Annotated in this window: 42 protein-coding genes and 1 tRNA gene (1 of these 43 running past the window's edge); 25 read left to right on the top strand and 18 right to left on the bottom strand. The window is 63.5% G+C overall.

Annotated features, from left to right (window positions below; genetic code table 11):
* Positions 1-235: 235 nt before the first annotated feature.
* Together AAGA68_13520 and AAGA68_13525 are read right to left on the bottom strand one after the other, a co-directional pair.
* Positions 236-2,203, bottom strand: a complete 1,968-nt coding sequence (locus AAGA68_13520) for a mechanosensitive ion channel domain-containing protein (protein ID MEM9386079.1) — start codon at positions 2,201-2,203, stop codon at positions 236-238.
* 136 nt (positions 2,204-2,339) lie between these two features.
* Positions 2,340-4,130 (bottom strand): ABC transporter transmembrane domain-containing protein, encoded by a 1,791-nt coding sequence (locus AAGA68_13525; GenBank protein ID MEM9386080.1) that lies wholly within the window; start codon positions 4,128-4,130, stop codon positions 2,340-2,342.
* 167 nt (positions 4,131-4,297) lie between these two features.
* Here AAGA68_13525 and AAGA68_13530 point away from each other — a divergent pair, with 167 nt between their 5' ends.
* The 4 genes from AAGA68_13530 to AAGA68_13545 all read left to right on the top strand — a co-directional run bounded on the left by AAGA68_13530 (position 4,298) and on the right by AAGA68_13545 (position 10,600).
* Positions 4,298-4,885 carry a hypothetical protein gene (locus AAGA68_13530; protein MEM9386081.1) on the top strand — a complete coding sequence of 196 codons (588 nt, stop codon included), beginning with the start codon at positions 4,298-4,300 and terminating at the stop codon, positions 4,883-4,885.
* 158 nt (positions 4,886-5,043) lie between these two features.
* Entirely contained in the window at positions 5,044-7,155 is a 2,112-nt protein-coding gene (locus AAGA68_13535; GenBank protein MEM9386082.1) for a diguanylate cyclase, read from the top strand.
* 66 nt (positions 7,156-7,221) lie between these two features.
* Complete coding sequence (locus AAGA68_13540; GenBank protein ID MEM9386083.1) at positions 7,222-8,418, top strand: cation:proton antiporter; 1,197 nt, start codon at positions 7,222-7,224, stop codon at positions 8,416-8,418.
* Between the two features lie 373 nt (positions 8,419-8,791).
* The gene (locus AAGA68_13545; protein MEM9386084.1) at positions 8,792-10,600 is read left to right on the top strand and encodes an EAL domain-containing protein; all 1,809 of its coding nucleotides are present in this window, start codon (positions 8,792-8,794) and stop codon (positions 10,598-10,600) included.
* Between the two features lie 9 nt (positions 10,601-10,609).
* Here AAGA68_13545 and AAGA68_13550 read toward each other — a convergent pair whose 3' ends face one another.
* The 3 genes from AAGA68_13550 to AAGA68_13560 form a co-directional block, all read right to left on the bottom strand.
* Positions 10,610-13,903, bottom strand: coding sequence for a chemotaxis protein CheB (locus tag AAGA68_13550; GenBank protein MEM9386085.1), 3,294 nt, complete (start codon positions 13,901-13,903; stop codon positions 10,610-10,612).
* A 4-nt stretch (positions 13,904-13,907) separates the two neighbouring features.
* Positions 13,908-14,291: a response regulator gene (locus AAGA68_13555; GenBank protein ID MEM9386086.1), complete on the bottom strand. Its 384-nt coding sequence runs from the start codon at positions 14,289-14,291 to the stop codon at positions 13,908-13,910.
* A 99-nt stretch (positions 14,292-14,390) separates the two neighbouring features.
* Complete coding sequence (locus tag AAGA68_13560; protein MEM9386087.1) at positions 14,391-16,355, bottom strand: ATP-binding protein; 1,965 nt, start codon at positions 16,353-16,355, stop codon at positions 14,391-14,393.
* A 98-nt stretch (positions 16,356-16,453) separates the two neighbouring features.
* Here AAGA68_13560 and AAGA68_13565 point away from each other — a divergent pair, with 98 nt between their 5' ends.
* Together AAGA68_13565 and AAGA68_13570 are read left to right on the top strand one after the other, a co-directional pair.
* Positions 16,454-17,680: a hybrid sensor histidine kinase/response regulator gene (locus AAGA68_13565; protein ID MEM9386088.1), complete on the top strand. Its 1,227-nt coding sequence runs from the start codon at positions 16,454-16,456 to the stop codon at positions 17,678-17,680.
* Between the two features lie 15 nt (positions 17,681-17,695).
* Positions 17,696-18,067 (top strand): response regulator, encoded by a 372-nt coding sequence (locus tag AAGA68_13570; protein MEM9386089.1) that lies wholly within the window; start codon positions 17,696-17,698, stop codon positions 18,065-18,067.
* 39 nt (positions 18,068-18,106) lie between these two features.
* Here AAGA68_13570 and AAGA68_13575 read toward each other — a convergent pair whose 3' ends face one another.
* From AAGA68_13575 to AAGA68_13595, 5 genes are all read right to left on the bottom strand, one after another.
* On the bottom strand, positions 18,107-18,994 hold the full coding sequence (locus AAGA68_13575; protein ID MEM9386090.1) for an acyl-CoA desaturase: 888 nt from the start codon (positions 18,992-18,994) through the stop codon (positions 18,107-18,109).
* Positions 18,995-19,121: 127 nt separating this feature from the next.
* Positions 19,122-21,437, bottom strand: coding sequence for a CRTAC1 family protein (locus tag AAGA68_13580; GenBank protein ID MEM9386091.1), 2,316 nt, complete (start codon positions 21,435-21,437; stop codon positions 19,122-19,124).
* 123 nt (positions 21,438-21,560) lie between these two features.
* Positions 21,561-23,642 (bottom strand): CRTAC1 family protein, encoded by a 2,082-nt coding sequence (locus tag AAGA68_13585; protein MEM9386092.1) that lies wholly within the window; start codon positions 23,640-23,642, stop codon positions 21,561-21,563.
* Between the two features lie 103 nt (positions 23,643-23,745).
* The gene (locus AAGA68_13590) at positions 23,746-25,920 is read right to left on the bottom strand and encodes a CRTAC1 family protein (GenBank protein ID MEM9386093.1); all 2,175 of its coding nucleotides are present in this window, start codon (positions 25,918-25,920) and stop codon (positions 23,746-23,748) included.
* 240 nt (positions 25,921-26,160) lie between these two features.
* Positions 26,161-28,818, bottom strand: coding sequence for a hypothetical protein (locus AAGA68_13595; GenBank protein ID MEM9386094.1), 2,658 nt, complete (start codon positions 28,816-28,818; stop codon positions 26,161-26,163).
* Positions 28,819-29,266: 448 nt separating this feature from the next.
* Here AAGA68_13595 and AAGA68_13600 point away from each other — a divergent pair, with 448 nt between their 5' ends.
* On the top strand, positions 29,267-31,246 hold the full coding sequence (locus tag AAGA68_13600) for a CRTAC1 family protein (protein ID MEM9386095.1): 1,980 nt from the start codon (positions 29,267-29,269) through the stop codon (positions 31,244-31,246).
* Positions 31,247-31,253: 7 nt separating this feature from the next.
* Here the strand turns inward: AAGA68_13600 and AAGA68_13605 are convergent, their stop codons facing one another.
* Positions 31,254-35,993, bottom strand: a complete 4,740-nt coding sequence (locus AAGA68_13605; GenBank protein ID MEM9386096.1) for a carboxylesterase family protein — start codon at positions 35,991-35,993, stop codon at positions 31,254-31,256.
* Positions 35,994-36,531: 538 nt separating this feature from the next.
* On the opposite strand from AAGA68_13605, the gene AAGA68_13610 reads away from it, so the two are divergent.
* Positions 36,532-37,026: a response regulator gene (locus AAGA68_13610; protein ID MEM9386097.1), complete on the top strand. Its 495-nt coding sequence runs from the start codon at positions 36,532-36,534 to the stop codon at positions 37,024-37,026.
* On the opposite strand, the gene AAGA68_13615 is transcribed toward AAGA68_13610, so the two are convergent.
* Positions 37,020-37,985, bottom strand: coding sequence for a hypothetical protein (locus AAGA68_13615; GenBank protein ID MEM9386098.1), 966 nt, complete (start codon positions 37,983-37,985; stop codon positions 37,020-37,022). The two genes, AAGA68_13610 and AAGA68_13615, sit on opposite strands and share 7 nt — an antisense overlap.
* A gap of 429 nt (positions 37,986-38,414) precedes the next feature.
* Between AAGA68_13615 and AAGA68_13620 the strand changes: the two genes are divergently transcribed.
* Positions 38,415-38,861: an NfeD family protein gene (locus tag AAGA68_13620; GenBank protein MEM9386099.1), complete on the top strand. Its 447-nt coding sequence runs from the start codon at positions 38,415-38,417 to the stop codon at positions 38,859-38,861.
* 31 nt (positions 38,862-38,892) lie between these two features.
* Positions 38,893-39,921 carry a stomatin-like protein gene (locus AAGA68_13625; GenBank protein MEM9386100.1) on the top strand — a complete coding sequence of 343 codons (1,029 nt, stop codon included), beginning with the start codon at positions 38,893-38,895 and terminating at the stop codon, positions 39,919-39,921.
* A 65-nt stretch (positions 39,922-39,986) separates the two neighbouring features.
* Here AAGA68_13625 and AAGA68_13630 read toward each other — a convergent pair whose 3' ends face one another.
* Both AAGA68_13630 and AAGA68_13635 read right to left on the bottom strand, forming a co-directional pair.
* Positions 39,987-40,472 carry a DUF456 domain-containing protein gene (locus AAGA68_13630; GenBank protein MEM9386101.1) on the bottom strand — a complete coding sequence of 162 codons (486 nt, stop codon included), beginning with the start codon at positions 40,470-40,472 and terminating at the stop codon, positions 39,987-39,989.
* An 18-nt stretch (positions 40,473-40,490) separates the two neighbouring features.
* Positions 40,491-41,423: a polymorphic toxin type 23 domain-containing protein gene (locus tag AAGA68_13635; GenBank protein MEM9386102.1), complete on the bottom strand. Its 933-nt coding sequence runs from the start codon at positions 41,421-41,423 to the stop codon at positions 40,491-40,493.
* A 110-nt stretch (positions 41,424-41,533) separates the two neighbouring features.
* Here AAGA68_13635 and AAGA68_13640 point away from each other — a divergent pair, with 110 nt between their 5' ends.
* The 5 genes from AAGA68_13640 (at position 41,534) to AAGA68_13660 (ending at position 46,099) form a co-directional block, all read left to right on the top strand.
* Positions 41,534-42,226, top strand: a complete 693-nt coding sequence (locus tag AAGA68_13640; protein MEM9386103.1) for a zinc metallopeptidase — start codon at positions 41,534-41,536, stop codon at positions 42,224-42,226.
* Between the two features lie 47 nt (positions 42,227-42,273).
* Positions 42,274-42,705 (top strand): DUF1801 domain-containing protein, encoded by a 432-nt coding sequence (locus tag AAGA68_13645; GenBank protein MEM9386104.1) that lies wholly within the window; start codon positions 42,274-42,276, stop codon positions 42,703-42,705.
* Between the two features lie 307 nt (positions 42,706-43,012).
* Entirely contained in the window at positions 43,013-43,561 is a 549-nt protein-coding gene (locus AAGA68_13650) for a gluconokinase, GntK/IdnK-type (protein ID MEM9386105.1), read from the top strand.
* A gap of 474 nt (positions 43,562-44,035) precedes the next feature.
* Positions 44,036-44,623, top strand: a complete 588-nt coding sequence (locus AAGA68_13655; GenBank protein ID MEM9386106.1) for an FkbM family methyltransferase — start codon at positions 44,036-44,038, stop codon at positions 44,621-44,623.
* A 138-nt stretch (positions 44,624-44,761) separates the two neighbouring features.
* Positions 44,762-46,099 carry an arylsulfotransferase family protein gene (locus AAGA68_13660; GenBank protein ID MEM9386107.1) on the top strand — a complete coding sequence of 446 codons (1,338 nt, stop codon included), beginning with the start codon at positions 44,762-44,764 and terminating at the stop codon, positions 46,097-46,099.
* Between the two features lie 413 nt (positions 46,100-46,512).
* Here AAGA68_13660 and AAGA68_13665 read toward each other — a convergent pair.
* The 4 genes from AAGA68_13665 to AAGA68_13680 form a co-directional block, all read right to left on the bottom strand.
* Positions 46,513-46,588: transfer RNA gene (locus AAGA68_13665), tRNA-Thr, on the bottom strand.
* A 100-nt stretch (positions 46,589-46,688) separates the two neighbouring features.
* The gene (locus AAGA68_13670) at positions 46,689-47,378 is read right to left on the bottom strand and encodes a hypothetical protein (protein ID MEM9386108.1); all 690 of its coding nucleotides are present in this window, start codon (positions 47,376-47,378) and stop codon (positions 46,689-46,691) included.
* A 409-nt stretch (positions 47,379-47,787) separates the two neighbouring features.
* On the bottom strand, positions 47,788-47,982 hold the full coding sequence (locus AAGA68_13675; protein MEM9386109.1) for a hypothetical protein: 195 nt from the start codon (positions 47,980-47,982) through the stop codon (positions 47,788-47,790).
* Positions 47,983-48,248: 266 nt separating this feature from the next.
* On the bottom strand, positions 48,249-48,668 hold the full coding sequence (locus AAGA68_13680) for a transcriptional repressor (GenBank protein MEM9386110.1): 420 nt from the start codon (positions 48,666-48,668) through the stop codon (positions 48,249-48,251).
* 376 nt (positions 48,669-49,044) lie between these two features.
* Here AAGA68_13680 and AAGA68_13685 point away from each other — a divergent pair, with 376 nt between their 5' ends.
* The 10 genes from AAGA68_13685 to AAGA68_13730 form a co-directional block, all read left to right on the top strand.
* Positions 49,045-49,587, top strand: a complete 543-nt coding sequence (locus AAGA68_13685; protein ID MEM9386111.1) for a GspH/FimT family pseudopilin — start codon at positions 49,045-49,047, stop codon at positions 49,585-49,587.
* A 91-nt stretch (positions 49,588-49,678) separates the two neighbouring features.
* Entirely contained in the window at positions 49,679-50,281 is a 603-nt protein-coding gene (locus AAGA68_13690) for a GspH/FimT family pseudopilin (GenBank protein ID MEM9386112.1), read from the top strand.
* 6 nt (positions 50,282-50,287) lie between these two features.
* Complete coding sequence (gene pilV, locus AAGA68_13695; protein MEM9386113.1) at positions 50,288-50,797, top strand: type IV pilus modification protein PilV; 510 nt, start codon at positions 50,288-50,290, stop codon at positions 50,795-50,797.
* Positions 50,798-50,799: 2 nt separating this feature from the next.
* The gene (locus AAGA68_13700) at positions 50,800-51,792 is read left to right on the top strand and encodes a PilW family protein (GenBank protein MEM9386114.1); all 993 of its coding nucleotides are present in this window, start codon (positions 50,800-50,802) and stop codon (positions 51,790-51,792) included.
* A gap of 30 nt (positions 51,793-51,822) precedes the next feature.
* Positions 51,823-52,305, top strand: coding sequence for a PilX N-terminal domain-containing pilus assembly protein (locus tag AAGA68_13705; GenBank protein MEM9386115.1), 483 nt, complete (start codon positions 51,823-51,825; stop codon positions 52,303-52,305).
* Positions 52,306-52,336: 31 nt separating this feature from the next.
* Positions 52,337-52,690, top strand: coding sequence for a hypothetical protein (locus AAGA68_13710; protein MEM9386116.1), 354 nt, complete (start codon positions 52,337-52,339; stop codon positions 52,688-52,690).
* 36 nt (positions 52,691-52,726) lie between these two features.
* The gene (locus tag AAGA68_13715) at positions 52,727-56,293 is read left to right on the top strand and encodes a PilC/PilY family type IV pilus protein (protein ID MEM9386117.1); all 3,567 of its coding nucleotides are present in this window, start codon (positions 52,727-52,729) and stop codon (positions 56,291-56,293) included.
* 41 nt (positions 56,294-56,334) lie between these two features.
* Positions 56,335-56,790 (top strand): type IV pilin protein, encoded by a 456-nt coding sequence (locus tag AAGA68_13720; protein ID MEM9386118.1) that lies wholly within the window; start codon positions 56,335-56,337, stop codon positions 56,788-56,790.
* A 214-nt stretch (positions 56,791-57,004) separates the two neighbouring features.
* The gene (gene pilV / locus AAGA68_13725) at positions 57,005-57,505 is read left to right on the top strand and encodes a type IV pilus modification protein PilV (protein MEM9386119.1); all 501 of its coding nucleotides are present in this window, start codon (positions 57,005-57,007) and stop codon (positions 57,503-57,505) included.
* 11 nt (positions 57,506-57,516) lie between these two features.
* A protein-coding gene (locus AAGA68_13730; GenBank protein MEM9386120.1) for a PilW family protein crosses the window boundary here: on the top strand, positions 57,517-57,671 show its 5' portion. 856 nt of this gene lie beyond the right edge of the window; the window shows 155 of its 1,011 coding nt (coding positions 1-155); the start codon lies at positions 57,517-57,519; its stop codon lies off the right edge, out of view.

Raw genomic sequence — 57,671 nt, forward strand, 5'->3', positions numbered from 1 at the left:
GCCACCGCCGCCGGCACCCAGTGGGCCTATTCACGACGATAGCTCACCGTCCACGTCGGAGCCCGGGCCCGCAGACTAGTGTCCTGAGTTGGAAGTTCGTTGATGAATTCGCGGCGAGTTTTTGTCCCTGAGCGCGGCGCGAGGACGAGCGTGGCAGGTCCCTCGGGAGGAGGAGCAACGTGTTCAGGGGCGAAAAGGTGCCGCGAATTCATCAACGAACTTCCAACTCAGGACACTAGTCTGCGGGCCCGGGCTCCGACGTGGACGGTGAGCTATCGTCGTGAATAGGCCCACTGGGTGCCGGCGGCGGTGGCGGCTCCGCCTTCTTGCTGCTCGCTCCCCCCATCACCACTTCGATGGGGCCGGCCAGGTGGAGATCGCGCTGTGGGAACGGGATGTTGATGCCCTCCGCATCGAAACGCTCCTTCACCCGCTTGGTCACATCCCAATAGACATCCCAGTATTGACTAGTCTTCGCCCACGGTCGGACGATGAAGTTTACCGAGCTGTCGGCGAGCTCACTCATCTTGATGGTCGGCGCCGGGTCCTTCAGCACCATTGGGTGCTCGGTGACCACCTCCTCGATGATGCCTTGCGCATGATCCATATCATCGCCGTATCCAATACCAAAGGTCATGTCGACGCGGCGCGTATCCAGCGCCGTGGCATTCGTAATAACCCCGTTCCAAATGGAGTTGTTCGGCACCACGTTGACCTGGTTGTCGAAGGTGAGAATGCGCGTGGACACGAGAGTCATCGCGTCCACCTTGCCGAACACACCGCCCGCATTGATCACGTCCCCCACGTCGAAGGGACGGTAGATGAGGATCAAGATGCCGCTGGCAAAGTTGCTGAGCGTGCCCTGCAGGGCAAGGCCGATCACCAAGCCGGCGGCACCGATGGCCGCGGCCAAGGGGGTGATACTAATGCCCACCGCAGAGATGGCCATCAGTACGCCGATCGCCATCACCACCCGGCGGCTGCCGCCGACCAAGAACTTGTGCAGCAGGTTCGACGCTCGCGGCAGGCGGCTCAAGGCAGCTGCAATCACCGCCCCTACGATGCCAGAGATAAACCAGAACACGACTAGAATGCCCAAGAACTTAAGCACGTTCACGCCGAGCTTGAGGCCGCCCCCGGGACTTAGGAGCCAAGCCTTGGCCTGGGCATAAAAGACGGACGGATTGGTGAAGTCAACGCGCTGGCCCGTGGCGTTGGTGATGTAACGCTGCGCTTCGGTCACGTCGCCGCCGCGCTTGGCCAGCACGGCCAGCACGGCCTGCAGGCGCTCGACGGTCGCGGAGATCACCTCCTGCTGATTGTTCACCATGGTGGCAAGCGACTCCCGCTGCGACTGGTCTTCGGTCTTCTTGAGGGCGAGGTCCATGCGGATGCGCTCGCGCACTTCACGCTGCAAGATGTTGAGCCATTTGCTGACGCGCTCTTCGATCTGCTCCCGTTGCAGCGGTTGCAGCTCGAGCTTCAGCTCTTCCACGGAGGCGGTCCAAGGCTCCGCCCGGTCGTGTACCGGGGGCTCTTCGCGCACCCGACGTACCGCATCGCGCGCCAGCTGATCCGCGGTGGGCTCACTGCTCTCGATGGGATCCGGCACGCGAAAAGCGGCCACGACATCGACGTACTTGTGGGCTTGAGTCTTGTCTGCCCCCTTGAGCTCGGCGGCCTCGAGGAGAATGTTGGTGCGCGCGATCAGATCCTTCTTGAACGCCGCGATCAACTCCGCCCGCTCCCGCAGCTCGTTCAGGCTCGGCGCGTTTAGATCCCGTGCCTGCTCGCGTTGGTAGCGGACCAGCACGCTGCCCAAAGCAGTCGAGACCGTCGTTAGGTACTCCATCGCCGCATCGGCGCGAGCGTCGATCTCATCTAGAGGCATCGGGGCCACCGCCACTTCGAGCTCCGCGCGGGACTGGCTGGCGAAGCCTGTCGCATCGACGCCACCGACCACCACGCGGAAGTCCCGCACCGACTCGCCTTCGCCAGGCAGCGGAACCGTGAGCTCTGAGTAATCCGGCGCCGGCTCCTCCGGCGCCGGCTCCTGCGCGACGGCGGGCAAGGCGAGCACCGTGACGAGAGTCACTAGAGCGAGCGAGACGAAGCTCGCGTTGACGTGATCGATCAGTGACGGAAGAAGATGTAAGTCAGCGTCGCCGCTGTGGAGACGCAATCCGGCGGAAGGGTGAGGCATGGCAAGCGTTACCCGGTTGGTGTTCTCTGAGGACGTTGGTGACCGAACGACGGGCGTTCCGCCGCGGCATCTTTTTTGCGGCGGTGAGTATAACCGGGGTCCTACTGCTGCGCGATAACCGTGCAGGCGAACGCCCTCAGGCCGTGGCGGCGTGGCCGTCGGCGAACTGCAGGGCGGCAAGGCGGGCGTAACCCTCGTTGCGCGCTACTAGTTGGGCGTGGGTGCCGATATCTACGATGTTCCCCTGCGCCATGAAAACGATTCGGTCGCAGCGCAAAACGGTGGCCAGGCGATGGGCGATCACCAGCGTCGTGCGCTCGGCCATCAACCGTGCGAACGCATCCTGCACCTGCCGCTCACTGTGCGCGTCCAGGGCGCTCGTTGCCTCGTCCAGCAGGAGGATGGGCGGGTCGCGCAGCAGGGCCCGAGCGATGGCGATCCGCTGGCGTTGACCGCCGGACAGGCGAGTGCCGCGCTCGCCCAGATACGTCCCATAAGCCTCCGGCAACTCACGGATGAAACTATCGGCAGCGGCGGCCTCCGCTGCCGCGCGCACCTCTGCGTCGCTCGCCTGAGGGCGGCCAAGGCGGATGTTCTCCAGAGCACTGGTGCCGAAGACCACCGTGTCCTGCGGCACCAGGCCGAAGCGCTCGCGCACCGCTAGGGGATCTACCTTTACGATGTCCGTACCGTCTACCAGCACGCGACCGGAAGTTGGATCATAAAAGCGCAGTAGCAGCTGAAAGGTCGTGCTCTTACCGGCGCCAGACTCGCCGACGAAGGCGACGTGCTCCCCGGCCTCGACCTCGAGGGAAAACTCGTTCAAGGCACGGGCTTGCGGCCGGGAAGGGTAGCTGAAACTGACCGTATCGAAGCGCAGGCGCCCCTGAGGTTCTCGCGGCAAGGTTACAGAACCATTAGGTGGCGCCACGACGCGGGGTTCAGCGGCGAGCAGCTCACTGAGTCGCTCCATGGCGCCCGCGGCACGCTGTACTTCCCCCCAAGTCTCCGAGAGCGCTGCGGCCGAGCCTGCGACGATCATCGCGTACAGCAGAAACTGGCCTAGCTCGCCGGCGCTCATGGTGCCATCCAGTACGTCGCGCGCGCCGATCCAGAGAACCGCGATAATCGCGCCGAAGACCACCAGCACCACTGACATCATCAACAGGGCACGCACGCGGATTCGCCCGAGTGCCGCTGCGTAGCCCGCCTCGACCGCCTCACCGTAGCGGCCACCCAGAAGCGACTCGAGGGTGAAGGCCTGCACGGTCTGAATGGCGTTCAACGACTCGCCTGCGAGCGCGCTCGTATCCGCCACCCGATCTTGGCTCTCTCGCGAGCGCGAGCGCAAGCGGCGCCCAAGCACTATCAGGGGCACAAGCACCGCCGGGAACAGGAGCAGTGTCAGCCCCGCTAAGCGCAAGCTGGTCAGGGCCAGCAGCGTAAGCCCCGCTGCCAGGTTCAGCGTCGAGCGAAGAACGATCGAGATGCCCGCTCCCGACACGGACTCGATCAGAGTGGTATCGCTTGTCAAACGCGACTGCACTTCGCCGACGCGGGTGCTCTCGAAGAACACGGGGTCGAGGCGGATTACCTTGTCGAAAACGGCTTTGCGCACATCGGCCACGACTCGCTCGCCGAGGCGGATCACCAGGTAGTAGCGCAGCGCGGCGAAGACCCCGTAGGCAGCCGCGACCGCGAACGCACTGAGAAACAACCCGTTGATGCTGCTACTGGTCGCCTGCGCGAACCCCGAATCCACCAGGTGGCGTACAGCGCGCGGCAGAGATAGTAAGGCCGTCGATGCTGCGATGAGCGCGGCAAATGCCGCCAACAGCGTGAGGCGATAGGGCACAACGAAGGGCACGAGCGAGCGCAGGGCGCCGAGCGGACGCGGCTGCGATGCACTATCGGTGGTCTCGGACATCAAGCAATCCTCGGGCGGTCGATCCAGCGCGCCCGACTGCACGGTGACACAGGCGGCACGGCGCGGCTTCACTTGATCGGGTCGATCACGGCAATATTCTCCCGCGAAGAGGGACGCGCGCCCATCGCCCCGGGAGCGCTTACGTTCGTTGCAGGAGGCAATTCCGATTGAACACCGCCAGCCCTAGAAAAGCAGTTGCCGTGGCGCTGATCGCCGCCACATCCTTGGCACCGACCCTGGGCGCCGCGGATCCCTGCGATACGCGTGATGCCAACATCGAGTACCTAGAGCCGCCCTTCTCTGCCGCTCAGCTGCGCCGCGCGATGCCCGTAGGCCTGAAGGTTGTGATGCAGGTGGACTCACCCATCGCGGGCAAGTTCACCCGACAGATGGCGGTGGAGCAGTCCAGCGCGCAGACCGTATCCATGCGCGAAACCACTTTAGAGGAAGCGTTCCGCAACGCGATGCCCAGTGGCACGGTCAATGCTAGCTGGGAGGAGCTTCGCGACCATGCGTGCTTCCCGGCGGCGCAGACGAAGCGTTCGAGGATCACCGCGAACACTGCGTTCGGCGAACTGTCCGCTTGGCGGTATCAGTTCGACCAGGACGGCGTAAGACTGGTGCTTACCTTCGCCGACGCCTTGCCAGGCCTGCCCGTTAGCTACGAACGCTACGAGTCGGGCATCCTGGTGCTGGCTTCTGAGCAGTCGGCACGCTCGGATCGGCCCAAAGCGCGCCCGGACCCGGGCGCCTAAGGAGGCGCCGGCGCGGCGCTCAAGAGAATTGCCGCCCAGCGTGGCCGCAAGGCCCCCGGGCGCTGGAGAATTGCCGCGCCCAAGCCTACAGTTTAGGCGAGTCCGTACTAACGGCATCCCCTGAAAGGCCATTCGCCCTTCTGCTGGAGGACCTGGTCGTGTCGCAACCGCCTGCCCGGAACCGCGACGATGGCGATCGCTCGCCAGCAACCGCCCCCCGCGGATCGACGACCCTCTCCTCCGCGCTCTATCAACACCTCTATCACCACGCGCCGGTCATCATGGCGCTGCTCGATGACAGCGGCACGCTGTTGAGCGTGACCGAGCACTGGCTCGAGGTCTTCGGGTGTCGGCGCGAAGAGGCAGTTGGCCGATCTATCGGCGAGTTCATGACCTCTAGCTCGCGGCGCAAGGCGGACGAGCACGTAAGGCCTCGCTTCCTTAAACGCCGTCGCGTAGATGATGTGCGATACCGATTCATCAGTCGGGCTGGTGGCACCTTCGACGGCGAACTAAGCGCGCGCCGCGCGCCGGACACCAAAGGCCGAATGCTCACCGTCGCCGTCATCTTCGACGTTACCGCCACGCACCGCGCACGGCGCGAATTGCAAGGGGTCAACGAACAGCTCACGACCACCTTAAACAGTATTGGCGAGGGTGTTCTCTCCACCGATGCGGAGGATCAGGTGCGCTACCTAAACCCAGCGGGCCAACGCCTACTGGGGATCAGCTTGGCGAACGCGGTCAATCGCCCTCTGACTGAAGTCTACCGCCGCCTAGAACGCGCCAAATCCCTCGGCACGGACATCGTCCCTGCGGCCATAGCGCAAGGCGCGAGCGCTGATAGCTCGGCGTCTCGTAGCGCGGCGGTTGTGCTCGCCAACCATCGCGGTGGCCGTCTGGTCGTAGAAGAGACGGTGACGCCGATGTGCGATGCGGCAGGGCGTGTCGCTGGAGCCGTCCTTGTGTTCCGAGATGTCACCGCGCAACGCCAGCTCCAGCAACGCATCAGCTTCCAGGCGCGGCACGATGCGCTGACCGGCTTGTTCAACCGCTACGAGTTCGAGAGCCGGATCCGCGATGCGATCGCCTCCGCCCAAGCGAGCGATGTGGAACACGCGCTCCTTTACCTCGATCTGGATCGCTTTAAGCAGGTCAATGACGGCGCTGGGCATGCGGCCGGCGATACCTTGCTGCGGCAACTCAGTATTCGACTGCAAGGTGAACTGCGCCGGGGCGATACGGTCGCCCGCCTCGGTGGCGATGAGTTCGGCGTGCTCCTGGAACGCTGCACCCAACAGCAGGCGCTCCGCTTGAGCGAGCGCCTGCGCCGGAGTGTGTACGACTTTCGCTTCCGTGTGGGCTCACAGGTGTTCTCGGTCGGTGCGAGCATCGGCCTGGTTCCGATCGCGGGCCAGGCGGCAGTGGACGTCGCCACCACCCTTCGCCATGCGGATGAGGCCTGCTACGCAGCGAAGCGCGCTGGCCGCAATCAGGTTCGTGTTCACTCGAGTGCTGGTACGCCGAGCATTAGCGCTGGCGGGGTAGCGCGGGCATCCACACCCGAGGTGGCGCTCAGCGCGCGACTGCTTCGGCCTCTGCACAATGCCGTTGAAGGTGGGCACCTGAGCGTTCGCCCATGCACCCCCGCGCTAGATGGCGTGTACCCGCCCAGTGGCGACGGCGTCGTGCCGGAGCGCTGGCAGCTGGAGGAGCTGCGTCGCATCCTGCGCCAACCCTCGAGCCAACGCGCCGAAATCAGCCTGCTTACGCTGCACGTCACGGTCTCGGAGTTGGACGACCAGATACTGCTGCATACGGCCCACGCCCTGCTCAGTGAATCGGCGCTAAGACCTAGCCAGATATGCTTTGAGATCCCCGAGCACGTCGCGCGCATAGACCTCGAGGGAGCACTGCGTTTCGTCGATTCCCTCGGCGGGCGCGGGTGTCGCTTCGCGCTGAGCAAGATCGTGGACGCCATCAGCGAGCCCGCTCACCTGCGCCAGCTACCGGTGGATTTTCTGCACATCGACGACCGATTCATCCAGGCCCTCTCCAGTGACACGCTCTACCGCTCGAGCATCCGGGCGCTCACCGAGATGGGACGTACGCTCGGTATGTTCTCGATCGCCTCGGCGGTCGACGATTCGTCGACCATCGAGACGCTCAAGGAGTTGTCGGTCGACCTCGCCGAGGGCGATGTGTTCGGCGCACCGCTTCCGCTGGAAGAGGCCTTGCGCACCGTGAATGGCACTATGCTAACGTTGTAGATGGGGGGCGGTCCTCGCCAACCCTGACGTCCGCAGTCCCGGCACGAGCACTCCCCTGCCACCACCTTGAGTCACACTGCCCTGCTGGTCGTCATGCTCTCGCTGGCGGCCGTCGGCCTGATCTCTCGCCGCATTGAAGGCACCAGCGTGACAGGGCCGATGCTCTTCACCGTGCTCGGCTTCGCCATCGGCCCCACGGCGCTTGCCTTGATCGATATGCCTGTCACCCACGGGGCGATTCACCTGCTCGCAGAAGTGACCCTCATCCTCGTGCTGTTCTCCGACGCAGCATCGATCAGTCTTCGTGAGTTGCGCAAGTCACTCACGCTCCCCCTTCGCTTGCTTCTGATCGGCATGCCGCTTACGATTTTGTTTGGCACCGTCGCCGCCCACCTCATCTTGCCCTTGCAATGGCTTGAGGCGGCGCTGCTGGCAGCGATCCTGGCGCCCACGGATGCGGCGCTGGGGCAGGCGGTGGTCAGCGACGAGCGCGTGCGCCAAGCCTTGAGCGTGGAGAGTGGCCTGAACGACGGCGTCGCACTCCCGCTGGTGTTGATCTTCGCAGGCCTCGCGAGCGCGATGCACGGCCACTCGACGCCCGCCGAACAAGCGCACGCCAGCTTCGCCCTATTCACGGCGAAGCAGATCGCCCTAGGCCCCCTCGCGGGAGTGCTCGTGGGTGCGGCGGGCGGATGGCTGGTCTCTGCATCGCACCGCCACCGTTGGATGAGCGAGACCGCGGAGGGCATGATCGCCCTCGGCCTCGCCTTCGGTGCTTTCGCGCTTGCCGAAGTGATCGGCGGCAACGGCTTCATCGCCGCCTTCGTCGCCGGGATCTGCTTCGGCAACTTCCTCCACTTTCGCTGTCGCTTCCTCTACGAGTTTGCAGAGGGTGAGGGACAGATCCTCACCCTACTGACGTTTGGTGCCTTCGGCAGCACGATGCTTGCCGAAGCGGCAGGCGCGCTCAGCGCGGGTGTGTTGCTCATGGCCGTCGTCGCGCTCACGGCGGCGCGGATCTTACCCGTCGCAATCGCCACGCTAGGCGCACGCCTTTCACCCCTCACCGTCTTGTTCTTGGGGTGGTTCGGTCCTCGAGGGTTGGCCTCGGTCCTCTTTGTACTACTGATTCTCGAGGAAATGGCCCTGCCGGGGGCACCGATCATCTACGCAACCGTGATCAGTACTGTCGCCCTGAGCATCTTTGCTCACGGGATCAGTGCGGGGCCGGCAGCACGGGCTTACGGACACGGCACGGCGTAGGCAGCACACACCGCCGGGGTTCGCGGGTGCCAACCTTACGGGTCCCGCTGTAGCGCTTGGTGCTGTTGCGCGCGATCGCTGAGAACGTTGCGACATCGACCAAACGCCTCGTGCTCGCGTGGAAGCTCTTCTCTCCCCAACGGCGAACGACCGGCGGGTCCTACGAGGGCAACTGACCCTAGGGGCGGCGGCATATTTTATGAACTGGCAAACGCTTGTATCACCTCGCGGGAATTGTGATCCGCTTCACGCCATCTGGCCTCAAGCCCTACATAACATCTGGCCTCGTGTGGTCTGAGGGAAACAGAGACCAAATGCCAACAGGGACGACGTTTCCACGAGCGTATGCGTGCAGCCAGGTAAGAACAGAAGAATGTCAGCTTCCGAAGTCGATGCCATCGCGAACTACCCTGTGACCCCGGAGACCCACGTCTCCCTTCTCACCCATGCCGGCTCAGCGACGCCGCCTCCCGACCTGCGCGCCGACTACGCCGAGGTCTGCCGTGCCCGCGATGAGCTGATCGCCCTCACGGAGCAGTACAGCTACCTATTGGATGCTTCGCCGGTGGCCTACATCACCACCAATGCTAGCGGCATCATCGTCAACGCGAACCAACGGGCCATCGCTATGCTTGGCCTGCACTCGCATCAGATCATGGGCATGGCGACCGTACGCCTCGCTGACACCGAGTATCGCGGCGCCCTCGCCCGCCACCTCGAACAGGTCGATCGCAACGGTGAGTGTGAGGTTGAGCTGCGCCTACGCGCCGGCGAGAACACGAGCGTACCCGTGCTACTGCGCTCCGTGCCTATCGCCCTTGGTGAGGTCGGGCAGGGTGCCATCCACTCGGCCATCATCGACATCTCCGCCCTGAAGCAAGCTGAGTCACGACTACGTCACGCACACGATGAGCTTGCTGTCCTCGCCAACCACGACACGCTCACGGGCCTGCCCAACCGCTCCTTGTTCGTGGACCGCCTGAACCTCGCCATGCAGGACGCTGCTCGCCACCACACGGTAAGCGCCCTGCTATTCATGGACGTCGATCGCTTCAAGGTGATCAACGACTCCCTTGGGCACGACGTGGGCGACAGCCTGCTCCAGCACGTGTCCGGCTGCCTCAAACGCACGGTGCGCAGCAACGACACGGTGGCGCGAATGGGTGGCGATGAGTTCACCGTGATTCTCACGGATGTGGTCAACAGCGAAAACGCCGAGAACGTGGCGCGCAAGATCCTTGCCCAAATCAACGAACCCGTCTCCCTGGAGGGTCATCGAGTGCGCCCGGCCGCGAGCATCGGGGTCTGCATGTTCAACGGCAGCATGCGCTCCTACCGCGATCTCATGAAGCGCGCCGACCAAGCCATGTACGCAGCCAAAAAGCGTGGTGGCAATCAGATCCATTTACACGATCCGCAGGAACACACTGACCACTTGAGCGATCTTGAGCGCGACCTGCACGTTGCGCTTGAACGAAACGAGTTCCGCCTCCGCTTCCAACCGCAAGTGAACGCGGACGGGGAAGTAGTCGCTCACGAAGCCCTGGTGCGCTGGCATCACCCAACCAACGGCATTGTCTCGCCCGCCCACTTCATCCCCATCGCCGAGCAGTCAGGCTTCATTCGTGAGCTGGGATCCTGGGTGCTGCGTGAATCATGCCTACGCAACAAGCTGCTGGCAGACCAGCACGGGCGCTACCTGCGCATGGCGGTGAACGTGTCGCCTCGGGAACTTGCCAGCGCCGGCTACGCGGAATCAGTTCGCACAATCCTCGAAGAGACTGGGCACCCCGCCGCTGCCTTGGAGCTCGAAATCACCGAATCTGCAATGGAACTGAGCGAACATCAGCTCGAACGCACGCTGGCCGCCCTCACCGAGCTCGGCGTCTCCATCGCCCTCGACGACTTCGGCACCGGTTACTCTTCCTTTACGCGCCTGCGCAGTCTGCCCATTACACGCTTGAAGGTGGACCGGAGCTTTACGGCAGCGATTGAAGAATCAGCGGAGGACCGTCGGATCGCCACCGCGATCGTCTCCCTCGCGCGTGAGTTAGGACTGGAGGTCGTGGCAGAGGGTGTCGAAAGCCCGGAACAGCTCAAGGTGATGGTGAACGCCGGCTGTGACGTCTTTCAGGGCTTCTACTTCTCCATCCCGCGCACCCATCCCGCCATCGCGGCGTAGGACCGGTGTCTAAGCGCCAGGTGGCAGGATGGGCGCTGGCTTGAGTGCGAACTTGAAGCGCGTGTAACTGCCGGGGTCCGACTCCACCCACACGTCGCCACCGTGGCGGTGGATCACGCGCTTGACGATGGCAAGCCCCACGCCACGTCCGGCGCTCGAGGTGCCATCGACGTCACCCGGGGCCCTGGCCTGTACCCTGCCGCGGAAGAACATCTCGAAGACCCGCAGGCGCAAAGCCTCGTCGATGCCCACGCCGTTGTCCATGACCTCGGCGACCACCCGGCCGTTGATCTCCGCTGCGCTCACCTCAATGCGCAACTCATCGCCACCGCCGTGCTCGAGAGCGTTAAGCAGCAGGTGAAACAGCACCACTCGCAACTGCTTGGCATCGGCTAGCACTGATGGCATCTCCGTAATCAGCACCCTAGCCCCGGTCCGCTGCACCTGCTCCTCGAGATCCGTCAGCGCGGCGCGCGCCGATTCCGATAGGCTGACGGGCGCCAACGCCTCGCCTTCTGTCTCTACGCGGGAAAGGGTGAGCAGGTCCTGCACCTGACTCACGACCAGGTCGACTTGCTCGTCGGCCCGGTTGATGTGTTGGAGAATCTCCTCATCCAACCCTACCTCGTCGGCGCGCTCACGAGCGATTCGCATAAACTCGTTAGCTCGCTTCGACGGCCCCACCAAATCGTGGGAGACCGCATAGGTGAATACCTGCAGCTCGGTAAAGGCGCGGCTCAAGCGCTGACTGCCGCGTTTGATACGTTCCACGTCGACGAAGCTAAGCACCGCACCGTCTTGCTCCCCGTTGGTCTTCACGTAGGGAGAGACGCGCATAAGGAAGTACCGCCCTGTAGCGTCGCGTAGCTCTCGCTCCACACGCTCACCCGTGGCGCTCACGGCGGCCAGGTCTCTCAGGACCTGCTCGTCGGCGAGGAGCGAACGGAAGTGCGTAATCTGCCGATTGATGTCGTGCTTCATCAGGCCGAACTGATCCGCCGCGTGGGGCGAGAACTTGCGGATCCGCAGCTTCGAGTCCACAAACACGGAGGAGATATCGATACTACGCAGGAGGTTGTCCGACTCCTCGGTCACCCGCTCCAGCTCGATGATTTTTCCTTCGTGTTCCTGATTGAGGGTGCTGAGTTCCTCGTTTACCGAATGCAGCTCCTCGTTCGTGCTCTGCAGCTCCTCGTTGGAGGCGATCAGCTCTTCGTTGGTCGCCTGAAGCTCCTCGTTGCTCGTCTCCAGCTCCTCGACTGTCGCCTGCAGCTGCTCGCGTGTATTCTGCAGTTCGTCTTGCAAGGAAGAGGGCGTGAGGAGCATCTCTTCCGCCACCTCTTCCTCGGCAGCGCCAGCGGCGTTGCCGGCCGCGTCCGGTTGCTCGAAGGTGATCAGCGCGTACTCCGACGCTCGCACCTGCTTCATCGGTCGCACGGTAAGACGCACCACCTGTGCACCCTCTGCGGGGATGTCTACACGGATACCCGCGTAGCGCACGAGCTCATCTGTTTTCTGCATACGGGCCAGTGCGGAGATAACGGGTAGGCGCAACTCGGGCAGCACCAGCTCGGAAGCGTAGAGCGTGACTGCCCCGCTTGGCGGCTGCATGAAACGCGACGCTTCACCAAAGGTGTGAGCCACCTCGCCGGACACGGTAACCAACAGTCCCGGCGGGACGTAGGCGTCCATCAGAGCATCGTAGGCACGCACTAGGTTCACCGGTCGACCACCGGTGGTGCGGCTCGGCGTCGGTAACCCCGTGCTGGCTGCGTTGGTCTCACGCAGCATCGGCTGTGCCGACGGCAGGCGGAAGCGACTCACTAGATGGCGGTCACTGCCCTTGCGGAAAACGTTGCGCCTCGCATCGATAACGTTGAAATCATCAGCCAGTTCCGCCAGGCCCTCGCTACTGCCGAGCAGCATCACCCCATCACGTTTCAGAGCGAAGTGGAACAAGCTGAGGGCCTTGCGCTGCGCTTCCACCGTGAGGTAGATGAGCAGGTTGCGACAGACCACCAAATCCAGCTTGGTAAAAGGCGGATCGATGGTGACGTCCTGGCGGGCGAACACCACCATGCGGCGCAGATGCGGTGCAATGACGAAGTCATCGGCCTGGCGAGTGAAACAGGTGTCGATACGCTCTTGGCTAAGTCCCTCCAGGGTACGCTCGGGGTACACGCCGAAGCTCGCCCTATCGAGGCTGCGCTGATGCACGTCCGTAGCGAAGATCTTCACGTCCGGCGGCGAATCGAGCTTGGCGCACGCCTCATGCAGCAAGATGGCGAGTGTGTAGGCCTCCTCGCCGGTAGCGCAACCTGCACTCCACACGCGCACCTCGCGCTGCCCGCCGCTAACGATGTTGGGCAGGATGTCGCGCTGGATGAAGTTCCAGGTCTCCGCATCCCGAAAAAACCGGGTCACGCCGATGAGTAGGTCGTGATACAGGGTCTCAAGCTCATCCGGGTCCGAGGCGAGCAGTCGAGCGTACTCGGTGAGCGAGCTCGACTGGCGCAAGGCCATTCGGCGCTCCACGCGTCTGATGATCGTGTTCGGCTTGTAGTGCGCGAAGTTCACGGCGAAGCGCATCTGCAGCTGCTCGAACACTGTGTCGAACACGCTCGGCTGAATCTCCGGCAAGTCGCTAGCGGCAATCTTGAGCTTCAGGCGCTTGGCATGGCCTGTGAGCGCGGCGGGGATATGCTCCGGATCCAGCACCATGTCGACCTTACCCGTCGCGACGGCGCTCTTCGGCATCCCGTCGAACTCCGCCGACCGCAAGGTTTGTGCAATCGTCAGGCCTCCCGCTCGGTGCACTTCCAGCAAGCCTGCAGCCCCGTCGCTACCGGTCCCGGACAGCACGACCGCCACCGCACGGGCACCTAAGTCTTCGGCTAGGGATCGAAAAAACACATCGATAGAGAGATTCAAACCGGCCGTACGATCCGTCGCCAGAAGACGGCGGTTGGTCACGATCATCTCCTTGCCGGGCACCAACAGGTACACCGTGTCACGCTCAATTTCCACGGAATCACTAACCGATTTGATCGGCATTTGGGTCAAGCGTGAGAGAATCTGCGGCATCATGCTAGTGAAGTCGGCAGACAGGTGCTGGATCACGACAAAGGCCATGCCGGTGTTATCACCCAGGCAGCTGAACAACCGCTCTAGGGCGTTTAGGCCACCGGCGGAGGCACCTATTCCCACCACATGGGTAGGCGGCTCTTTCGTGCCAAGGGCGACCGGCTGCTCGCTCGCCTGCGCCGTCACGTCTGTCTCCAGTTCCGTCTCTTCATCGCCCATTCCACTACCTCGGAGAAATAAAGCCCGCCTGCGCCAAGACGTCCGCCACGTGTTGCTCGCGCATTGGCTTTTTGCACACCTGCCACCTTACGCACGCTGTTCGCAACCGCTCGCGGCTCTCGGCGGGAAGTGCCACCCCGGACACCACCACGTTGATCGCGGGCGCGCGGTCTGGCGCACCGTCGATCACATCAACCAAGTCCAGACCCGATCCGACGCCGAGGTTGAGGTCAAGAAACAAGCAGTCGGGCGACTGCTGGCGCCAGCGGGAGATCGCATCAGCGACGCAGCGAAAGGTGGTAATCCGCGCCGCCGGGCAAGCACGGCTCACCGACCTGCGCATCAAATACAGGTCTGCCTCAGAGTCATCCACGAGCCAGACATGCACACTCTTGCCTCAAGGCTGCATAAGCGCTTGATTCTCGCCCGCTTACGCGACCTTATGCAACATCCAAGCCCTAAGGTGTCTACCCGGGGTCAGGCCGCCCTACGGCTCGTTGGTCACCCCTTCCTGGGGCCAGTGAAGGGGCCAGGTGAAGCGAAATGTGGCGCCGCGAGCGCCCGCTGCGGGGTTGGAGTCTAGGGATATTGCGCCGCCAGCGTACTCCACTAGCTTCTTCAAGATAGCCAAACCCATCCCGCTGGATTCCACCTCATCGCGGGACCTGAGGGTCTGGAACGCGCGGAAGATGCGCTCATGGTGCTCCTGCGGGATTCCCGGTCCATCGTCCGCGACGGCAAACTCGAGCAACCCCACCCGACGGGTGACGCTCACACCGATCACCCCCCTGTCCCGATCGTGGTGCTTAGCCGCATTGTCCATGAGATTGCGCAGGGCCTGTTCGAGTGGCGTGACCGCGGTACGCAAACGCAGGTCGAGCCCCGAGGTCTCAAGGGTGAAACGGTCCTGCAACCCGAGCAAATCGAAAGTGCTTTGCACGAGCTCACGCAGGTGAACGTCGCCGAGCCGCGCCCGGGACCGTCCTGCGCGCGAGTAGGCCAACAGATCCGTCAGGAGCTGATCGAGCCGTCGCACGCGCGAACGCATCAAGTTCAAATGCTCCCGCGACTCCGGTTTTAGCTCCGGCCCTAGATCCTCCTCCAACCAAGCGGAGAGATGGGCGATAGCGCGAAGCGGCGAACGCAGATCGTGGGACGCGGCGTAGACGAACTCTTCCAATTCCTGATTCAACCGGCGCAGCTCTTCCGTACGTGCCTGCAGCTCATCCTCGTAGCGTTTCTCGAGAGTGACGTCGATTGAGGACAGCAGGATGCGCGGTTCACCGCTGTGCGGATCCGAGTAAGGCACGCGATCGGTCCTCACCCAACCGCTGCTACCGTCCGCCTTGCGGTAGCGCTCGATACGCCCGAGGCGAGGACCGTCGCGCAGCGCAGCAAGGTCGGCCGCGTGGTGAGAGGCCGCCGAGTCGGGAAACAGCTCGCTGACGAGCATGCCTTCAGCTTGATCCACGGTGACGCCGCAGAATTCCTCCGCAGCAGGGTTGAGCGCCAGTATGCGGTTGTGCGCATCCTTGATCCAAAGGCGCACGGGGACCGTGTTGAAGACTCGCTGGAGTTGTTCGGACTGCAGCTCGAGCGCTCGTCGGGCCGCCACTTGATCGCTGATGTCGCTAAAGGTGCCGAAGACGACATCCACGGGGGGTGCCATGTCCGCGCGCGCGCGCAAGGTGGCGTGTACGTGGCGTAGCACTCCGCTCGGCGTCAGGATGCGCAGGCGAAACTCATCAGGTTCACCGCTGGAGACAACCCCGTCGAGCTTCGCGGTGACCAGCGGAATGTCCTGCGGATGGTAGAAACCGATCGCCGAGGTCAGCTCCGGAACGTACTCCCGCGGCGTCACGCCATGAATGCGGTAGATCTCATCGGACCAGTGCAAGGTCTGCTGCTTCAGATCCAGCGTCCAATGTCCAATGCGCGCGGCGGCTTCGGAGAGGCGAAAGAGCATCGCCTGCTCGCTCAAGCTACGTAGCTGCACACTGTCCGCCAGGCTCTGGGCGACGTGCGCGGCTAGGGACTGCGCCAGGCCCTGATCGCGAGCGTCGAACTCATGCGTTTCCCTAGCCAGCAAACACAAGGCCGCGGGCCCGTCAGGTCCTGGCAGCGGCAAGGCCAAGGCCAAGGCCAAGTAGGCACGTTTGGTCGATCGTCTGTGCAAGGGCCTGCCCGTCTCAGGCACGGCCGCCGCCGAAAGGCGATCTGCGGCGCCTAGAGGTGGCTGCAGGACGGCAGCGATCTCAGCCCGCTCTTCATCGTCCAGTGTCACGGGGGCTCCTGCGCCGCAGAGCACCGTCAGCCTCTCGACACCATCGGCGAGCGTCGCGAGCAACGCGGCGTCCACGGAAAGCGCCTCTCGACAGGTCTCCAGCAGCGAGGCGCCTCGCTCCTCGAGGGCTGCCGCGAGCTCAGGAGAAATCGGAACTGCGTCTCTCAACCCTTGTGACACCGTTCGCAAACCCGTACCCGACCCCATCAGGTACTCGCCCGGTTTGCCGATTAAGTTCATCGTAAAGGCTGCCCCGCAGGACCGCCATGTATCAACCCGCCACCGTAATCCCGCTGCCCACCGCCAAGGCGGCACCTTTGCAGGTGCAGCACCGTCTGCAGGTCATTGTGATAGACGACGATCGCGTGGATCGAGCAATGATCCGGCGCTGTCTGCGAAGCGGAGACGACTTCCAGTGCGACGTGCACGAGGCGGCGACGGCGCAGGCGGGCCTGAAGCTGCTCGAGACGCGCCACTTCGACTGTGCGCTGGTGGACTACCGCCTGCCACCGAGCAACGGACTCGATCTGCTCGAACGCTTTTACCGGCGCTGGCCCCATTCGAGCACTGCCTTCATCATGCTGACGGGCCAGGGCAGCGTCGATGTCGCCGCCTCGGCGATGCGCTCCGGCGCCCTCGACTACCTCGCTAAGGACCAGCTGACCGAAGCCGCCCTGCGCCGCTCGATCATCAACGCGTCCGAGAAAATGGTGTTGCGCGTCAGCCTCTCCGACAAGACGCAGGCGCTCGCGCAGCGCAACCGCGACCTCACCCTGCGCAACGAGGAAGTGCGGCGCTTCTACCAGAACGTCTGTCACGAACTGCGCACGCCCCTCGCGGCCACCCGTGAGTTCGTGTCGCTCGTCGGCGATGGCTTGGCCGGCACGGTAAGCGACGAGCAGGCGGATCTGCTGCGCCTTGCGACCGAAGGCTGCGATCAGATCACCGCCCTGCTCGACGATCTGCTCGACGCCGCCCGCATGCAGACAGGCAAGCTTAGCGTCCAGCGAGAATCCCTAGCCGTCTACCCGTTTCTGCGCGACGTGGTGCGGGCTCACGAGGGTGCCGCTCGCGAACGGGAGCTAACCCTGTCCTTAGCGGTGGATAAATCAGAGTCGTTCGAGGTTGATGCCGACCCGATGCGCCTGCGACAGGTGCTGGCGAACCTGATCGGTAACGCCCTGAAGTTCACCTCCCCCCAAGGCACGGTGAGCGTGAGCGCGAAGCGCGATCCCCACAATGCCCGATGGGTCGAGTTCACGGTAAGCGACACTGGCTGCGGCATCGATCCCGCGCAGCAGCGGCGGATCTTCGATCGCCTGTACCAGGCCACTGCGACCTCCGATGACCCTGCCAACCTAACCGATGGCCTTGGCCTTGGCCTTGCGATCAGCAGCGAGATCGTGCGCTTGCACGGTAGTGAACTGGAAGTACGAAGTCAGCTGGGACAGGGGTCTACCTTCTTTTTCCTGCTGCCTGCGGCCAAACCCTAATCGAAGGAGAGCACGATGAGCACCATCCTAATCCTCGAAGACAGCCGAGAACTCAACAAGGCCCTGGCCCTACGCTTGCAGCACGCGGGCTACACGGTCCATCGGGCCTTCGACGCTGCCCAGGCCACTACCCTGGCGCGTCAACACGGCCCAAAGCTGGCACTGCTCGACATCAGCGTACCCGCGGGAGACGGCTTCATGGTGGCTGAGCGGATCGCCGAATTCGGCAATCCAAAGGTGGTCTTCATCACCGCGAACAAGGACCCGGAATTGCGTGCGCGCGTACGCCGCAGCGGTGCCGGGTTTATGTACAAGCCGTTTACGGCCGTGGACCTGCTGCAGCGAGTGGAAGAGATGATCCCCGGTGGGGGAACCCCCACGCACTAGTGTCAGCGCGCGGGGCCCACCGGCAGACAAGCTCAGGCCCTAGGCGGCCTGTTCCCGCGCCGGCGCAGGCGGCGGCGTCAGCACCTGGTAGTGGCGCCCTGGCTCCATCCACTGCGGATAGGGGTAGTTCTTCGGCAGCTTAATGTCCGTCGCCAAACCGAGGCGAGCGAGCAAACACACCACTGCCCAGGAGAGGTCAGCTCCGCCATGGATGGCATGCTTGGCACTCGCCGGGTACAGGTGGTGACTGTTGTGGAAGGAATCACCGTTGGTGATTAGCCCTAGGGCGGCCACATCGCGAGAGCGATCCTTAGACTTAGGGTCAGCGACGCCAAAGCTATCCCAGTGGCAGATCGAGTTGATCACCCAGCTCGTGTTGTTTTGCACCACGTGCATGGCCCATAGCCAAGCGATCCCCCACCAACCCGCGATCATCCACGCGGCCGCAACCTGCAGGGCGAACAGGGCCGGAATCACCAGCGGCGTGTCGAGCAGGCGCATGAACGGCTCGGTCATGAGATCGCGCCGGCACATCTTCTGCCAGTCGGGCGATAGCTTGCCCTGCAGACGCTGTATGTCGTTCAGCAGGTACCGCAATTGCAAGGCGAAGCCCGACAGGGCCAGCGCGATGCTCGCCCATTTGTTCTTCGTATGAAATAGCCACCCCGAGTGAGCGAACCAAAATCCATCATTCGTGCTGTGCGGATCACCCTTATCATCCGAGAACGCGTGGTGGATACGATGCAATCCCACCCACAGAATCGGCGATCCCGAGTGCATAGCTGAGAACAGCGTAAGCGTGTTGCGGATCGCTGGGTGGGTCTTGAACGCCCTGTGTGTCAGCAGCCGGTGGTAGCCAAGCGTATTGCCCAGGCTAAGGAGCACCGAGACCACCAGAAACAAGGCGACTTGCAGTGCAATCTCCATGGTCGTCATTTTCCCTAGTGCATTTAAGTGGTATCAGTTGTTTTTGCTTTTATTGTTTAGTTCTTGTTTTTTGTGATGCCAGCGGGAAGGCTAGCGCGATCCCGCCGGCGCATGGGTGACGTGTGTCTCAGTAGACCGTCACATTGTCGAAGGCGGCGCTGGTCCCATCCGTCGCCAACCCGAAGCGGCCGCTCGCGATAGAGGTGTCGGTAAACGGGGTAGTCGAGCGGCCATTCACCGTCATCTGAATCCGACTGCCCTGGAAGCGAAGGCCCACGATGTAGGACTTGTTCGGCGTCATCGGATCGATCGACAGCTGCGGACCGAGGGGGGTAAGCACACCGTCCTCCACCTTGAACAGGCGCGCCGTGCTGCCGGCAAGGATAGCCGTGTAGTAAGTCTCGCCGTCAGCGCTAACACGCCCTGCAAGCCCGAGCTTTTGACCGCCCCCGAGGTAGGTCACCTTCGCGGAAAGCGTGTAGTTGGCTCGATTCCCGCCGGTGACGGAGAGATGGCGACCTTCGGTGTCGAGCTGTCGATACTGCTGGTCGACCAGCTGCCAATCACCGGACACGGGTGTCCAACCCCCGACGCCGTCGCTAAAATCTGAGAATCCCTGCACGGGTTCGTCGATGCGAATGCGCTCATTAACACCGATTCCCGTGTGTATGGATCGCACCCCACTCGGCCAATCCACGCGCAGGCTCGCTATCGCAGTGTCCGTTCCCAGGCCGAAATGCAGCTCCCGCGGGCCACTCGCGGAGAAACAACGACCGCCACGCATCACTCGCACGATCCTACGCGAACCACCGTCCGCCGTTTGAGTGGTGACTTCTACGCGCGCCCCGATGGCATCCTCGCTGCTCACCAAACCGTGCAACTCCACGAACAGCCACCCTAGGGCGTTGCCGCCGTCATTGCGGAAGAAGCGGTTCGGCTCGCCGCTCTCGATCAGCGGTTGGATGATCTCCGTGCCGCCCTTGATCATGGGCAGGTCCACGTCACCATCCTTGTCGAAGTCCGTGAAGGTGATGGCATGGCCGCGGTACGGAAACTCCGCATCGCAGGCATCACCGCCCGCCTGTGTGTAGGCCTCGGCGGGCATCGCCCCGGGATCGCTCGGATCTGCTGCGCTCATATCATCACTAGCGACAAAGGCTCCCGTGGCCCCTAATGCCTCAGTCGGCGCTATCGGTGCGACACACTCGGGGTCATCCACGGCAGGGTAGTCGAACAGCGAGGACGCCAGGCGGAAGCTGACGGTGCCTGCCTCGGCAAACTCGTTCATATACAGGCGATCCGCCTCGCCGCCGGTGGGACCTCCGTTGGCCGTGATGATGTCCTCGTAGCCGTCGTTGTTTAGATCGCCGATCTGGCACCCCATCACCTTGGCAGGCAGGCCGAAACCGGCCGCGTCGGTCGCGTTGACGAACTGCCAGTTGCCGCGGTTGAGCAACAATACGTGCTTGCTAGTGTTGCCTTGGCGGGAGTGAGCAAAGACGAAGATGTCGAGGAGCCCGTCGTTATTGAAGTCAGCACTAGCGCTAGCCCAGGTGCGGTCGCCGACACCCAGGGCTTCTTCGTCGAGGGGCATCTCTTGGAAGGTGCCATCGCCCATGTTGCGCATGAGCCGGAAATTGTCTTCCGTGTCGAGCTGGCGGTAGGCCTCCTCCGGAATGAACACATCGATCCAGCCGTCGTTGTCGTAGTCACCCCAGGCGCCGGTCTTAGTGGAGATTCCACCGACGATGTTGGCTTCCTCGGAGACATCCGTGAAGGTACCGTCGCCGTTGTTGCGGAACAGGGAGTCGCGGTAGCCGAGGCCATCGGGCAGCTCGGTCAGCGAGTCACGCACCACCTTTGAAAACACGAACAGGTCCGAATCGCCATCGCGATCGTAGTCTGCCCAGTGACCGGACAGGGATGCCGTCGGCACCCACTCGCCCTCAGCGTCCTTGGGACCGCGAATGCCCGCCGCTTCGGAAACGTCCGTGAAGTTGCCGTTGCCATCATTCTCAAAAAGGTAGTCGAGGCCGATCGCCTCCTGCCCACCGACCGCGAGGAAGATGTCCGGGTCGCCGTCGTTATCGTAGTCGGCTGCGGCATTACCGAAGGTAGCGATGCCTTGCACCAACGTTTGGCCGCGCTCGAAGATGAAGCCGCCATTCCCGTCCGGCCCTCGGTTGAAGATGATAAAGCTCTCATCGTTACCGAGGTCCGCGCGCGAGGTGTTGTTGATGTAGAAGTCGGTCCAGCCGTCGCCGTCGAAATCCGCGGCGATCTGCCCGCGTCCGTGCGTCAGACGATCTTGAAAGCCGAGCTCCAGGGCGATGTCCACGAGGGTCGGGTCCGAGCCTTGGGCGAAGGTGGGCGACGCCAGGGCGCACGCCAGAGAGGCTGCGGCACCGAGGGGGGCGAGCGATCTGCGGTTTCTTGTTGTCACGAGAGGCTCCGTCCGTAGTTGTTGCCTACATGGAATCAGTGTAGCCCCGAATTCCCTGGGGCGGTAACGAAAAAGGCCCGGGACACGCCGTCCCGGGCCTTTTCGCGATGGCGTTAGCGCTGTTTAGTTGGACGGCGCTTGGGCAAACACCCGTGCGTGGTCACGGTGGGTCACCGTGCTGTTCACGCCGAGACGAGCGCCGTAACGCGTGAGGCCGGCCGCGGCAGACTCCGAGACGCGCACCAGCACGTTGATGCTGGCGCCCGCAGGCAACGTAACGGAACGCGTGGTGCCCACGAGGGTTTCCGCATCCGGCGTTACCTCCACGAACCATAGCTCGCGAGTGAGCTCCTCGTCGCTGTGGTTGGTGAGCCCCACGTTGAAGGCCACGACGCCGCCCTCGGTCACTAAGCGAGTGTCAACCGGAAAGGTGGCCGTCATCCTCGGCTCAGTCACGGTGACCGTCTGATTGGTATCAACGAACAGCTGCTCTTGCGTCACGCCGCTCGGGAAGCGAACGGTGAGATCGACGAAGTTGGCGCCAGCCAAACCGAAGTGCGCCTTCATCGAGTGCGTGGACATGAAGCTCGCGCCGCCGCTGATTTCGCGCATCAAGGTTACTCCGCCCGCCTTGGCTTCCACGCGCGAGCCGATGCCGTCGCGGTTGCCGAGCGTGCCTACGGTCTTCACCTTCAGCCAATTGTTGCCGTTAGCGTTTATGTAGTTGTTGCGGTAGAGGGCGTTGTAGCCGTGCAGGTTGCCGAGGTAGGCATCTACATCACCGTCATTGTCGATGTCGGAGATGGCTACGCTGCGGTAGTAGCCTGCGCTGCTCATACCCGCCGGCTCATGTACCTCAAGGAACGCGTCATCGCCGAAGCTGGCACCGCGGTTGCGATAGAAGTAGCAGGGGTTCAGGTGGATGTGACCGGTGCCCATCTCGGGATCTGCGTTGCAGCTCGGATCGGTGCTAGGCAGACAGACGTCGCCGTCCTCGAAGAAGTCCTGCCACTTGCCGGTTTCCGCGAAGGGAGGCACACCGCCGTTGCAGACCAGGAGGTCTTCCCAGCTGTCGCCGTCGAAATCGAAGAAGGCGTTGCCCCAGCTCACCATGCCGAGACCGCGGTAGATCTCGACGTCGGCGGATTGGATATCGAGGTCACCGGCCTTCTCCGTGAAGGTGCCGTCGCCATTTGCCACGCCGAACTCGTTCTCGCCCACGTCGGACATGTAGTAGTCGAAGAAACCGTCACGGTTGTAGTCGCCGATGGCGATGCCCATGCCAGCCTGCGCGTAGTCGAAGCCCGAGGGCGCGCTGACATCGGTGAACGTCCACCCGCCCTTGCCGTCGGACCCATCGTTGCGGAACAGGCGGTTCGGCGCGGAGCGCACGGCGCCGAAGTCGTTGACGACCATTAGATCGATGTCGCCGTCATTGTCGTAGTCCGACCAGGTTGCGGCCAATTCGCAGCCCGCTCGCTCGGAGACGCCCTTATCCACACCCGTCTCACTAGCCACGTTGGTGAAGGTGCCGTCACCATTGTTGTGCCAAAGGTAGTCGTCGAAGCACTGCGGGCCAGGGCCGGGGTCGATTTCGGTCTCGTCGCCTGGATTGGGGGGAATCCCAACACCAGCGACGTGGTTGCCGGCGTACAGATCGAGGTAGCCGTCGTTGTCGTAGTCGCCCCAGACCGTGCTGGCCGTGTTGTAGATGTCAACAGTGCCCAGACCGTCGATATCGCTCAGGCCGGCAGTGTCGGTCACGTCCTCGAAGGACAGGGTGCCGGTCTCGACCAGCAGGTTCTTGTACAGACGATTCTGCCCGAAGTTGGCAACGTGAATGTCCTGGTCGCCATCGTTGTCGTAGTCCGCACTAGAGACGCCGTGGCTCAAGATATCGCAGGCCGAGGCGCCGGCAGCGTCCGGCACAGGCGCGAACTGGCCTGATCCATTGTTCAGCCACATGGTGTTGCAGCCATTTAGGGCAAGGTACAGGTCGTCGTCGCCATCGTTGTCAACGTCGATCCAGCCCGCGCCCACGCCGATCGGCATCTCCATACTGATCGGAGCCGTAACGAAGGTCTCAAGCTCGACACCGGACGAGCCGGTGATGTTGGTGAATGCCTGGGCGGCAGCTTGACCTGGCGTTAGCCAGACTGCGCTCGCGACCGCCGCGGCGAGGATTCCATGTCCGTTCTTGTTCATCGTGAACTCCGTGCGTGTGCTTTTTGATGTTCTTCTGCTGTGGCACGCGACTCACCAGGCGTGAGTCGCGTGCCGCATCAAGGACTGCTTGAGCCGGCTCGGCTTATTGCTTGATGAGCGCCTTGATCTCGACGTTGGTCTTGAGGGATGCGACCCCCTCCTGACCGCGACGAATCAAGCCCTGGGTGAACATCGTGCCGCTCACACCCGGAGGAACATCGGCATCCGGCACGTTGGCGATGATCGTGGCGGTGCCGGCGTTGTTGGCCGTCGCCACGCCCACCAGCTGACCGCCGGCGATATCCAGGCAAAGGCCGCCCATGACGGCGAAGCAGCGACCCTCAGTAGAGAGGCCCTGCTGGCTACCGAACATGTACACGGTCTCACCGGGACGCATACCCTCGACTACGAGCTCCACGGTCTGGCCGCGGATCCAGGTGCCGGAGGTGTACGGTTCCTCAGCCACCACGGTGATCGCCTGATTGGTGTCGACGTTGAACACGGAGCTGGAGAAGCCGCTGGCCCACTCGACCCACACCTGCTGTACGGCCTCGTTAGTGCCGAGACCAAAGTGCGCCATAGTCTCGCCGTGGCCGAGGTAGTTGCTGCCCTTCTCCATGTAGACCTGACGCACATTGCCATTCTCATCACCGGCTCGCACACGGACGAGAGATCCCACACCCTCAGGCGCGAGGCGATTCACCGCGCTGGTGTCGAGGTAGACGTTCAGCCAGTTGGCGTCGGCGGGCGTGCCGCTCTCGGCGGTGATTAGATCGTTGCGATACAGGCGGAACTCGCCCGTGTCGGCGATGATGTCGGCGTAGTCCGCCGGATCCACGCCCGGGTAGTCCGTCTCGTTGATCTCGATCGTGTTGGCGGTGATGACAAAGTCGAGGTCACCGTCCTTGTCGTAGTCGAACTGATAGAGGCCACGCCCCTGAAGGCGGTGGTCTAGGTTCCAGTCGCTCTGCACCTGAGTGAAGGTGCCGTCGCCCATGTTCCTGAACATACGCGTTTCGATGTTGTGGAACTGGGCACCGGTGACCGGGTCCGTGCCCGTGCCGTCGCAGCTGCCCGGAGGCACTTCGCGTCCCTGGCTCTCGCCACAGTCGCCCCAGATGATCCACCCGTTGGTGTGGGCGATGTCTTCCCAGCCGTCGTGGTCGAAGTCCTTCATGGTGGCGCCCCAGCCCCAACCACCGTCGCGAATACCGATCTCGTCGAAGCCGTCAGCTGCAGGCAGTTCGAAGAAGGTGTGGTTGCCACGGTTCTGGTACATGCGGTTGCCGTCGTTGTCGGCGCCGAGGTACGAGGGATCGATCGCGGTGATGAACCAGTCGACCAGGCCGTCACGGTTGTAGTCGCCCACGGCCGTGCCCATGCCGTTGTGGACGCGGTTTTCACCGAAGATGTTCACGCTTGTGAAAGTGCCGTCGCGGTTATTCACGAAGTAGCGCGAGGCGCCGAAGTCGCCGGCGATTAGCAGCTCCGGGTAACGGTCGCCGTTCATATCGGCGAATATGCCGCCGAAGGCACGGGGGCCCACGTTAGGGCCGCTCTCATCAAACACGCCTGAGGTGGCGGTGACGTCCGTGAAGGTGCCATCGCCATTGTTCATATAGAGCGTGGTTTGGTTCGTGTCGTGCGGGTTGCCCTTGCTGTGCCAGCCGCCGAACCAGAGGTCGAGGTCGCCGTCGAGGTCGTAGTCGCCCCACGTCGAGCTGTAGCCGTCGAAGGCGGTGCTAGTGCCGGTACGGTTCGAGGTGTGGTTGAAGGCGACACCAGCCGCGTCGGCCACGTTCTCAAAGCCGCCGTTGCCGTCGTTACGGTAAAGCTTGTGCTCGCCGTCCTTTGCGTCCGGCATGTCGCCCATGCTGTTGACGAACAGGTCGATATCGCCGTCACCGTCGTAGTCGCCAGCGGCGGCACCGCCGCCACGATAGAGGTCGGTGAGACCCCAGGCAGCGGCTTCTTCGGTGAAGGTGCCGTCACCTTGGTTGATGAAAAGCTGATCGTTTGCGAGGCCGCCGCCGATCAGAAAGATGTCGGGGTAGCCATCGCCATTGAAGTCGGCCACCGTGCCGCCGCCGTGCATGCGCGCGCCGCCGGTGTCCTCAGCCAAACCGTAGATCCAAGTGACGCCGGCGCCGGCAGTGGCGTCGACGAAGCTAGGCGTCGCAGCGTGCGCGCTAGCAGCGAGAGCAAGGGTGGCAGCGGAGACGGCTACGCGAAGCGCGTAAGCCCCCGGTACCCGGAACGATCCCTGAGTGCGGTCCATTGCTGTTTTTCCTCTGTGAAGTAGTCGTGTCACCCGCGTTCTTATTGTGGGCACCGAGGGCCTGCGGGATCCGCCGGTGCGCTTTCGATATGCGTCGAATTCTTTGGATTCCTACGTGAGCATCCGGCGCACCTGAATACAAGTCAAGCATGTCGCGCGGATGCAGTCGCCGACCGATCGGTCGGTCGCCCGTTGCGGACGCCGCGCGGCCTCGCCGCCGCGGGCGCCGCTTCGCTCGTATCAATCGATGTCGTCAGCGTCCAGGACGCCATCTTCATCACGGTCGATACCCATGCGCACACCACTGCCTGGCGGTACGCAGGTAAAGGTGAGCTGTTGGTTCGGCACTTGACTGATCTGCAGCAGCAAGCGCACCGACAGCGGCGTTTCGCCGGCCCGGTCCGTGCGGTAAAGGCCATTCGCCTCTCGCACCGCACCGCGGGGCTCGCCGCCCCAGGTGCCCTTGACGATGAGATCGCAAGCCGGCCGCGGCGTGGTCACAGCGGCTTGCTGCAGCAGCGTAACGAGCTGACCGCGCACCTGACCGACGTTGCCCTGCCTCAGGGTGACCTGCTGGCCCACCGCCGGGAGTAGCTCTGCATCCGACGCCATCAGGAAGTCCACCACCTCTCGGCGCTGTACGTCGTCATCGAGGGTAAAGTCCTGCAGGAAGTTGAACATCGTGTCCCACGCGCCATCATGCGTAAATCCAAAGCCGCGAATCTGATCACCGAGTACCGGCAAGCCACCGTCGTCTGCGCCGCGCGAACGCCCGAAGAACCCGACCTTGGTGTACATGTTGCGAATGTGGGGGATCTTCAGGGGCTGACGGACCGTGTTGCCGAAGCGACGGATCACCGTGAGGCCATTGGTGCCGAACAGGCCGGCTTGCACGCTCACCAAGTGGCAACCGTTGCAGGTGAAGTTCTGGTCCGACAGCACGTTGTTGTAAGCGTCGAAACCTCGCTGCTGCACCGCCGTTAGCTGGTTGTTGAGGTTGCGCACCGGGTTCGGTGGATAGTGGATGGTAAGCGCGAATTCGGCGAAGGCCTGAATCTCCTCCTGCTCGAGAACCTCCGCTCGGCCAACCAGGCCCTCGAAAGCGCCGTTGAAGGCACGGAAGGCCGCGACCTCGTCGAAGGCATCGAGGCTTTCAGGATCATTCGCTCCGGACCGATCACCGCGCCAGTGCATCGGGCCGTGATTGTCCATACCGCGCAGACTCTGCGTGGTCATGGGGCCCTTCATGGGATGGAAGTCGCGGGGCACGTTCGGCGGGAGCTCGTTGATCAGCGGGTTCAGGTTGTCGAGTACGCTGCCGTCCGGATCGCCCAAGTCCCAAGCGAGGTGGTCCACATCGCCGAAGATGTGGCACCCAGCGCAGGAGGAGTCCCCGCGTGAGGACGTATAGCGCGCGTCGTAGAGGAATTGGCGCCCGTCCGTCACCACCGCCGGCTCCGGGCTGTACATCGCCACCGTGTCGATCTCCGTTCGGGAGTCGAGATCGACCACGGAGATGCTGTTGTTGAACCGCGTGAGGACGTAGAGACGGTTGCGCGCGACGTCCAGCGCCATGCCGCTAGGTCCCCCGCCGCTCAATTCAACGTGGTCAGCGGGATCCGGCGTGAAGCTGTCGGCGACGAGCTCGCCCGTGTCGAACACACCGATCTTGGCGGAGCCAAAGGCCGCCACGTAAAGCTCGTCTCCCGCCGGATTGACCACCATCTGCAGCGGCGTCGCGAGGCTCGCGGCGTTCTCCTCGTCCGTACCGAGGAAGCGGTCGTAGTCTATGTGCTTGTTGAGATGGCGCGGCAGCACCTCGTTGCCGTTGTCCAGGTCCACCACGGTGATGCGGTTTTCGATGAAATGCCCGCGTACGGTGGTGGGTGAGAACTCCCCGGGACCCTCGAAACGCACGATGTTGCGCGAGTCCAGGTTGCTGACGAAGAGCTCATTACCGCTGGGGCTGACGGCCATGTTGAACAAGGTCGTGCCCACGCCACTAATGCGATCGACCTCTACCGGCGTTTCCGCTCCCGCATCGATGACGAAAACGTCGTAGTCCGGCAAAGTCATGCGTACCGTCGGCGTCCATTCCATGCCGTTGCCGTCGAACCAGCGGTTCTGCTCGTTGGATTGGACGATCATGCCGATATCTAGGGGCGCCGGGATACCATCGATGTTTTCCTCCGGATCACCGATGTTGCCCAGCACCGTGTCGCGATGAAGCACGCTCGTCTTGTTTCCCGAGAAGAAGACGCCAGCGTAAACGGTGTTGCCGTCCGGAGACACGGCGAGAGGGCGTGGCGTGTCGCCAAACATCTGCAACACGGTGAGCGGCGCGCTGCGATCCTGCGCGTCGAACACCCATACGTCCGACCGCCCCTCGCTCAACAGGGAGTCGAAGCGGAACGGGGAATGCTGCCCACGGTGCGCCGTCGTGATGAAGGCGCGGTCGCGATCCGGCCCCGCGAAGACGATGTCGCGCGGCTCATCCCCGACTAGCAGGGTGTCGACGACGCGCGGGATACGATCCGCGGCAGAGAGATCGACGATGCTGATCGAGTCGGAGAGGTGGTTGACCACCCACACCTCGGTGGCGTTGCGCACCGCCACCGCCACGGGCTCCATGCCGACGGGCACGCTGGCGACGTGAATGAGCGCCGCGGGGGTGACGTTGAACACCTCCAGGCGATTGTCCGGCGTGTTGACGACGAACAGGCGCGCACCCTCCGGCGATAGCGCCATCGGTCGTACCTGGCCGGACTCGAAGTTGACGAAGCTGTCTTGTGCGAGCGCGCCGTATGCGCCACCGATCGCCACCAGCGCGAGGCCGATCGTGGCGAACCACCCGGCTTTGGGCCGGCGGTGCGATCCTACGAATGCGGAAAGGGCCATGGGCCGCATCCTCCTTGAAGCGTTGTTGTGATGAGTGCGTTCGAGCGCATCAGGCGCTGCCGTATTCGTTCTAGTTATCCGACGACGAGCGCCACTGGGGCGCCCGGGCGCAGTTTTTCCCCCGAGCGGCGGCCCCTTCCTTGAGCACCGACTTCACCCGACCGCGCCTTCGTCCCGAGTGAGACTAGCACGTCCCAGTTCAGCAAAAAATGGCGCCAAAACGGAGACCTGGCTGAGACTCAATCTAGCTTCGGCGCCCACCTCGGTCGATCCATCGGCCATCGTCGAAACGCACCTCCCGAATGAGCCTGAGTCGCAGGCGGTGAAATGAGGCGCCAAGCTGGTTACGATCGGGCCATAAGGAGGGTGAACGCTTCCCAGCGTGAAACCCCGACGCAGCAGCGCACAGCGAATAAATCTAATCAGCGCGCCTTGCCAGGGATAGCTTATGTCAAAACTAGGTACCGTCTTAACGCTTACCACCACTGTGGGGCTCGCCTGCTGCTGCGCCGCTCAAGCTCAGCTCGCCTTCACTGACGTGACCGCCGCAAGCGGCGTCGAGTTCGAGCAGATCGGCGACACGCAGGTACCCATTGGGGCTGGCGCCGCGTGGGTCGATGTAGACGGTGATGGCGATGACGATCTGTACGCCATCCAGATGCAAGGTTGCAATCGCCTCTACCTCAACCTTAGCAACGGCCGATTCATCGAATACCCCGACGCAGCCGGTGCGAGCGACTGCGAGGGTGTCGCGTTCGCTGTCGGCGCTGCAGACATCGACAACGACGGCGACCAGGACATCCTGGTCGGCAACAAGCTGCAAAACCGCCTGTTCGAAAACCGCTTCGCGCAGACCGGCGTCGTGCGCTTCGTGGATGTCACCGACGCCACGGGCTTAGGCGACGACGGCGCCCGCACCACGGGCGTGATCACCTTCGGCGACTACAACGGCGACAGCTGGCTAGACATCTTCATTGGCAACCACGTCATTCCGCCGGAGACCCCGGAAAACGGCTATCTGCCCGTCACCTGCACAGCGGACTACCTGTGGCAGAACAATGGCGATGGCACCTTTACCGATGTTGGTGGTGTCACCGGCGTCGCCCTCTCCGGCAACCGACGCAACGCCGGCTGCGCGCTGGCCGCCACCTTCAGCGACTTTGACAACGACGGCGACGCGGACCTGCTGGTGGTCAACGACTTCGGCAATGCCGATGGCACGGACGTGCCCAACAGACTGTTTCGCAACGACGGCCCCGGCACCGAGAGCTGGGTGTTCTCGGACGTAAGCGATGAGTTTGCCTACAACTACAGTCAGGCGGGTATGGGCATCGCTGTCGCCGACATCAACCACGACGGCGCTTTCGACTACTACTCCACCGACATCGGCTCGAACGATCTCGCCGTGGGCGACCCGATCGACCACATCTTCGTCAACCAAGCGCGTTTCTTGGGCGTGGATGCGAACGACAAGGAGATCTTCGGCGCTCGCGGGCTCGTGGGCTGGGGCACAGGCTTCTACGACCTCGATCTGGACGGCTGGGAAGACCTGATCGTAGTCAGCGGTGGTGTGCCGCTGGACAAGTTCCCGGTGACCTTCGGCGCCGAGGACTATCAGCACGAGAATCCCGTCTACGTGTACATGAACACCCATCCAGATCGCTTTCCGGAGGTCCACGCGCAGATCGGGGTGACCGCGGAGAAGCTCTACCGCGGCTCCTCCTTCGCCGACTACGACAACGACGGCGACGTGGACATGCTGATCTCGAACTTCGAAGGCACCAATACGCTGTACCGGAACGACCTCAACCCCAAGGAGGGTGTGTACAACTGGGTTAAGGTGCGGGCGCGCGGCACGATCAGCAATCGCGACGCGATCGGCACGCGCCTCGAGCTGACCACGAACGACGGCTTCCACCAGATGCGCGAGATCGACGGGGGCTCGGGCTACGCCGGCCGCAATACGCTGACCGCGCACTTCGGCACCGCCGACCAGGCGGTGGCAGACGTGCTCAAGGCGCGCTTCCCGAGTGGAATCGAGAACGAGCTGCTCAGCGCGGCCCTCAACGCAGAACTCGAGATCGTGGAGCCCACCTACACCGCCACCTTCAGCGGTGAGGAAACGCGCGAGATCCACGCTGGCGCGGCCGCCACCCTAGAGGTGACCTACCGCAACCACGCCGCGCAAACGCAGACCCAAGAGCTGTGGGTGTTCCGCGTGAGTCCGTCGGGCGCCGTCTCCATGATACGCGCACCACGCGAGATCACGCTCCCTGGCGGCGCCAGCTTCTCCTTCGACTTCGTGCTCCCGACCTCCGTCAACACCGAACGCGGGCGCCACCGGATCATCGCCCGCGTGGGGACATTTCAAGGCGAGCTCGAGCAGCAGGATCACGTCGACCTGGTGGTGGAGGATCCGGCGCGATAGATCGCGATCACGGATCGGCGAGTTTGACGCTATCCCAAAAGTCGCTCCGCTGCGGCGCTAGGGCGCCCTGCGCGCTCGGCACGACGTCCAGCGACAGGTACGGGTCTGCCTCCACCTCGTAGGCCGGCCATGCGGGCAAGCCAACCACGTTCGGGTCTCCCGTGTGGGCGAAGCTCGTCCACAGTTCGCGCATGAGCTGCTCTACCGCACGGTCGTCCGCATCAGCCTCGAACTCACGCCCGTCCATATGCTGAAACAGGTACAGCAGCTCGGTGCCATGGTAGGCACCCTCCGCCTTGCGCGCCGGCGTACTCAGCACGCGCCGGAAATGGTAGCGGTAAACGGGCGATTGCTGGGTGCTGAACCCGCGAGCAACCGTGCGCATGCTGCTGGTCAGGTTGCGGTCAGTGACCATGGCCGCGTAGGCCGCGGCGGGGTCGGCGTAGTCCTGCAAGGGGTACAAACTCAATAGTTCCCCTAGGCGATCCTCGGGCACCATCTCGCCTGCCAGTTCGTAGAACTCCTGTGTGTTGATGTCGCTGAAGTCGTGCAAGTACTCCTCGCTGTTGGTCCCAACGACCAGGGGCACGTCGTTGTGCAGCCCCTGTAGGACTAGGTCGAGGGGCTGGTCGTCCACTACCACGCCATCCACGTGCGGATAGAAGGTGAACTCGCCATAGCCAAGGGGCAACGCGGAACGGGCGAGCACCATGCGCTCCAGCGGGAGTTCGCGCAGCGCGGCGGCGAGATCGACAGCCCCGGTCAGCCCCATCTCTTCGACGAAGGCTGCCGCGTCCGTTGATGCCTCGTCCGCCGTGTCCACGGACATGACCCCGCTCTGCATGGCCGCGCGCGAGAAGAGCCCCGTCGCCAGTGGGGAAGCCATCAACATGCCCACGTTGTGGGCTCCGGCGGATTGACCGAACAGCAACACACGGGTGGGATCACCCCCGAATCCATCGATTTCACGCTGGACCCATTCGAGGGCGGCGAGCAGATCGAAGATGCCGTAGTTGCCGGCGGAGCCAGTCGGCGACTCTTGCGCCAAGGCCGCCAGCGTGAGGTTGCCAAGGGCGGCGAGTCGATAGTTTGTGGTGACCACGACCACGTTGCCAAGCGCCGCCAATCGCGCGCCGTCGAAGACCGGCCCAACGGAGCGTTGATCGAGGTCTAGCAGCTGACTGATGGGCGTGTCGGCGGCCCCGGTACGGTTCGCGCCGCCGTGAACGAAGAACATCACCGGCAGCGCTGCGCCGGCATCGGCAGCGCCAAGCGGCGTGAAGACGTTGAGGTAGAGGCAGTCCTCATCGCCGATGATGGCATCGGGGCGAGATGGGTCGGGCTGCGGACACGCTGGCGCGAAGCGCCCAGCCTGGCGCACGGCCGGGGACCAAGGCGTGGCTGGCGCGGCCTGCGTTAGACGGGCGGCTCCTACTGGCGGCAGGGCGAATGGTATCGCTAGCCATGCGTGAGCATTGGCCACGGGGCTGGTGATCCCCTGCACGACCCCCGCCGCCGTGCGCACGCGCGGATGGTCACCATCGCTTGCGATGCCCGTCCGACAGCGCCACAGGGTGCTCGTGTTTTCATCTTCCTGCACGTTGTAGTAAACGAATACCTCCTGCTCGCCCACGAACACCTCGGGGTCGGAACGCTTGACGTCTGGGCGGCCATCGTCGCAGCGACGCGCATAGCGCACGCGCGCATCGCCCTCGAGGTCGATCACCCAGATCTCGCCCCGCTCCGCAGCCCCCTCCCCGGTCCGCCGATCCTTGACGGTCGTCACGAGCCAGGACTTGCCGCTCGCCTGGAAAACCTCGGGCGAGGAGAACACCTCGTCGGATGCTTCGACGGGTACGGTCAAGGTCTCCACCCGTGGCCAAATGCCCCCGTCACCGGGATCGAGGTAGACGCCAATCGTGCGGTCGTCGACAACCGCCGTCACCACCCACCGATCGTCGTACTCGGGAGCACGAAAGCCCTGAGGCGCCGTCTTGAAGCCCGGATCGTCCGTGATGACCTCTCGACGACCTGTGTCCGTATCCAGCATGAAGAGCTGCCCGTCTTGCTCATCGACTATGACGATCCGCCGACCGTCAGCCATCCAACGCCCCGGATTGCGGTTGGTGAGAAAGGGGTTGACCTGCGCGAAGACATTCTGCTCCAGCGGGCTTCGCTCATCGAACCAGGCGATGTCACCACCGCTCTCCCAGCTACCGATGATATTCACCACCTTTGTGGTACCGCGCTGGCCGTTCAACGTGGGCATCGCCGTTTGGTGGCGATCCCCGGCCGTCAGCACCTGCGCCGAGGCGGTACCAGCGGCGTCTAGGGTGGCCCGCCAGACCTGCACCTCGTCCGCGCGGCGCTTGGAGTAGAAGACCGACCAACCATCGGTATCCAGACCGAACTCAGGACCATTGATCGTGCCTCCCGTCTCGCTGCCCGTGTCCATGAGGTACTCGCGCCCGTCCTGGCGCACGAACTGCCCAGTGTGTGGGTCGAGGTTGCCCACCCAGACATCGCCCAAGGCGGTGCGGAAGGTCATCAGCCCGTAGTTCGTGAGAATCTCAGGGTCCGCGTAACTCACGCCCGGTGGACTGATCTGCTCCGCCCTGCCCTGCCCCTCCAAGGTCTCAAACTCAAGTTCGACCGGATCGCCTGGCACGCCAGCATCGTCCCAACTCTCGATCTGTACGAAGTACCTGGCGCCATCGATCAGTTGGGTCAGCATGAGCGCGTGATCAGCTGTCAGCTGATCGAGTAGGACCTCGAGTGCGGGTTGGTCCTCGGCGTTGTAGCTGAGCCGTGTGGTGGTTGGCTTGCTTGTCTCCCAGCGCAGGGTGGCGCTGGACTCGGTGATGGAGTCGACGCGCAGGTTGGCGATGGAGGGCGGCGTGCGATCGACGCGGATGCCGTCGGTCACTGCGAGGTCGCTGTTGCCGGCCATGTCCACGGCGCGCACGGCGCCGTAGTAGGTCGCCCCTTCGACAAGGGCCAGGCCTTCCACGGTGACGCTGGTCTCCAAACCGATGCCCTGCCACGGCACCACGTTGTCGATAAGATCCGGCGACGTGCCGAAGGCGAACTCGTACGCCTCGATCCCGGAAGGTGAATCGCTCCCAGCCCAACGCATGGTCAGGCGATCGGTGCGACCGGTGACCTGACCATCGTCTTCGAGCTGAGTGATCCGCGGCGGAGTCAGATCTATGGCGATACCGTCGCTCACATCGAAGGCGGCGTAGCCGAGCACGTCGTAGGCGGTGAGCCCGAGCACGTAGATCTGGCCCTCCTCGAGCTCGAGATCCGAGATGGCTGCGGCCTTCTCGTGGGTGCGTACGGGCGCACGCAGGGCGTCCGGATCGCCGGGTACGCCCAGCGTGTACTCGTATTCGACCACTTCGGTTTCGCCGTCCACCGCACTCCACTCAAAGCGCAGGGCGCTGCCGTCGGCGGAGTACTCGCCCTCATCGTTGATGAACTCGATACGCGGCGGGCCAAGATCCACCACCATGGCTTGCGTGGTGCGTTCGGTGCGGCGCCCAACCTCGTCGATCGCCACGACCAGGCCGTAGTAAGCGCGCCCGTTCACCAGGGCCAAATCCTCCATCACCACCGAGGTGTCGAGTCCGGCGGACGTCACCGGCACGACATCGGCCCGCCCGGGCTGAGTACCGAGCGCATACAGGTATCGCGCCACGGGCACGCCACCGCCGTTCGCAGCGAACCACGAGAGGATCACCTCATCGTCCGTAGGCAGGTACGGCGAGTACCCCAGCTCGCCGAGCTCCGGCGGCGTGAGGTCGATACGAATACCATCGGCCGCGGCCAAGGCTTGGTTGCCCGCCGCGTCGCTAGCGCGCACCCGAAACACGTAGCGTTGACCGTCTTCGAGGGGCAGGTCCGTCAGCACCACCCTCGAACCCGCGGTCGCCGTCCAGGGCACGAGGGACTCGTGCTCGGTGCTGGTGCCGAGCGCGTACTCCACCAACGAGATAGGGTGGGGATCAGCGACCGTCCAGGTGGCGGCGAGACGGTCCGGGGAGAGGCCGAACTCCCCCTGGTCAACCACGGTCACCGACGGCGCGGTGCGATCGGCCGTCACCCCATCCGCCGCACTGCGTAGGGCGTTGCCGACGCTGTCGCGCGCTTCTAGCTGCCAGTAGTAGGTGGCGCCATCCTCCAAGGACAGGCCCGTGGCGGTGATCTGCGTGCGCTGACCCACGGCCGTCCAGGCCACCACATCCTGGGTGGTGGCGGTACGTCCGATCGCATAGCTGTAGGCGGCGAGGCCTGCACCATCATCTTGAGCCGACCAACTGGCGGACAGGCTTGCACTCGCGCGCGTCCATTCGCCGTCATCGAAGCTGAGCAGGTCAGGTGCCGTGCGATCGAGCGCGATGCCGTCGCTCACCCCAGCTTCGGTGAAGCCACCATCGATGACAGCGCGCACGTGGAAGACGTACGTTTCCCCGTCCAACAGCGGCAGACCCTGTACCTCCACCTCCTCGACTAGCCCAACGCCCGTCCAGGGGCGCAGCTCGCTCCCTTCCGCCGCGCCGATGGTCACGCGATACTCATAATCGACCACCTGGCCGAAGGGATCACTGTGCACCCAGCGCACCAGGAATCCCGCGTCTGCTCTGGTGAATGCACCATCATCGAAGACGAGCGGTGGGCCGGGCGGCGGCTGTGCACTCGCGGCAGCGCCGAACAGGGGCAGTCCAACGCAGGCCCAACGGAGCAACCCACAGGCCCGGAGGTGCGCGCCGGACGCTAGCCCTGCAGCGCGAGGAAGTCGACAAGGCAACAGTCATCACCTGGGATGGATAAAGGGAAGCTCACGCTACGCGAGCGTTATGACCAATCAACCGCAACCCGATGGACGGCACCCTGGCTGCGACGGAAGAAAAAACTATCTGATCTGTTAGGTTAGCCGTTAGTTGAACTGTCGCCAGCAGACGTCGGGTCGACCCCCTAAGGCGCTCCGATGAGAACCTCGTCACATGCTCAGCATGCTGTGATCGGCGTCACACACCGAGCACGCAATCCACCGTCCGGCGGCGCAACGGGGCGTTTCAACCAACTGCACTAGGCCCAGGTCTCACCCTGAGTGGTCCAAGCGGTCGAAACATCAATTGGTGAGCACTGCGGTCGATATGACATAGGCAGCCGCGCGGTCGCGCAGCGCTGTTCGCTCGTCACCACGGGAACCTCGCCATCATGAAGCCGATGCCCCTCGCTGCACCTGCCGACCATGAGTATCCAACGCCCCTCACCTGCTGATGGTCGACGATGACCAGGTGGATGCGATGGCACTCGAGCGTGCCCTGCGCCGAGCCGGGGTCACCAGCCCTATCTTGAGGGCTCAAAATGGCCAGGAGGCCTTAGACACGCTTCGCCTGAGCAACGACAGGCGCGGGTTTGTGGTGGTGCTCGATCTGCACATGCCTGTGATGACGGGGTTTGAGTTTCTGCGCGAGCTACGCCAGGACCCGACCCACTCGCAGACGGTGGTCTTTGTCCTTTCGAACTCTGAGTTCTTGCCAGATCGTATCGCTGCCTACAACCATCACATCGCCGGCTACGTGCCGAAGCGAAATGCGAGCGATTGGGACGAACTCGCCGGCCTGCTCTCGACTTACCTGCGCGTCGCCGACGTGCCCCGCGTGGAAGCCGGCCGCAGGCGACACCGCCCGAACGTGGACGGTGCCGCCGGTCGAACCAAGGCGACGATCACGCAGGCATCGCTCGCCGCCCGACCAACACGCCCTCAGTAGGTATCGTTGGGTGTGCGCTGGGACGCCCCGCGAATCACCTGCAGGATGATATTGCCGTTGCTGGCGGCAAACCCCCCGCCCGTGCAGTCCCACTGGCCGCTGGAGATCGCCACATTCGTGCTCTGTCCGGTGCTGATGTTTCGGCATAGGGTGCTGGTCGCATCCACGCCCGTGGTCATGCCGCCGATGGCGCAGGGGTCGGCGCCGCAGCTTGCACGCCCCACGACGATCTGCAGCACTTGATCGCCGCTATCGGCCATCAACCCGGCCGCCGTGCAATTCCAAGGCGCGCCGGCCAGGCCTGGCTGGTTCACGCTCTGGCCAGTGCTGAGGTTGCGGCAGATCGCCGTGATCGTGGTCACGTCCGTCGTGCTACCACCGATGTCCTCGGCCTCCTCTGCCAGCACAAACTCAAGCTCGTAAGCGGTCAGCTCGGGTCCTGTCTGTTGCACGAGAAAGCTGTACGTACCCGGCCCCAAGGGGGGCGTGAACCCGGTACCAGCCTGGGGCGCACCTGCCAAAATCGCCAGGTAATCCGTGCCGACCGGATCCGGATCGAGGTGGGCACCTCCCAGGAACAGGTCGCCCGTATCGAAGCCCGGGATGAAGCTCGTGTCCCCCTCGTTGACGGCGATGAAGCCCCGATCGCCCGGGCCCCCGCTATCGATATCCGTATAGTCGTTGAGCAGCACGGCCGTGAGCGACTGACCGTCCGCGATGGTGAAGGTGATGTAGTCGCGCGTATCGACCGGGTCCTGCATCTGCCCGCGGATCGTGTTGCTACCGGCGACGAAGGTCACGGGCGTTGGCATCTCGGGATCTGTCGACAGATCGCCGTCCGCCGCCTCGTCCCACGTGACTACTTGGGCGCCAGCGTTGGCGCACAGCAGCAAGCCGCCGGCCACCATGAGCACCGGTAAGCGACGCTGGGTAGCCGATGCGAATTCATTGGTCTGCATAAGTTCATTCCTCCCTGAAATCGAATGACATGCCGAGGCAGTGTACTTGAGGGCCTGCGCCGCAAGCGTCCAGCATCGCGAAACCTGCCTCGAAGCGACCGAATCCGTCGCAGGCCTCAGCACTTGCCCACCTTGAAGCTGGACAGGGTCATGCGCCCGGCTAGCAGCGTCTATTCGTCTTCTCGACATTCCCTCTCTCGCGCACGGCCTCGCGGCGCAGGGAGGCGCGCCTGCGGGTGAACACGACCTGCGCGACCGCCTCCCCGACACTCGCATCTTTGTTTTGCAGGAGTCGCGCGTTTCGCCTTCGCGTTGCCCCTGGCGCCTCGGCCTGCCCCTGGCGCGACCGCGTCGAGCCGGCACCGCCTCACGTCGCAGGCGGTAGCTGGTGTATCGTTAAGGACGTCAACTTCCGTCGGACGAGGCCCCATGACCTGGTGGAGCTGGATCATCTTGGGCGCCGTGCTGCTCGGCGCCGAACTTGCGGCGATCGACGCCGCCTTTTACTTGGTGTTCGCGGGTGTCGCGGCGATCGCCACCGGGCTCATCGTGCTCGGCGCGATCATTCCCCTGCCGCCAGCGGCCCAGTGGCTGCTGTTCGCCACCCTCGCCGTCGCCTCCATGGCGATGCTGCGCGAGCGGACCTACCGGCGCTGGCGACCAGAGCCGCCGGGCTTCGAAGACGATGCGCAAGGCGAACGGGTGCAACTCACGGAACGGGTCGACCCCGGCGACAGCGGCAGAGCCGAGTGGCGTGGTTCGCACTGGACTGTGCGCAACCGAGGCCGAGCACCTATCGAGGCTGGTAGTCCGGCCCGCATCGTGGCCCGCGACGGCACACTGATAGACGTAGAGCCGATCGATCAACCCCTTTGAACCTCCCCAGTCCCGCAATATCTAAAACTCTATGGACCCCATCATGTTCGAGAACGTGAGCCTGCTAGTAGCGCTGGCCGTATCCGCGCTTGTGATCTTCGTCATCGCCAAAACCGCGGTGGTCGTTCCACAGCAAAATGCCTTCGTGGTGGAGTCTCTCGGCAAGTACAGCCGCACCCTGAGCGCGGGATTCCATATCCTGATCCCGTTCATCGAGCGCACGGCCTACAAGCACAGCCTCAAAGAGAAGGCCGTCGACATCCCGGAGCAAATCTGCATCACCCGTGACAACGTACAAGTGGGCGTCGACGGCGTACTCTACCTGCAGGTGCTCGATCCACAGCGAGCCTCCTACGGCATCACCGATTACATCTTCGCAATCACCCAGCTCGCCCAAACCACCCTGCGCAGCGAGGTGGGCAAGATCGACTTGGACCGCACCTTCGAGGAGCGCGCAATGATCAACTCGGCCGTCGTGCACGAGCTCGACAAGGCCTCCGAGCCTTGGGGCGTGAAGGTCCTGCGCTACGAGATCAAGAACATCAACCCGCCGGAAGACGTGATCAACGCGATGGAGAAGCAGATGCGCGCCGAGCGCGAGAAGCGCGCCGTCGTTCTCACCTCTGAGGGGCAGCGCGATGCACGCATCAACGAAGCAGAGGGCGACAAGCAGCGGGTAATCAAGGAATCGGAGGCCTTCAAGGAGCAGCAGATCAACGAAGCCCAGGGCCAGGCCGCCGCCATCCTGGCCGTGGCCAACGCCACCGCTGAAGGGCTGCGTGAGGTGGCCAGCGCCCTGCGTCAAGAGGGAGGCGAGGCGGCCATGCAGCTGCGCGTAGCCGAGGACTACATCGAGAAGTTCGGTGAGCTCGCGAAAACGGGTAACAGCCTGATCGTCCCCGCCAACCTCACGGATCTAGCTTCGATGGTGGCCCTCGCGACGACCGTGGCGAACAAGCCTCAGGAGCCGGGCGCCGCCACGACCAGCACCTCGCCGACGCCAGGGCCTCAGGGCCCGCAGGGGCGCACTCGCCCAGGTGATGGCCATACCCTGTTCTAGGGTGCGTCACGGTCGTGAGGCGAGGACGCTCGAAGGCAGCGCCCTAAGCGCTTGACGGTGTGGCCCTACCCGGCGAAGCGCAGAGCCAGGAAGATGCCGATCATGCCAGCGGCGATGAGCAAGTTTCCCACGGCACCCAGGAGCACCCCAACGACTGCCCCGACGCCCACCTTGCCAGCGCGCAGGGCATCACTGCGGGCGAGCAACTCGCCCACTACGGCCCCCACGAAGGGGCCAAGTAGCAGGCCCACCGGGAAGAAGAACACGCCAGCGAAGGTGCCGATAGCCGCCCCCAGCAAGCCCGCCCGCGAGGCCCCCATGCGGCCGGCCCCGAGCAGGCTTGCCACGTAGTCGACGACGAAGGTCAGCAACGTCAGCGCCACCAGCACGCCGAGTGCACCCAAGCCCACGTAGGCGAATTGCTCCGCCCAGGCGATCAGCACGAGTCCGGCGAGGATCAACGTTGAACCGGGCAGAAACGGCAAGATCACGCCAATGAGCCCCGCGAGCACGCATACCGTGCCCAGGCTGATCAGTGCGATGCTCAACACTGTGCAGGCGTCGGCGGCCTAGGGGTAGAGAGTCTGGCCATGATCGGTTCCAAAGGTGAGGTAGGGCCGCGCACGCGCGTCTTCGCGCAGCGGGACGTGGGGATTGAGGATCATGTCGTGGAAGCGATTTTGAACCACCTGACGAATCGCTTCACTGCTCCAGCCGAGACGGACCTGCAGACTGTCGAGACCCAGCGCGTTCGCGACCCCATCCCCGCCCGCGAGGTCGAGGCCGCGCACGCCAAACCACGCGTTAGCGATCGAACGGTCGGCGGCAGTTACCGGGGCACCGCCAGGCCGCACCATAGCGTACTGGCCGTACCTACCGACCGTCTCCGGCCCAGGCGCTAGGACAGGCCCCTCCTCCGGATCACCTGTAAAGACGTTGAAACCGACCACGTAGCGTCTTAGGTTCTTGTGCCGATAGGCGATCTCGATCCCCCCCGTGCGGAAGCGATCCCCCCGGTCGGCGAGGAACTGCACCAGGCCGAAATCGTTCTCGTAGCGAACGCTGAAATCGCCCGCGGAAAACCCGATGCCGCGCACGCGCTGCGATGTCTCGTAGGTGTCCCAGTAGAGGATCGAGTACACGCTCAGGCTGTGGCGACGCTGCGAGTTGTTCGCCCCGAGTGACCAATCGCGAGAGCGCTCACGCGGTGACCGCCCGCCGACTCCCTGCGTGAGGCCCAAGATGAGTTGCCGTTCACGCCCTGCCGTGCGCGTCTCCATGTGACTGAAGGTGCGGTAGAGCGAAAGGGTGAGCTGTAGCTCGCTGTCCGTCGCGTCGGCGCGCGCATAGGTGCCCACGGTGGCCCCGAGGCGATTGCCCTGCGTACCGAACTGATAGCTCAGAGCGACGCGCGCACCCGCATCCACATCGTGCGCAAGCAACGCACTCGACCAACACATCATGAACACCGACATCGCCATGCCCGCTCGCGCAGCACCCATCCATCCGTCCGTGGTGGCACTTCCTAGGCGCGAGCATACGCCAAGGGCGGCAGCAGGCGAGTCCCGGTGTACACTTGCGCGGCCTGGTTGCCGCCAATCCCCGTACCCTGATGCACGTACTGCTGTTTCTGCTCGTCGTCTTCGCCGTTTCCCTCGGGCCAGGGCTCTGGGTGCGCTCCATCATGCGAAAGTATGCAGTGCCGGAGGACCGCTACGCCTTCAGCGGTGGTGAGTTGGCCAGACGCCTCCTGGATGAGGCGGGCCTAGAGACAGTCGCCGTGGAGGCGGCGCCGGCGGGGGCTGATCATTACGATCCCACAAGCCGCACCGTACGGCTGGATCCTAAGCACCTCGACGGCAGATCCCTGGCAGCTGTGACCATCGCCGCACACGAGGTGGGTCACGCGATCCAACACCAGCAACGCTTCGCCCCCCTCGCCTGGCGCACGCGCCTAGTCGTGCTGGTGCGCCCCTTGGAACAACTCGGCGCCGGGGTGCTGATCGCCTCTCCTTTCCTCGCGGCCCTAACCCGAGCGCCTTCCCTAACGGGCCTGACCTTGCTGATCGGTCTCTCAACGCTCTTGCTCGGCGTACTCGTCCACGCCGCCACCTTACCCACGGAGTTCGACGCGAGCTTCGCGCGGGCGATGCCAATGCTCACGCAAAAGCGCCTACTGATTCGCGGCGACGAGCGCCATGCGCGGCGCTTGCTCACGGCCGCCGCGCTGACCTACGTATCGTCTGCGCTGATGAGCCTACTGAACGTCGGTCGCTGGTTCGCGATACTGCGCCGTGGCTTGTAGGCATACCACGCACCAAGACCATCGATCGCCTGCAGAAGGACCAGCCCATGACGGTGCGCGATCCCGCCAAAGCGCTACTAGAGAAGCTGCGCGACTACCCCAACACGGTCCAGGAACGTGCTCTCCAAGCGCGTGCGATGCTGCTCGGTCACGCCCCCGATTGCTGGGAGCTGCTCTACCATCGGCGCGTACTCTCCACCGCCTTCAGCCACACTGGCGCATTGCGCGACGCTTTCTGCCATATCGCCGTCTATCAAGCCCATGCCAACCTCGGCTTTAACCGAGGCGCTGAACTGGACGATCCTCAAAGACGTCTGCTGGGCACCGGCAAGCTGATCCGCCACGTGCGCCTCAGCGAAGTACTCACCCTAGACGACGACTACCTGGCGACGCTGGTGGAGGGCGCGATCGCTCTCAGCCTCCAGCGTCTGCGCGAGAACGGTGGCGTGCCCACCCGAGGCACGCTACTGGTCAAATAGACCCACCGACGAGGCATGCCCACGGCTTCGTGGCTTCGTGGCTGCGGGGGTCGGGACTTAGCGCCTTTGCTGAGTGTGAATCGCGGCATTCGGCGTCACACGCCCAGGACGAACCACGACTGCGCGATTCGCAGCCGCCTACCCGGGGATCTTCGAGGCACCGCTTGCCGCAGTGCACCTTCGACCCCTCTCAGCCCACGGCTCGCTACCGCTGGCGCAACGACTGTCGTGCAATACGCAGTAACCGAGGGGCGGCGAACAAGCAATTCGGCGAAGACGGCGTTATTATGGATCCTCGAAGAGCAGAATGAGCCGGGACGAAGGCGTGATCGAGCGACCGCATCTGTTGATCTGCATGGGCATGGCGGGCAGTGGAAAAGCTGCTTTGGCGCGCGCCATCGCCGCTCGCTTTGAGCTGATTATGCTGGACGCAAACGATTTCCAGCCCGCCTCCAACCGATTGAAGCTAGCGGGCGGGATGTCCCTCAGCGACGCCGATCGCAAGCCCTGGATGGACGCGGTTTGCCGCCGGCTGGATCATCTCGCCATCGCCAGGCGTAGCTGCGTCTTGGCGCACAGCGCCCTACGCCGCCAAGATCGGGATCGCCTGCGATCCCAGCGATTTGGTGTGTCCTTCATCAACTTGCTCGCCAGCCGGACCGTGCTCAAGGAGCGCCTGACCGGGCGCAAGGCCCACTGTTTGCCCCTCAAGCTGTTGAACAGCCAACTCGACGACCTGCAGTCGCCGCTGGTGGAGGCGGACGTGTTCCCCATGGATGCGACCCTATCCCCCGAGGCGCTCGCCGAGCGGGTTGTCCCGCTGCTGGATCAGTCACCAGCCGCCATAAACGCTTAGCAGGTCGAGCACTGCCACTGCGCAGCCCTAAGCGCGCCCCTAATATCAGGATGCGTAGGTCGCTTGAGGACCTCGGACCGGCTGGCCTAGGAGCAGAACACGTATCTCGCCAATGCCGACGCGCTGCGGCCGAAGGTCATCGACGATGCCCGCCCTGAGGCCTTGCAGCTGGCTGGCCTTCTCACCGCTCCAAGACCATCAGTAGACGATCCGCCAAACACAAGGCAGGTATCATCCCCGCCAACCTGGCTTGGTATCGCCGGCTCGGGCATCTGGAGGCCAACGTTTATGTCGATCACGCAGATTCTGCGCAGACTCCTTCATCGCTGGCGGCTACGGCCTCGCCGCTCCCCCAGGCTGCCTGCCCCGCCGAACGGGACTCAGAGCCTCCCGCACGTGTGTGTTGCCTACAACCCCCTAGGGGTCTATTGCGTACCTTTGGACTGCATCACTCGACCCGCGGCACGATGCGTGATGGCCGGCGCGGTCTATGAGACCGAAACCATCGAGCAGATACGGGCGGCAAGCGGGGCTGGTGATGTCGTGCACGCGGGGACGTTTTTCGGGGATTTCCTGCCTGCAATCGCCACGGCGCTCGCTCCCTCCGCTAGAGTCTGGGCATTCGAACCGAATCCGAACAGCGCACGCTGCGCCAGAGTGACATGCGAACTGAACGGACTTGATAATGTGGCGTTGGCCGAAGCCGCCTTATCACGCACCGCTGGGGATGTCAGTTTCGTGGTCGAGGACCTCGAGGGCGCGCCGCTCGGCGGGGCTAGCCACGTAGGCGAAAGCAAAGGCGCCCTGAGTGTGGAGACTCAGGCAATCGATGAAGTCATACCACAGGACCGCCACGTCACGGTGATCCATCTGGATGTCGAGGGCCATGAGGTAGAAGCGCTTGAAGGCGCACTCGAGACGATCGCGCGATGTCGCCCTCTGCTGCTCGTTGAGACATGCCCAGAGGCAGACTGGCTGGCCGAAAACCTTGCTCCGCTCGGGTATGCGATAACCGGGCAGGTGTGTAAAAACACAATCCTCACTTCAGCACGAGCCGAGTAGCAGACAAGGGGAAAGCAGAGCAACGGCGCTTCATCCAGACGATCGGCAACACCCCCCAGCGCCTTGGACGTTCTCAGCACCCCTTATCCGTTTTGACCCGGCCCCTATGGGTCGCAGATTGAGCGAGATGTAACACACATGCCATCCCTTGTACGTTTCGCGGTGCTCTACCTAGTCGCTCTGGTGTTCTTCTGCTGGGGCGTCTTCGCCGTCGAGCTGAAAGTGTTCCCGTGGCGATGGGTAGGCGGTGCGTTCGACGACCTCACTAGCTTCGTTAGGGGGGATCCAGACGAAGACATTTCGCTGTTAGAGATGATTCGCAATGACCTGGATATCGAGCCCTCCCGACTCATTCGCAGCTACGAGCCGGTCGATACGTCATCGCTGCGCGAACTTGTCATTCCGGGCACACGCACGCGTCGCGATGCGGCGCAGCTTTTCATCGCCCCCAACTCACCCTCGACGCATCGCCTTATCGTCGGTGCCTTTGACTTCGAAGAGGCCTTTTGGGGGGCCGTGCTGCTTGACCCCGCTGGGCAAGTAGGGCACACCTGGCGCCTGTCCGCCGAGTACCCGGAGGTCACGCAGAAGCCGGACATTCTGAAGAACCTCTACGGAGTCGCGCTCGTGGCAGACGGCTCACTGATCTTCACTATGCAGGAGGCAGGTGGCGCACTATTCAGCGTCGACCGCTGCAGCAACCTCAGCTGGAAGATACCTGGTAAGTATCACCACACCGTGGCTCTCGATTCGCACGGCGCGTCTTTCTGGACGCTAGAGGGCAACCAAGAGGACCTGCATCCGAAGTTGACCAGATTTTCCGTGACGCAAGGCGAGCGACTGGAGACCATCGACGTGGCCGAGGTTGAGAGAAGCAACCCGGGCCTGTTCATATTCGAGCTGCAGCAGGCGGCAAACACCCCTGACGCCACTCACCCCAATGACATCGAAGTGCTACCCCCGTCAATGGGCAACGCATTCCCGGGATTCTCTCCCGGAAGCCTGATGCTCAGTTATCGCACAACAAACCTCCTCTATGCCTTCAATCCTCGCACCTTGAAGATCGACTGGTGGCACGTGGGCGCGGGCGACGGTCAACATGATCCAGACTGGCAGGCGGATGGCACCATTACGCTCTTTAGCAACAATCACCGCGCATACAATCGCGGTATCGTGCGCGGCTCTACCATCGTTTCAGTGGATCCGCGTGAGGGAACCCATCGCGTACTTGTGGACGGAGAGCGCTACGGTTTCTTTTCCAGGTTCAACGGCCACCACCAAGTCACTCCCTACGGATCAGCGCTCATCACAAGCTCCACTCAGGGGAGGGTATTCGAAGTCGACCTGGAAACCGGCAATGTCCTATTTGACTTCATAAACAGCTACAACTGGTCAAAGGACCAAACCTTGCACCTAAGTGAGGCCTTCGTGGTCACTGAACAGCAGGCTGCTCTTTGGAGTCAAAAATGCGATTAGGTGTGCGGCAGAAACGTGCGCCTTCGGCGCCGACCAGTTTCCACTAGGCACGACGCCCTCCCGAGCGCACTAGTCCTGGCGCCACGGCGAGACCCCACCACACGTCCGGGGAGTGAGCGGAAGCGCTCTTGAAGATCCTCCGCGCCATCCGCGCTAATGCCGTTGACGTTCAGCCTACACGGCACTCCAGCGGCTCGAACGAAGCAGCGGAGGTCGGGCGGACGCCCCTCGGCCAGACAGTGGAGTCAGCACACGCGGGCAAGCTGCTAGGGACTTGGCCCTCCGTATTGAGCTGCGGGAGTCGCACACCACCGACCTGCGCCAGCCTACGCCGCATTGGTATGCGAGGGGGCAGCATCGGCGGCAGGACGGCAGCAATGCAGCTCGAAAGTCAACGTAACTTGTTGTTTTGATGGTGCCGAGGGGCGGATTCGAACCGCCGACCTACTGATTACGAATCAGTTGCTCTGCCGACTGAGCTACCCCGGCCAAATCACTAGAAGCGGCGGAGTCTACCCCAGAACGCAGCACCGACCAACAACCCAGGTCCGGCGAGCGGCCGGACCCTGAGTGCCGCGAATGCAGGCTCTTAAGAGCGGCTCGACTGCGCCCGCAGGCGACGTCGACCAAGGCCCAGCACGAGGGGGATTCCGGCAAGCATCAGCATCAGCGCCGGCGGTTCAGTCACCGCCTGCGACGCGCCATGGATTGCGAGGGACAGTTCTCCGTGGGCGTTTGCGAGACCTGCGCCAGGCCAGGAGAACGTGTAGGCGTGGTACCAGATCGCGTAGCGACCACCTGCGGCGAGCACACCGGCGATTCCTGGGGCAGCGCCATCGTTGCCAAGCTGTAGTCGACCGCCGCGGCGAGAGACGTGCGCTTCGCTGACCAGGAACTCTTCTCGTAGGAGGTCGTAAACGAACACGTGCAACCTGAGCGAGCCTCCACCGGATACCGCGTAGAATCCGGTCAGTTCGAAGCGTATGTCGGCGTTTGTGCTGAACTGCTGGTGGCCACGAGAGTGGCTGAGACTGAAGGGGCTATCATCGCGTGCGTGAGTGAACTCCATCCGCAGCGACGCCTCGTCTTGGCCCATCCACCGGGTGACATCCGTGCGAGCCTTCGCACCGGAGGCTTGCGTGGCCACGCTTACCGCACGCCCTTCGCCCTGCTCTCGAAGGTCTTGGGAGCCGTAGGCACCGGCTCCGCGCGCGCTCACCGCATGCGCGCTAGCGCCAAAGGTCACGATCGCAGCGTTCGCCGCAGCAGCAACTGTCATGGCTAAAAACCCGGCCATGAGCGCAGTGGGCACCCTACTATTAGTTCTATTATGTGACCGCATCTTCATGCTCTCCGTAGCTGCAGTCGAGCAGCTGTGCAGCCCGACATCCTGAATCGATGATGCCATCAATGACATCGCGAATTCGGGAACAAGTACGCGTTATGGCAGGCACCTTGTGAACAAAGGTGGCGGCGGCAGACGGAACCGGACGGCGAGTCGCACTCGCTTCGGCTCCGCCTGCCCCGCGCAACCGGCACGGTGGATGCGCGGTGAAGGCAGGCAACCGCAACCTGCCCGCACCGCTCGCCCGCCTCTGAAGCCGGCACCAGCCCCACCCCGGTCACGTGGCGTAAGCCGATCAGAACGCGAAGATCACCGATTGAGGCAGCTCGGTGACTAGTGTTCCCTAGGCGCCGCCCCGGGCCGGCGAACGCATACTCTCTAAGGGTGCAAGCACGGACGAGGGCGCGGGAAAGCCCCCCGGCTCTACCGTCGTATTAGGCGTTGCGAAGGCCCTCGCGAACGCCACCATGGTGACCGAGAAGACGAGCAGGGCAAGCAGACTCACCAGACGCCGCAAAATGGGGTAGTTTGACATCATCGCCTCCGTTGCTCGCCAAGCCGTACGCTCTTGAGTTACCGAGCTAGATCGGAGCAAGAGCTGTGCCTGATCAACGTAGGCGGTTGATGGTTCAGCACTTCCGGAGTGAGTTAGAGAACTATGATCAAGTCAGGTGAGAAGCGGCCGTAAGGTAGGCCGACATCAAGCGTGTTGATAGGTAAAACGTCACGGGTAGGGGGTGGACATATCCCGCTCCTCGCAAAGCGGGATATGTCGTGACTTCAGTACCCTAGGGCAGCCGAACGCTAGCGTTGCTCACTCCGCACACGCACTACCACCTGCACGCTGGCCGCGGACGTACCCTCGGGCAGCTCTGGCAGCTCACGGATCTCGATGGCTTCCGGCGCAATGTCCGTGAGCTCGCCCGTGTCCACGTTGTAGAAGTGATGATGCGGATCGGTGGTGGAGTCGTAGTACGTCCGCGTGGGGTCCACGGTGACCTCCCTCACGAGCCCGCGTTGGGCAAAGAGGTTAAGGGTGTTGTAGACGGTGGCCTTCGACACCCGTGCCCCGCTAGCGCGCAGGGTGGTGAGCAGTCCGTCGGCACTCATGTGGCAAGGCTTGTCGAGCAGCACGACGCCAACGTCCAGGCGCTGGCTGGTGGGAGTGACGCCATGGGCCTCGAGCTTGCGCTTGATACGATCTCTTACGGCGGCGCTATCCATTTGTGTTAACTCTCTGTTTTTGGTGAGCTATTGATGGATCCAAACCCAGTCCATTGGGGACTTAGGAGTATAAGTTGTCAGGATTCTAGGTGCCAAACTTTTAGACACGTCCTCGGCGCGAGGCAGCCTTGGCGAGCGGCGTAACACGGAAAAATTGCTTGCGCGCCATCTACTTCGACGGCGATCGACGGCCACACTAAGGGACGTCACACGCGGCAGGTCGGTCGCGGTTCGGGTCGCAGGGCCTTGCAACAGAGCGAGCGGGCAGCCGATCAACACGGTCGCATATCGTACTGCGCGCGCCGGTTTCGTGCCGATTCGGCACCGATAATCCCCCTTAGGCTGAGCTCCCTAGAACCACGCGGGAGTGCAGGCCATGCCGCCAGTGCATCGCGGCGTCACGCTGCTCGACCTGCTCATGACCTTGAGCATTGGCGCCCTACTACTGACCATCGCCGCGCCCAGCTTCCGGCACACCATCGCGGGCGGCGAGAGAACGGCGGCGGTGAACGACCTCCTGAGTGCCCTACAGCTGGCGCGGCGCTTTGCCCTGAGCCGGGCTCAGCCGGTTGTCCTGTGTCAGGCCTCTGCGGATGGCGACTGTGCGCGGGGCGGTGGAGAGACGTGGGCCCAGGGCTTACTCGCTTTCGTCAACGAAGATGGCGATGACCCGCCACGCCGAGATCCCGATGAGCCCGTCATCTATCGCAGCGCCCTGCCCGGCGCAGTGCAGGTGACCGCCAACCGGGAGGCGTTCGTGATGCGCCCCTACGGCAAGCGCTCGACCAACGGCACGTTCACGGTCTGCGACCGACGCGGCGCTCCTTTCGCAAGGGCGATCATCGTGTCCTGGACCGGTCGCCCGCGGGTCGCCTCGACCCGTGCCGACGGCGAGGCGCTGACGTGCTCTTCGTCATAACGTGTGCGTGTTTACTCCGCTCAGAACAGGCGCTTAGCCGCTCGTCGGTGCTGACGATTAGGGGTCGAAACGACGTGCGTATACTCATCAAATGGTTCCACGTCACGAAAACGGCGTCACGCTCGTCGAGCTGCTCGTCACTATCGCCGCCTTGGTCATTCTGGCGAGCCTCGCGGTGCCCAGCTTCAACGCCGTGCTGCAGAACAATGGGCTCACGGCCAGCGTCAACTCGTTGATTACCGATTTCACCTTAGCGCGCGCGGAAGCGCTCAAGCGTAACTCGCCGGTGACGATCTGCCGCTCGAACAACGCCAACGCTGACGCACCAAGCTGCGGCACCGGCGACCGGTGGGACGAAGGCTGGGTTGTGTTTATCGACGAAAACGGCGACGGGGCGATCGACGGGGGCGAGGAGGTGCTTGCCCGCGAGGGCAGCCTGCCCGCCCGTGGCGTGCAGGTTACGGTGCTCGCGTCCGACGCACCCCTGGATGATGCGCTCACCTACCTGCCGAGTGGATTCCCCGACTTTGATGCCGCCGTGGATGGGGGGCGCGACATGCTGTTCTGCGATCAGCGCGCCAGCGATGCGTTCGCCCGGGTGATCAACGTATCCCAGACCGGGCGTACGCAGGTGCGCGCCCGAACTGACTTAGGCGAGGACGCGCTGACCTGCGAGCCCCCAGAAGAAGAATAGTTGCTTATGATTCCACAAACCGTCCGCCATCGTGCGCTGCCCGTGCCGCACCAGCAGGGCTTTTCGCTCATCGAAGTGCTCGTGGCCCTGCTCGTGATGTCCGTGGGCCTGCTCACGGTTGCAGCCCTTCAGGTGTTTAGCCTGCAGGTGGAAGCCCAAGCGCTGAACGGCACGCGTGCCACCCTGCTCGCCGCTGACATCGTCGATCGGATCCGCGCCAACCCGGCCGGTGCGCCCGACTACGAACTTGGCCTCGGCGCTGGTGCGCCACCTACGGAGGAGGTCTGCGCGGACACCCCCACTGCGGATGTTACCGCGCCATGCAATGCGCAAACGCTGGCAGCCTACGACCTGTGGGCCTGGCGACAGGCAATGACGGCCGGTAATCCGCTGTCGGTGCCGCAAGGGGACGGGTCGATCGAGTACCTCCCCGGCACCCCCGACGCCCACCGGATTACCGTGCAGTGGCGGGAAAACAACGAAACCAAGACCTATACCATTACGGTGGGGCAGTAGCCATGGTGGTGCGCTTCGCGTCCTCCGCACCACGGCGAGCACTAGGCCAACGCGGCGTGAGCCTGGTGGAGCTACTCGTCTCCAGCGCCATCGGGATCTTTCTCACTGGCGGCGCCCTGCTCGTATACATCGAATCGCGCGACGCCATCCAGGTCAGCGCCTCGATTGCGCGCCTGCTCGAGAACGGGCGCTTCGCGTTCACCCTGATGGAACCTGACCTGCGCGCCGCGAACTACTGGGGATTGCACGACTTCCCCGCCGTCATTGAAGGCCGCGCGACCGACACCGCTCCACTCGGCGTCGCCATTGCGGGGGATTGCAACGCGAATTTCTCTCTGGACGTGGAGACTCCCCTCGCGGGGGCCAACGCCGCGCGACCCGGGGACTGGGATTGCATGACCGATGATCAACACCGCGCGGGCAGTGACATCATCATCGTGCGACACGTCTCAGAGGAATCGGTCGCCACGGCAGACCTCGAAGCTGGGCAACTCTACGTACGCTCGGACGAGTCACCGCGCGGGGCCCTGTTCGTTGGTGCCGAACCCGCAGGCTTCAGCCCCTTCGCGGAAAATCACGCCATGGTCTCTAACGTCTACTACGTGCGCCCGTGGAGCTTCGCCGCCGACGACGGCTTGCCTTCCCTGCGTCGCAAGATACTGCGCGAGGTGGGCGGCGCGATGATCCTCGACGATGAGGAGGTGATTCCCGGCGTCGAAGACCTGCAGATCCAGTTCGGCGTGGACATGAACGATGACCAGGCCGCTGACGCCTACGTCGATTCAGACAACAACGCGATCCTGGACGCCCCGGGCACCGACGTGGTGTCTCTGCGCGTCTGGCTACTGATGCGAGCCGAGAACCCGGAGATGGGCTACAGCGATACGCGTAGCTTCACGCTGGGGGATGTGGTGCGGACCGCCGGCTCGGAGGAGTTTCCGGGCAACTTCCGGCGTGTCTTGTTATCGCGCACGATCGCTGTACGCAATCCCTGAAACAACAATACCAAGTACTCGGAGAGTCGGATGAGCAAAGCGCCTTCTGTTTTCCTTAACCCGATCACCTTGCGTCGCCAGCGCGGGGCCGCACTGATCATCGGCCTCGTCCTGCTTGCGGTGCTTACCCTGCTCGGCATCACGGGCGTCGTCACCTCCAGTAACGATCTGCGAATGATGGGCAGCGCGCGCGAGGCGCTGAATGCCTTCGAGGCCACCGAGTCGGCCCTCGCTGCCGCAATCAGCTCCAACGAGGCTATCGAGCTCGAGGACACCACGGCCCCCGGCGATGAAGTGCGCGACCCCGTCACCTTCGACCTGTGGCAGGATGGCGTCGTCACCTCGACCGCCACCACCACCTTCACCGGATTCTCCGACGCCGTGCCTATCGGTTGGGAACAGGGCGCCAGCGTCACCGTTCACTTCCAGGTCGACAGCGCGACCGTCACTTCCCAACGCGGAGCTAACGCCGACAATACGGCGGGCTTCTACATCGTCGCCCCCGTGCCCTAGCAGCGACCTGACTACCTGAAGGACCACTCCCATGAACCGAACGAATCGTATCGCTCGATGGCCCGCAGCGATCTGGATGGCGCTGGCGCTAGGCGCAAGCACATGCGCGCACGCGCTCTACCCGAACGAGATGGTGATTCGCGAGCACGCCGCGGAAAGCCCCTACCTGGATCTGTCGCTCACCTCAACGACCACCGGAACGATCCGCGCGCGTCGATGCGACCAGTGCCCGGAGCTGACCCTGCGGGTCGACGGCAGCACGGTTGCCAGCCAGGGCGGTCGGCGCCTAACGCTGGCCCAGGCCGAGTTAAACCGAGACCGAGGCGCTACGGTGTTCTACGACCCGAAGTCACTCATCGTCACCCGCATCCTGCTGCGCCAGTGAGCGGTTACCACCAGAGGGAAGCTGGAGGGATTCATCATGGGTAATCGCATAAACGCTAGCCTGGCGCGCACCTACCGCCGATCTTCGGCATGGACCACCGGATTGATCGCCTGCGGGGTGACGCTGCTCGCGGGCACCGCCGCGGCGGACGACACGGAGATCTTCGTCCAGGCCATCCCCCCGGCCGACCCGAACGTGCTCATGATCCTGGATACGTCGGGCAGCATGGGCAGCGAGCTGGTGGTCAGCGAAGACTACGACCCCGGCACGATCTACGAGGGGGAGTGCATCCTGGACCGCCTGTACTATGTGCGCCAGGACAGCAACATCCAGCTGCCCGAGTGCACAGGCTTCAGCCTGCAGTACACGCTGGTCACGTCGTTCTTCTGCGACGCGGCGAACGAAGCCCTTCTCAGCGCAGGTTTCTACACGGATCGCTTCGCCCAGTGGGATAGGAACGATAAGCAGTGGGAGAAGATCGCCGTCGCCGAATTCGGCGAGCCGCCCGGTGAATTGCGACCAATCGAATGCGAAACTGACAGCGGCGAGCACGGCGATGGCCTCGATCTGCTGCGTGTTTACGCTGTCGCCGCGCTCGACGATGAGGTTGACGACGACGAGGAAGGTGAAGACGAAGACGATGACCTCGGTGACGAAAACGACGACAGCCCCTGGACAGCGGATGAGAACAACGAACTCGATTGGAACGGCGAAGACATCTACACGATGTACAGCGCCAACTACATCAACTGGCTGAACGGCGATCGCGGTGAACGCGTCAGCACCCGCATGGAGGTGCTCAAGGACGTCGGCCAGGACCTGATCGCCAGCGTTGGCGGGGTCAATGTTGGCCTCATGCGCTTCTCTTCCAACTCGTCCGGCGGCATGGTCGTGCACCCGGTCACCAGCGTGAATGACCCGGCCAACCGCACCGCCCTGCTCGACGCCATCGAAGAGCTCCAGCCCGGCGGTGATACGCCGCTAGCGGAAACGCTGTTCGAAGCGCAGCGCTACCTGACCGGCGGTCCCGTCTTGTTCGGGATCGACTCCCTTGGAAACGGCGGCGCGCCGCTACCTTCCGTGCCGGGCTCGCGCGATGGCGACATCTACCGCAGCCCCCTGACGGAGCTTTGCCAGGCCAACTACGTGGTGCTACTAACCGACGGGCTGCCGGTGGAAGACCAGGAGGCAGACGAGGCGATCGCAGGCCTAAACGGGGCTGAGTGCAGCGGCAGCTGCCTCGATGAGCTGTCGATTTGGCTGTCCGAGAATGATCTAGCCGATTCCTTCGAGGAAGTCGAAGGGGAAGAGGAGGTCAGCAACAACGCCCTCACTTACACCATCGGCTTTTTCACGGACGACCCGCTGCTGCTCGATGCGGCCACTGCCACGCGACCGGACGGCCTGGGTCGGGGCTACTACACCGCCAACGACACGCTGGAGCTCTCCGACGCCCTGAGCGAGGTGTTCACGGACATCGATGCGGACAACGACTCCTTCCAGTCGCCTGCGGTCGCCGTGGACGGCTTCAACCGCCTGGTGAACAGCGATGACCTGTTCTTCACCATGTTCGTGCCCAGCGCCAAACCGCACTGGGCCGGCAACATCAAGAAGTATCGGCTAGCTGAGGTGGCAGGCGTCGAGGGAGCGGATGCCACGATGGAGATCGTCGATGCGGACGGGCGCATGGCGATCGACGAGGGAGGTAAGTTCTTCGGCGACGCGCGCAGCTTCTGGAGCAGCGAGGCGGACGGCGCTGACGTCTCCAAGGGCGGTATACGCAACCGCATGGGAACGGCGCGCACGATCTTCACCGACACGGGCTTCGCCGGCGCCAACGTCGACCTTTGGCTGCCGGAGAATCGCTTCGAGGTAGCCAACGACCTCCTTACCGCCGCTATGCTCAACGTGGAGGTGGACCAGCGCGAAGCAGCCATCCAAGTGTTGAGCGGCCTCGACAGCGAAGGCAATGCCGCGCCTATCTTTGGCGATCCTTTGCACAGCAATCCAACGCTGGTGACCTTCGCCAACAGTGTCGGTGAGACCAGCCTAAAGATGTTCGTCGCCACCAACGATGGCTACTTCCACGCCATCAACGTGCAGCCTTCCAACGACTCACAAGTGCTGGAGGATTGGTCGTTCATCCCGTCGGATTTGCTCGGCAAGCTGTACGGCCTGATCGACAACGAGGTGCTCAATCCCTCGCGCAAGGGCTACGGCCTGGACGGTCCGCTGAGCTTCTGGATCCAGAACGACGACGGCGATCGCGTGGTAGAGCCTGGGGAGACCCTCTACGTGTACTTTTCCATGCGCCGCGGCGGGCGCAACTACTTCGCCCTGCGCATCCCCGGCGACAACCCCGATCAGCCCACACTGGCCTGGACCCTCCGCGGCGGCACGGGCAACTTCGCCGAGCTCGGCCAGAGCTGGTCCGCGGCCACCGTCGCCGACATGACGGTCGGCGGCGAGCGCCGCACGGTGCTGGTCATGGGCGGTGGCTACGACCCGCTGACGCAAGATCCCGTTGGACCGCCCAAGGCCGACGATATGGGTCGGGCAGTGTTCATCATTGATGCCCTCACCGGCGAGCGCCTGTGGTGGGCCGGCCCCACGGAGGCCGCAGGTGGCCCCCCGAACTTGGTCATCGACGGCATGATCAACAGCATTCCGTCGGACGTCGCCGTGGTGGACACGGGCGGCGATGGCCTTGCTGATCGCCTCTATGTGGGTGACATGGGTGGACACGTCTGGCGCTTCGACATCACCGACCTACCCACCGGTGATGACCCCGGTGGGACCAGCGGCACACTCTTCGCCGATCTCGGCAGCGATGCCGATGCGGGCAACCGTCGTTTCTACTACGCGCCGAGCATATCGCGCGTACTGGACGAGGTGTATGGCTCCTTCCTAACGGTTGCCTTGGGTACAGGTCACCGCGCGAGCCCGCTCAGCAGCTCTGTGGACGATCGCTTCTATATGCTTCGGGACGGCAACGTTTTCGCACCGCCAGTAGACGAGGACGGCATCACGGTGCTGTACCCAGACCCGATCATCGAGGGTGGACTGCTCGACATCACGGAGAACGTCGCACCCACGGCAGAGCAGTTGAATGGCACTAAGGGCTGGCTCTTGCGCCTGAGCACTAGCGGCGAGAAGAACTTGTCGGCGGCCCTAACCGCCGATGGCAAGATCTTCTTCTCCAGCTACCTGCCCAACAATGACTTCGAACCCGCCTGCAACTTCGCCGGCGTGCTGGGCGAGGGCCGCCTGTATACGGCCGATCTGGTTAGCGGAGCGCCCGTCCTCCTGGACGACGGCATCGAGGATGGCAACATCACGCCGGAGGATCGTTTCCAACAGCTGGATGCGGGCGGCATCCCACCGACGCCACGCTTGATCTTCACCGAGTGCGACGGCCCCTGCCTATCCGAAGACCCGGAAGACGAAGAGGATGAGGGCGATGAGGATGAAGAGAACGTGGGCATCAGCGGCACAGGCTGCGAGAACCCCTTCAGCCAGGTGACCTTGGTCATTGGCGTCGAGGTGGGTGACCCCGGCATCTGCAACGCCCCCGTGCGTACCTTCTGGCGCCAGAACAAGTGATGGTCGAGCCATCGCTCGCGCCTCAGCGCGTAGGAAGCTCAATGACTGCAGCGAGCTGGTCCTCGCCGCGGTCCGCGGTTGGCTTCACCCTCACGGAGCTGTTGATCGTGGTGGCGATCATTACGATCATCGCTGCCTTCGCCCTGCCCAACTACGGCAAGCAGATGGAACGGGCTCGGCGCACGGACGCCCAGGACGCCCTTCTGCAGCTCGCCGCGGAGCAGGAGAAGTTCTTCATCGACAACAATACCTACACAGGTAACCTGACGACGCTTGGGTATCCGTCCGGTGTCTCGTCGAATGGGTACTACACGCTCGGCGCATCGATTGACGATGGGCCCGACACCTATACGATTACGGCGATTCCCATCGCCGGTGGCGCCCAGGCAAATGACACTCCGTGCGGATTCTTTAGCTACGATCATACGGGCCGCCGCTTCGCTGCTGACGGCGATGGCGAAGGTGCCAACGACACCACCGATCAGTGCTGGCGATAGCCACAACCGGCAACAGTGTTGTCTCCTAATTGAGCTTATCGGTAAACCGAGAAGCGGATCACATCCGGTCATAAGGTGCCAACTGTGATCCGTGCACGGGGCGCCGTGCCGTTCATCACGCGTTCACTCCCACTCATCTAAGCTCCCTTCTCGGCACCGTTGAGGGTGCCAGCATCTGCTCCGCTTACTTAGCCATTACGCGGAGTGCTTCACGATGCAACAGCGGGTTCAGCGTCAGCGCGGCCTATCCCTGGTCGAGGTTCTGGTCACCCTAGTGGTGATCTCCATCGGCATGCTCGGCATCGCGGCCTTGTATGTGGAGAGCCTGCGCGTGGGCTACACGGCCCTGAGTCGTACCAGAGCGGTCTCTCTAGCCGCCGACATGGCGGACCGCATCCGCAGCAATCCCGCGGGAGAAGCCACCTACGCAGCGGGCAACAACGTCGCAGGCTCCAACGCGCCCTTCGCATGCGCAGAGACTGCCGGCGTTGCGGCCATCGCGTGCGACCCAGACGAGTTGGCCGAATTCGACATCTGGCAGTGGAAGACCCTGATCGGTAACTCCAGCGAGGACTCCGCCATCCAGCTCGGGTTGCCGGGCGGCATCGGCACGATCGACTACGACGACACCACCTTCCCCAGCACCTTCGTCATCACCGTGAGCTGGACCGAGCGCGACGAGGCACAGTCCTACACGCTCGCCCTGGCCATTTGAGGGGACCCATCATGGCACACATACCTAAGGGAAACGCCAACATGATGGCGAGAGGCGTCAGCGGCTTGAGCTTGGTGGAGGTGATGGTGGCCCTGTTCATCGGCACCTTCCTGATCACCGGCGCCCTGAGCATCTACGCCAACGGCTACGGCACGATTCAGGTAAC

This window comes from Pseudomonadota bacterium (assembly GCA_039193195.1).
Taxonomy (GTDB): Bacteria; Pseudomonadota; Gammaproteobacteria; order Steroidobacterales; family JBCBZW01; genus JBCBZW01.

Coding starts and splice junctions, on each gene's coding strand:
- AAGA68_13520 (MEM9386079.1), bottom strand. CDS start 2,203: ATGCCTCACCCTTCCGCCGGATTGCGTCTCCACAGCGGCGACGCTGAC.
- AAGA68_13525 (MEM9386080.1), bottom strand. CDS start 4,130: ATGTCCGAGACCACCGATAGTGCATCGCAGCCGCGTCCGCTCGGCGCC.
- AAGA68_13545 (MEM9386084.1), top strand. CDS start 8,792: ATGTCAGCTTCCGAAGTCGATGCCATCGCGAACTACCCTGTGACCCCG.
- AAGA68_13550 (MEM9386085.1), bottom strand. CDS start 13,903: ATGGGCGATGAAGAGACGGAACTGGAGACAGACGTGACGGCGCAGGCG.
- AAGA68_13565 (MEM9386088.1), top strand. CDS start 16,454: ATGTATCAACCCGCCACCGTAATCCCGCTGCCCACCGCCAAGGCGGCA.
- AAGA68_13570 (MEM9386089.1), top strand. CDS start 17,696: ATGAGCACCATCCTAATCCTCGAAGACAGCCGAGAACTCAACAAGGCC.
- AAGA68_13575 (MEM9386090.1), bottom strand. CDS start 18,994: ATGGAGATTGCACTGCAAGTCGCCTTGTTTCTGGTGGTCTCGGTGCTC.
- AAGA68_13585 (MEM9386092.1), bottom strand. CDS start 23,642: ATGAACAAGAACGGACATGGAATCCTCGCCGCGGCGGTCGCGAGCGCA.
- AAGA68_13590 (MEM9386093.1), bottom strand. CDS start 25,920: ATGGACCGCACTCAGGGATCGTTCCGGGTACCGGGGGCTTACGCGCTT.
- AAGA68_13595 (MEM9386094.1), bottom strand. CDS start 28,818: ATGGCCCTTTCCGCATTCGTAGGATCGCACCGCCGGCCCAAAGCCGGG.
- AAGA68_13600 (MEM9386095.1), top strand. CDS start 29,267: ATGTCAAAACTAGGTACCGTCTTAACGCTTACCACCACTGTGGGGCTC.
- AAGA68_13610 (MEM9386097.1), top strand. CDS start 36,532: ATGGTCGACGATGACCAGGTGGATGCGATGGCACTCGAGCGTGCCCTG.
- AAGA68_13615 (MEM9386098.1), bottom strand. CDS start 37,985: ATGCAGACCAATGAATTCGCATCGGCTACCCAGCGTCGCTTACCGGTG.
- AAGA68_13620 (MEM9386099.1), top strand. CDS start 38,415: ATGACCTGGTGGAGCTGGATCATCTTGGGCGCCGTGCTGCTCGGCGCC.
- AAGA68_13625 (MEM9386100.1), top strand. CDS start 38,893: ATGGACCCCATCATGTTCGAGAACGTGAGCCTGCTAGTAGCGCTGGCC.
- AAGA68_13635 (MEM9386102.1), bottom strand. CDS start 41,423: ATGGGTGCTGCGCGAGCGGGCATGGCGATGTCGGTGTTCATGATGTGT.
- AAGA68_13640 (MEM9386103.1), top strand. CDS start 41,534: ATGCACGTACTGCTGTTTCTGCTCGTCGTCTTCGCCGTTTCCCTCGGG.
- AAGA68_13645 (MEM9386104.1), top strand. CDS start 42,274: ATGACGGTGCGCGATCCCGCCAAAGCGCTACTAGAGAAGCTGCGCGAC.
- AAGA68_13650 (MEM9386105.1), top strand. CDS start 43,013: ATGAGCCGGGACGAAGGCGTGATCGAGCGACCGCATCTGTTGATCTGC.
- AAGA68_13655 (MEM9386106.1), top strand. CDS start 44,036: ATGGCCGGCGCGGTCTATGAGACCGAAACCATCGAGCAGATACGGGCG.
- AAGA68_13660 (MEM9386107.1), top strand. CDS start 44,762: ATGCCATCCCTTGTACGTTTCGCGGTGCTCTACCTAGTCGCTCTGGTG.
- AAGA68_13670 (MEM9386108.1), bottom strand. CDS start 47,378: ATGACAGTTGCTGCTGCGGCGAACGCTGCGATCGTGACCTTTGGCGCT.
- AAGA68_13675 (MEM9386109.1), bottom strand. CDS start 47,982: ATGATGTCAAACTACCCCATTTTGCGGCGTCTGGTGAGTCTGCTTGCC.
- AAGA68_13680 (MEM9386110.1), bottom strand. CDS start 48,668: ATGGATAGCGCCGCCGTAAGAGATCGTATCAAGCGCAAGCTCGAGGCC.
- AAGA68_13685 (MEM9386111.1), top strand. CDS start 49,045: ATGCCGCCAGTGCATCGCGGCGTCACGCTGCTCGACCTGCTCATGACC.
- AAGA68_13690 (MEM9386112.1), top strand. CDS start 49,679: ATGGTTCCACGTCACGAAAACGGCGTCACGCTCGTCGAGCTGCTCGTC.
- pilV (MEM9386113.1), top strand. CDS start 50,288: ATGATTCCACAAACCGTCCGCCATCGTGCGCTGCCCGTGCCGCACCAG.
- AAGA68_13700 (MEM9386114.1), top strand. CDS start 50,800: ATGGTGGTGCGCTTCGCGTCCTCCGCACCACGGCGAGCACTAGGCCAA.
- AAGA68_13705 (MEM9386115.1), top strand. CDS start 51,823: ATGAGCAAAGCGCCTTCTGTTTTCCTTAACCCGATCACCTTGCGTCGC.
- AAGA68_13710 (MEM9386116.1), top strand. CDS start 52,337: ATGAACCGAACGAATCGTATCGCTCGATGGCCCGCAGCGATCTGGATG.
- AAGA68_13715 (MEM9386117.1), top strand. CDS start 52,727: ATGGGTAATCGCATAAACGCTAGCCTGGCGCGCACCTACCGCCGATCT.
- AAGA68_13720 (MEM9386118.1), top strand. CDS start 56,335: ATGACTGCAGCGAGCTGGTCCTCGCCGCGGTCCGCGGTTGGCTTCACC.
- pilV (MEM9386119.1), top strand. CDS start 57,005: ATGCAACAGCGGGTTCAGCGTCAGCGCGGCCTATCCCTGGTCGAGGTT.